This is a genomic window from Bacillus sp. FSL K6-3431, assembly GCF_038002605.1.
In the GTDB taxonomy this organism is placed as follows: domain Bacteria; phylum Bacillota; class Bacilli; order Bacillales; family Bacillaceae_C; genus Lederbergia.
Map to the genome: position 1 here is coordinate 2,189,043 of NZ_JBBOCT010000001.1, position 57,671 is coordinate 2,246,713.

A 57,671-nucleotide genomic window follows, 5' to 3' on the forward strand; every position below is an offset into this window, starting at 1 on the left:
ATAATGGAATTTTCTAATGGAGTAGCATTAACATTTGACTGCGCAATGTGGGCAGCATTCCGTAATGAATTGGAGATTCTTGGTACAGAAGGACGAATCGTCATGAAGGCCGCATTCCTTGGGGACCAATCATACGACATCATCAAAGGCGACGAAGTGACAACCATTCAAGTAGAAAATATCAATCCGTATGCACTGCAAGCTGATTCTTTTGCAGAAAGTATACTTGATGGTAAGGCAACTAGATTTTCGTCGGAAGATATCGTAAATAATATGAAAGCTGTAAAAGGTGCACTTCTTTCAGCTGAAACACAAGAAAGAATTATTTTAAATGAAAAGGAGGAAAATTAAATGCGCAATATTCAACTTAAAAATATAAAAAAACCAGTATCTGAACTAATTATGGGGACGGATTACTTTTCTCCAGACATTATTGATAAGGTGACAGAAGTATTAAACGATTATATTGAAATTGGCGGAAATACGATCGATACGGCTTATATTTATGCTGGTGGAAAAAGTGAAGAAGCAATTGGTATTTGGATGGAAGAAAACAAACGCCGTGACGATGTACTCATTTTAACAAAAGGCGGTCATCCAAACCAAGATGGTCCTCGTGTAAATAGACAAGCAATAAACGCAGAACTAGAAGCAAGTTTAGAAAGACTGCGAACAGATTATATAGATTTGTACGCACTACATCGCGATGACCCTAGTGTTCCTGTCGGCGAAATTCTGGAAATCTTAAATGAACACGTCGAAGCTGGACGTATTGGTGCATTCGGTGGTTCGAATTGGTCAAAAGAAAGACTTCAGGAAGCAAATGATTATGCTGTCCAACATGGTTTAATTGGCTTCACCTACAGTAGTCCCAACTTAAGCTTGGCAAAAGCGATCGAACCTTATTGGACTGATTGCATTTCAGTAGATAATGAAACACTTGCTTGGCATGAAGAAACAGGCCTACCTATTTTCTCATGGTCATCACAAGCAAGAGGATTTTTCACAGGAAGATTTACTCCTGAAGATCGATCCAACGAAGATCTTGTCCGCGTTTTCTATAACGATGAAAATTGGGAGCGCTACCGTAGAGCTGAACTATTAGCTAAAGAAAAAGGCGTGGAAACGATCCAAATTAGCTTAGCTTACGTATTAAATCAATCATTCCCAACAGCTGCTATTATTGGACCACAAAATAGTATAGAAATGGTTTCTTGTAAAGAAGCGACAGAAATTGTCTTAACTTCCGATGAAGTGAAATGGTTGGACTTGCGAACTAAATAAATTTAGAAGTTGATTCATCTTCTATAAAAAGAAGAACTGCCTGGAAATTGACTCCTCGCAGTTCTTCTTTATATATATATATTTTTCATTTTTGTGATAGTATCTGCCTTTTGTTACGGGCTATTTTCTATTGATTCTATTGGTCATGGGTGCATCTCAAAGACAAATGGAAATTTTTTTGCGATCTTTCTAAGTGAATAGGTAGGATTCACCAATAATGTCGGTAGAATCCTCACCTTATTCCACGATGTTTCAGCTTGCTGAAACGAGTTCACCGACTAATCTTCGCTTGCCTTTGCTGAAAATCTGCTTCTGGATAATATGCATTTTTCACTAAAAGGTTCGGTCCAAGACACCGAACCGCTGGACAATGACAGTTTAGCTCTTTTGCCATAGGTTGATCTAGCCAACGATCAAACATCGACGGAAGTGATTCCGTGTTAATGTTTCCAAGTGGTGGCAGATCACCAAAGTCAGCGACGATCACATCGCCAGTAAATATATTTACATTTAAACGCGATCTCCCATCTGGATCATTACGGACGGACACATTTTTACTGTTAAAAATTCTTTTCTGTAAGTCAAGATCATCCTGATTCTCATTACACGGATAAAATGGCAACGTCCCAAATAACATCCAGACATCCTTATTCCGTATATCCAAAATATGATGAATGGCCGTTCTCGTTTCTTCTAAAGATAGCACCTCGAGATTAGCAGCAAAGTCACTTGGATACATCGGATGAATTTCATGACGTGCACATTTCATCTCTTCTACAACCTGCTTATGGATATGCGCAAGATGTGGAAGAGTTCGTTTATTAAGCATCGTTTCCGCTGATACCATCACTCCTGCCTCAGATAGCGCCTGACTATTTTCAATCATCCGCTCAAATTGTTGTGCCCGGCGTTCGTGTGGTGGCTTCCGCTCCATATTCGCAAATCCACCATCAATAAAATCATCGACTGTTCCCCAATTATGTGAAATATGTAATACATCCAAATATGGTGCAATTAACAAATAACGATCTAACGGTAGCGTCAAGTTGGAATTCATCTGTGTCCGCACACCGCGTCCATGAGCATATTTTAATAATGGTAGCACATAGTGCTCCACTGATTTTTTTGAAAACATCGGCTCTCCACCAGTAATACTTAAAGCACGTAAATGGGAAATTTCATCTAGTCGCCCAATTAGCATGTCTATTGGCAATGCATCTGGGTCTTTATGTTGGAGCATATATCCTACTGCACAATGCTCACAACGCATATTACACAAATATGTTGTCGTAAATTCAATATTTGATAAGGTTAATTTGCTATGCTCATCCACATCCAAATATGCTTCCCATGGATCATACGTCGGTGTCATATTTTTAAGTGTTGCCGCATTTTTAATCATTGGTAAAACTCCTTTTCTCTTTAAAATCAAGGAATTAAATCACTCATCCCTGAAAAATACTATTCCTATTGTAGCATGGAAAGTTAATCGTATTCCGTTGCTTTTATTTTTATGTAAAAAAAGAAAAGGGCTGTCCGAAAATAAGTAAGAAAATCGTTAAAACGGCTTTATGCTGATTTTTCATCTTGCTCAGATTTTAAAAAAATGTAAGTTGATTGGAGTGGGGCGCTCGATTTACCTTAGTTCTGCTTTTTTTGCAGGGAAGGGCATTCGAATGACGTTCGATTTACCTTAGCCCTGCTTTTTTTGCAGGGAAGGGCATTCGGCAGACGTTCGATTTACCTTAGTCCTGCTTTTTTCGCAGGGAGGGGCATTCGAATGACGTTCGATTTACCTTAGTCCTCCTTTTTTTGCAGGGAGGGGCATTCGAATGACGTTCGATTTACCTTAGTTCTGCTTTTTTTGCAGGGAAGGGCATTCGAATGACGTTCGATTTACCTTAGTTCTGCTTTTTTTGCAGGGAAGGGCATTCGAATGACGTTCGATTTACCTTAGCCCTGCTTTTTTTGCACGGAAGGGCATTCGAATGACGTTCGATTTACCTTAGTTCTGTTTTTTCCCAGGGAGGGGCATTCGAATGACGTTCGATTTACCTTAGTCCTGCTTTTTTCGCAGGGAGGGGCATTTGATATGCGTTCAATGACCAGGTCGTGCCTTTTTCGCGATGAGAATAAAATGGAGAGGGCTCCTAAAAAGCCAAGTATATGACTTTTTGCCCTCCCCTTTTTCATATCATTATTTACTAGACTTTTTTTCTATAAAAAATGTTGTAATGAAAAATAAAACGAAACTAATTAATATGATCACGCCTCCGCCGATATAAAAGACCAAGGAAACACCATCTGGTAAATTAAAAGGCTTAAGGAAATTAAGCCACATCCCTATCGTTAATCCTGATGCACCAACTATTGCAGTCCATGTTTGCCATAGCGCAATTTTCTTCGACTTGATATTAAAAATCTCATAATATACCCCCCAAGCAAAAAGGGTTAGCCAGCCAAGAACAAGTATATGAGCGTGGATCGGACGAAATGCATAGGAACCCGAACCAGCCATATGCGCACCTAATACTGCCCCAATTACTGAAAATAGAGCTGAAATTCTAATAAGCAATAAACTTCTTCCATTCATAAAACTTCTCCCCTATCTATATATAATAAATCATTATCATTTACTTATATTTTTAGTATAGGGAGCTAATATGAACAGAATATGAATAGCAGATTACAGTTATGAAAACCGCTATGATCAATAACTCTACAACCGACAGCACTCGACAAAAGCCGGGTGGTGCCTGGCACTCAATCACAAATCGATTGGATATGACTGGAGAGCACTCGCTGAATCCTTTCCTTATCTATGCGTTTCGGCTCGAGCATTGCATGAAGTGCGAGTCCGTCAACCAATGCATACAATTTCTCTACTTCTATATCTATATCTATATCATTTTTCAACATTTGAAAATGTTCTAGTGAGTTAATTAACTTGTACATTCCCTCCAGAATCCCATCATGATTGGCATCAAACAATGATTTATTATGCATAAAATGCGCAGTAAAAGCGAACCATACTTCCATTTCCGCCAAGGTTTCATTATTCGTTGGAATCATTTCAAGCAATATATTCAAAATTAATTCTTTTGCAGGCAAATCTTGTTGGGCCATCTTTTCAATTCTTGCCTTGGCATTTTCTTTGACAAGGTTCATCGCAAACATAAGTAAGTCATCCTGGGTAGAAAAATAATGACGCAATGCACCCGTCGACAAACTAGCTTCCTTAGCAATATTTCGCACTGTCGCTCCTTCCATCCCTCGTTCTAGAATAACCCGCCAAGTTGCCTCAGCAATTTGTATTTTACGTTTTTCATGATCAATAATTTTTGGCATACTTCTATTTTATCAATAATAAATTTCTTCTGCAATTTTAAAAAACACAGTTGTGTTATAAAAACATTAATGATAAAATATTCCTTAATAACACATTTGTATTATTAAAGGAGTGCGAATACTGATGAGTGTAGTTGCATGGATGATTATCGCATGTGAAATAGGATTTTGGGTCGTGATCCTAGGGGGCCTATTAACTAGATATATATTCAAAAAGAAAAAACTCGGACTTTTTCTACTCGCCTTAACTCCAGTCATTGATTTAATTCTCCTTGTCATCACGAGCATGGATTTGCAGCGCGGCGCTACCGCAACCCAAGCGCATGCCATAGCAGCAGTGTATATCGGTGTCTCGATTGCATTTGGTAAAAGTATGATCCAGTGGGCTGATGAAAGATTCCTTTACTATGTGACAAAACAGGGACCAAAACCAATGAAACGATATGGCCTTGAGCACGCCAATCATGGCATCATCGGTTGGTTGAGACATGTTGCTGCTTACTTAATTGGTATTACAATATTAATTGGTCTCATTCTTTATATTGATAATACCAATCAGACAGAAGCATTAGCAGGCATGGTGAAAATTTGGTCACTTGCCTTAGGTATCGACTTTCTTATTAGTGCCAGCTACTTTATCTGGCCTAAGAAAATAAAAGCTCAGTAAAAAATACTGTCCTATTTATCAGTGTGTAACTGATATTAGGACAGTATTTTTTGATGCTACCTCAATAATATTTATATTTTAATATCAACACTTCCACCTAGATGTGGCTGTGCAGCGTGCTGTATAGCTGATAAATTTGTTGAACTTAGCAGATTCACCAGTGCGTCTCCTTGCTGCTGTACAGTTCCCTTTGCCATTTGCATAACAGAAAGCGATGCTTGCTGCTGAATCTTACCTTGGCTAAGTGCCATGGATAATGCTGCGATATCTATAATAATCCCACCCTTTTTTGTGATGCTTGTCTTAGGTTTATTTTATCACAGGTAGGATATCCCATAAAGCGGACAGTAGTATTTATTTATCACCATTCCACTTCACATCAACTAGACTCCAGTTTCCGTTCTCATAATACCACCTGGCTTCTACAGTCCCTAGTCCATCCGCATGATAAGCGCCACTAACTTGCCTAAAACTCTTCAGTCCAAATCCTTTTTTATTCTCGATCTTTACTATTTTGAAAAATGCAATGGGATCAATCATTAACTCAGTAGCCTCATTTAACATGCCGTTCTTTTGAAACAAGCCTAATGAAATATATTCCTCTTTTCGACTGCTAAGGTCCAATATCACTGGATTTTTAAGTCCTGGTATTTTAATGACTGCTTTAAAGTCATTTTCGAACGTTCCTTCAATATCCAGTGGTGTCGGTAGCGGAATTTCTTTAAGCTCCCCATTTTTCACAGTATGTAGTGCATAATTATATAGTCCCCCACTACCGCCTGTTGCACTGGAATATAGAATATCGTCTACACCATCATGATTCAGATCAACAAACTCAAGCTTTGGCTCATAACCACCCTCATAATCAATTCTGATCTTTTTACTATCTGGTAATGCTATTTCTGCCCATACTTTTTTATAAAACTTCGCATTTTCATCGAATGGGATCCCATATAATGTGATTTTATTAGGCACACCATCGCCTGTAACGTCATGATCATATTCCAAAAGAGCTACCGCTTTTTCCTGTGAAAAAACCGGTTGATTCCACGCAAAGATAAACAAAATTGGAATAAATAACGACAATATTATATTTCTCATTTTACTTTCGCCTCCTAAATAGATCTCATCTTTATTTTCCACTAACAGCGTTGAATTATGTAAATGAAAAAAAGAGCATTGATAAATTTCCAATGCCCCTAAGATACTTCTATTCATTTGGCGCGACTCGCCTATTGGTAAAACACTTTATCAATATTATATTTCGCTCGTTTCATATTGATTAAATAGGTTTCATAAATCTCACGTTCCATCGGATCTTCAATAAAGGAAACAGTTATTCTCTTAACCTCATCACGATTATTTTTGATAGGAGAAACCGAATCCTCAAAATGCTTCTTTACGCGTTGGCGAAGCTTCCGTGCTTTTCCTACGAATAATAACTCATCACGATCATTATAAAACTGAAAAATACCACCTTTATCACGAGGGATCTCATGAAAATCGATAAATCCGTAAATCGGTTTAATTGGCGCTTCATCGTTTTCAATCACTTGCTTACGCTGCGTAATCGTTAGATCTGCTGCGGGTTCTTTAATATTAATCACATCATCACGTCCTCTATATTCTCAAGGGCTAATATTATCACATTTGAAAAGGCAAATCTATAAAAGGCTTGTGGCTATACCTGTTTTGAATTGTTAAACTTTATTTTTCTGTGCTTACTTCTTTTCATACATTTCCTTGAAATACTCTAATTTATTCGTCGTACCTAGTACGGATGGATAGCGTTGCATCTTTTCAAACTGCCCTTCTGTATCAACCGGCCATACGACAATCGTAATTCCAGCCTCCTCGCAGAGTTGAACATAATAATCTGTTAGATATTCCACTCTTAAAGACAAATATGTCGCCTTTATTTCCTTCATAAATGGAATAACCGCCGGCGAGGCTCCATGTTGGATAATACCTAATTCTATTTCATCAGATAACTTTCGCATCCTCTCCACGGAAAAATGGTCAAATGAATTTACATATACTTGACTAAGCATGCCCGTTTTAATAATGACTTCAATCACAGCCTCTTCCAAACCTGGATATAGGTCTCCATGTTGTTTCAACTCGATACTAACAATCATTTTATCCTTTGCAAACAGAAGCCCTTCTTCCAATGTAGGAATGTACTCATTTTCACCTACAACAAGCTGCTTTAACTCTTCATATGTAAAGTCCTTAATCATCCCTTTGCCATTAGTCATTCTATTAATTGTTATATCGTGCATGAGGATGGGAATGCCGTCTTTGCTTAGATGAACGTCCAATTCCAAATGTGTAAACCCAAGGTCATAAGCAGCTTGATAAGCAGATAGCGTGTTTTCTGGATATTTCACAGGGTAACCCCGATGGGCCAGTGCTCTTACTTTCATTCGTATCCCCTCTTCACTTTTATTTTTATACTTGTAGACAATTTCGAATTATTTAATTTCATGTTCTATCATATCAATTCCATTCTTTTTTTTAAAGGCATAACCTATGTATAAACATATGTTTTCATTAAGCAATCATAGCAGCAAGAAATGTCGTTTGGATACTATCTCATACTCTTTTTTAAAGAAAAAAGCCAACCATAAAGGCTGACTCATGTATGTATTATTAGGTTAGTAGTTAATCTGCTATTCTTTATATTTAAAATGGTTTTAAAATCATTAATACAATGATGACTAAGAAAATAAAACTTCCGATGTTTTCATAAAAGTCTAGCTTTTTTGATAAGCGCTTATATTCTTCTGGAATTCGATCACCCTTATGGGAGTTTAATAAGGCTTTAATAGGTTTAGATATTGGGGATAGCAATATAGGACCCATTGCTAATCCAATTAAAAAGAGAGTTAAACTTACTACATACCATCCAGTCTGAAATAACCTTGGATTTATTACACCCATTAACAAACCCGATACGACTAAAAGGATTCCACCAATCATAACCATCATATGGATACGATGCTTAATAACATAAGCATTTCGTAACTCTGTCATTGTTTTTGCAGATTTTGCGATCATGCTTAAAACAAAACCAGGACCCATACCGAGAATAGCGGAAAATATATGTATAAAAACTAGTATTTTATAAAATGTGGCCAATCTTTATCCTCCGTTCAACAGCTGCAACACCACTATTTATTCTCTTCTGAATTAACCATAATTGCTGCAACTTGTGTTAATCGTTCATAAAACATTGCCCCAGCTGGGTGATCATGCAAACCAACTTCTTCAAATGCTTCATGCATACAGCGTAGCCAGCTTTGAGCACGAGTGGGTGTAACTTCAAACGGTAGATGGCGATGTCTCATTGCTGGGGGACCAAATTCTTGACTATAAAGTGGTGGACCACCAAGAAACTGAGTCAAAAACATTCGTTGTTTCCGCATGATTTCGTTTATATCCCCTTCAAAAAGAGGAATTAAATTTGGATCTTTATATACTTTTGGATAAAAAGCATGAACCAATTCGCTAATAGTAGTCGGGCCTATTTGATCATACAATGTTTGTAAACGAGGTTTTTCCACTGTTCATTCCTCCTGATTGTTTCTTTCTTATTAGTATATACTATTAACTGTATTTTTTTGTGATATCAATTACAGCGCTAGATATTAACAAAAAAATATGCAATATTTTAATTACAAACTTCAAAACAATCGTTCAAATGCTTCGTTTTTATTTTCACATAATATTTTCCTTGTCAGAAAAGAATAGTACAAGTGTAAATTTCAAATTAAAAAGCTTCAATAAACAGTTCCTTTGAACACAATTCGCGTGCGTGATACAGTACTTGTGTACAGAAGTTATCGTTTCATCATTTAGGAGGGAATTCAATGACAAAAACAAATCAACAAATCATTTTGGCTAAACGTCCGAAAGGTCTACCAGATGGGGATACTTTTTCATTTATCGCCAATGAAATACCTTCCATTAGCGATGGTGAAGTTCTCATCCACACTTTGTATGTATCTGTCGATCCTTATATGCGGGGACGAATGTCAGATGTAAAATCCTACGTTAAGCCATTTCCAATTGGAGAAGTCATTGAAGGCGGAGTGATTGGAGAAATCATTGAATCCAAATCTAATGATTTTGAAAAAGGTGATTTCGTAATCGGAAATCTCGGCTGGCAGAAATATTCGGCTGCCAATGAAAAAGCTATCAGAAAAATAGATCCTGCTCTTGCTCCTATCACTACTTATCTTGGAGTTCTTGGCATGACTGGTTTAACTGCCTATTTTGGATTACTAGATATCGGTAAACCAAAAGCAGGAGAAACAGTTGTTGTCTCCGGAGCTGCGGGAGCTGTCGGTTCCATTGTTGGACAAATTGCAAAAATTCAAGGTGCTCGTGTTATTGGTATTGCTGGCACAGATGAAAAAGTCCAACTTTTAAAAAGTAAATTAGGATTTGACGAAGTGATTAATTATAAAACAGAAACAAATATGGCCGATGCAATTGAAAAAGCATGTCCAAATGGCGTAGATGTTTATTTCGATAACGTTGGCGGCGAAATTTCAGATGCAGTTATGCAACACTTAAATAACTTTGCTCGTATCCCAGTTTGCGGTGCTATCTCAACATATAACAAAACAGAAGCTGATATCGGCCCACGTGTTCAAGGTAAACTCGTAAAAACACGCTCGCTTATAAAAGGCTTTCTTGTTGGAGATTACAGCAACCAGTCCACTGAAGGTGCTGAGCAGCTTGGAAAATGGTTAAGCGAAGGGAAACTACAATACGAAGAAACAATTATCGAAGGTTTTGAAAATATTCCTGAAGCATTTATTGGCTTGTTCAAAGGAACGAATAAAGGCAAGCTTCTTGTCAAAACAGATGACCCTGAAATAGGAAAATTGTAATCAGTATTGGAATAAAAATAGACCTAGCATTCGTTCAAATAAAGAAATAACCGTCAATCCCAAGGGGGAAGGACGGTTATTCAATTATTATCATAGATGATAGGCGATATGATTGAATGTTTTTAGCATTTATTCATTCTTTTTATCTATCGTTTCATTTATCTTTTTATTCCCCTCGTCGACGTATTCACTCCATTCCGCGTTTCCATTATCAACACTTTCTCCCCATGCCTGGTTTCCAGCGTCTACCGCATATCCCCATTTTGCATTTCCGTAATCAACAACTATGGAAAACATTTGAGAGGCAGGATGATCATAATCATCAAATCCTTTTTTCAGATAACTTTGTGCCTTTTTTAATCGTTCTTTTTCAAGATTGCTTTTTCTTTTCATACTTTCTTTTGTACTACTTGCTAACTTTTTCTTTTCTTGCTTGATTTCTAACGCCTGCGATTTTCCAGCTTCTTTCCATTCACGCCATTTTTTCTGTATCTCTTCGTATTGTACTCGCATATACTTTTTAAAATCACGTTCTGAATTTACATAAGTAAACTCTCCTTTACCAGCTGTCGCTACTTCTTTTAGTAGTTTCTGCCCTGCATCATCGACATCAAAACCGATGATGTTCACAACTGTTTCGATGTCATCAGCAACTAAAGCTTCCGCTGCTTTAACTGGGTCTCCATCACATGTTTCAATTCCATCACTTACAACATATACAACGACATCTTCCGTATTTTCCGGTATATCTTCCTTTACAGTTTCTAAAGCTAAGGCAATCGGAGTCCATCCTGCCGGTTTTACTTTATCAAGAGATTGCTGGAACTTTTGGTGATCAAAATTGGCATTGTAAAAGTTCTCCGAACTGCTACATGAAAGTTTTTTATCTGCATCAGAGCCTGAACCTTTATGACCATACACACGCATCGAAATCGTTGCATTTTCCGGCACTTGCTCGGCAAACTCCATGACAGCTGCTTTTGCGGCTTCCATTCTTGTCTTACTGCCTGATAACGCCTTCATACTCCCACTTGCATCAATTAAAATCGCATAATGCGCAGTTTTTAATGTTGGCGAATTTACTGTTTCATCAGGGCGATCCACATCGACATTAACGGTTGGATCAAAGTTCACTAGTGTTTCCATTTCTTCATGATAGTCCTCAGCAAGCAAATAAAGCATCTCATCCATATATTGCTCCTGTGTTAAATCATCTGGCAATTGTTCAAGTGCTTCGTTCACTTTTTCCTCATCGTACTGATCTCCACTATAAATGCCAGGATAACGTAATAATTGTTTTTCTATATCAGTAAATTCACGACCTGCATTTTCAATTTCATAAAACTTTACTTCCTTTGGTGTGTATTCGACTTCTGCTTCTTCATGTTCTGTTTGCTTGATATCTGCATCTACAGATTTAGACTTTGCTGGTAGCTCCTCTTTTGATGAACATGCAGTTAATAAAAATGTTAAAATGACTATTCCGTATAGCAACTTCTTCACAAATTGATCTCCTTTAACAGACAGAATAGCAACCATTATATACCAAATACATTCATCTAAAAAGGTACAAAATGACTATTTAACTTTCATCCTATATTTCTGCGTTAATACAATGCAAAATATGATTAGAATATGTTTTTTTAACTATTTATTTCTTAAACTAGGATATTGTGCTTCTATCGAAGGATCAATATTTTTTCCGTCACGATTTCATACTGCCAATCATCACCAAAATTATACATATACAAATTTATCCTTTTCAGTTAAAACAAGTCTGACAGTTTTTTATTTTTCCATCGAATGTCTCACACATAGAAAAGTTCCAAGCATGTTAATGTTTTAAACTAATCTCCATACCATCTACTTTCTACCCATCCCTCTTGTCCACCATAACGTATACAATTATAGCTTGGAGCACCTCGTGAAATGGATAAAAGGTCAAATCACAGTCAATCCGTCATCTTCTATAACCGATGGAACAACCTCACCTAAGGCAGGAATCTTTTCTCATGATGTAAGGGGAATAAGCGGGAAGTTGCTAATAGAAACTTTCATATTGACCAAAAAAATAAGATAAATGTGTAGGCGATGGTGGTACTGAATTGATCGCTGTATAATCCTAAAAGAAATAACCGCCCTCTAATATGAAAGAGTAACGGTTTTTTTGTACATGATTGAGTTCCTTAGGAAAAGAAAATATTCCTTATATTATTAAAAGCGAGATATATTAAAACGAGTAAACCCAATACTCCTATAATATTTTTCCATAAAGAGTTCCTCAATGAACCCATAATCTTTTTATCGTTCGCTACAACCAAAATGGCAATTGCAATAAATGGCACAACTATGATCGTAATTGCTTGTGCAAAAATAATCAGATTAACTGGTGCTTTTCCAAAAATAACACCAATGGACGATCCAAAAATCATAACAAGAATAATCGAAAGTTTAACTGGCATATTGGAAAGCTTATTGCCAAGACCAAGCCCGTCTGCAAGCATTGCCCCACCAATTGTTGCATTTCCTATCAATGAGGAAAATGAAGCTCCTAATAAACCGAGCATAAAAATAAAAGTAGACCACGAACCAAATAATGGAGTGAGAGCAAAACCCATTTCAGATGCATCATCAACAACTAGACCCTGTGGTCTTAAAATGGCGGAAGCAGCAATCATTATTAAAAATGATATGAATCCTAATATAAAAATACCAAGATATGATTCACGCATCCCCGATTTTGCGTCTTTGATTGTCCATCCTTTCTCCTTTACTAAATAGGATTGATAAATGGCACCCACAATCGAAAAACTAGTGGCAAATAACGCAATAACTAGCCCCATACTACCTGATGGAAGTGTTGGTACAAATCCAGATATAATTGAGCCAAAAGATGGTTTTACTAAAATTACGGTTACTAAAAAGGCCAGTAACATCGTCAAAACTAAGATCAACATAATTTTTTCAAGAATTGCATAAAATTGTTTTGTAAATAACAAAGCTATCCCTAATATAGTCATTAATATAATCCATAATGCTGAACTAGCTCCTGTGATCGATGAAACAGCAATTCCAGTACCGATCGCGTTCCCCGCCTGAAACGAAGCAGTCACAAGAAACGCGCCCACCCCAATCAAAACTCCTGCAAACTTACCCCAACGTTCTTTTACAACATCTATAAAACTATTTTCTGCTGCCAAACCAATGCGTGTACTCATTTCTGTAAATACCATCATAAATAATACAGCAAGTACTAATGCCCAAACAAGCTGTGTCCCGTAGATTGCTCCGATCTTCGATGAAAGTGTGATACTACCTGGCCCAAGCACTAATGCAGAAGTAATAAACGCTGGCCCTAAAAAACGTAAAAACCCTTTCTTTTCTTTACGAATACCACTTGTAACTGCATTCATTTTTGATTCCATCTAATCAACACCCCCTTAGATAGTTACATACTCTTATTCGCCTTCCTATCATAATATATGATAATTCAAATAGTTTACATGTCTTTTATAAGTCTTTAATTGCAGGTACAATTATCACTCCCCGTTCTAACATAGGAATGAACAGTAACATATAGTCTTAATAGTGACGTAATTACTCTGCACTAAATTCAATAGACATCATACTCTTTACTATCCTATTCATTATTTGTGTTTGCAAAGTCTCTAAACTATCTTTTCCAAAATTATTCAACAAGGGACTTATTCAGATTACCTTTCAACTTAAGCTTTGCTTCAAATTTCTCAGACTTTCGTATAGTAGCTCCCCTTTTTATAGTACTGATTCTAATCATTTATCTTACTGTACGAATAAGACTTAGATAAAAGATATTTGCTTTAACTTAGAAATTTCATTATTAGATATAACTTTATCCAGTAGGACGGACGATCTGGCCTCTTCATTCTTAATATCGAGTGCCTTTTTATCCCAAATCTAAGTACTAGAAGTTCCCATTATGGTTCATGTGCTTATTAAAAATCTTTTTTTGTTAGTTGTAAATATCCTATTGATCGGATTAACGTATTTATACCTTTATAAAGTTCGAAAATTAATCGGATTTCAATTATGTATTTAACAGGGGTTGCAAATGGGCATATGATGGGTATTTGGGAGGGGTAGCTGCGCAAAACAGCTTTATTTTTTTAGCCTTTTTAGAGCTGATCATTTTTCTTGTATTGTCCTGCTTATCCTCTCTGGAAAATATATAAAATGAGGAGATGAATGAAGATTGAACTTCTTCCTATACTTTATCCTCGCATTTAATAGTTTATTAGGATTGCTTTATTTGTATGATGATGTATAAAAATAGAAAGTTGCTAAGCCACCACTATGTAATGATTATGGCCATGTGTAGTTAAAAAAGCGATTCCACATGAAAACAAGCACCGAAGATCTTCCTGTTGTACTTGTAGGTTGCGATGAAGCTCTTGGAAATATTAGCGGGACAGTTGAGCGCATCTACACTTTAGTAGATCAGAGCTATCATGATTTAATAGAGGAAGCAAAGTCCGAAGCAATTCAGGCAGCTATTGATTCAGGAGCAAATCCAGCCAAAATTAAAATCATCAAACTAGAGGACTTTCCGCTCGCCTACTTACCTGGAAACGCAGCCTGAGTCAGTATCAATACGGTTGGACCACTTGCACTTTAAGGAAATCAAAAATCTTCAGTGCTTGCCCGTAACCCTTGTAATGGATATAATATGAGGCGGCTTTATGAAAACATAAAAAATTACGGTTGAATCAACTAGCGTATTCAATACATAGTTGACTCGACCGTCCGTTTACTTTTTATATAAATGGAATCTGTTACACTGCGGCTGATAATTCCATTTCAGAATGCTAGCCGACTACAGTTATTAATGACTTTTTCTAACCTAAGAGCCCTGCATCCGTTCGACATCAATACTGATTATATCTTTTCGAACCTCATCACATGGGTCGTTTCAGATGTAGTGTCGTCCAATTCGAAACCATTCGATCGATAAAACGCATCTGCCTTCGAAGATTCTGTTCTAACTGTCAGTTCATTAAAATAGGTACGTGAATGGTCGATGATTTCTTTAAGTAGAAGTGATCCAGCACCTTGACGGCGGGCTTCCGATAATACATAAAACCTTCGTAAGCGCGCAACTTGTGTAACATCAGAAAAAGGAGATTGGTTGACTCCACCGATTGCAATAACATTCTCATCTACATTTCGAATACAGAATAGCGCTTCACCTGGCATACTAAACGTATTCTTACCATCCTTATATTCATCCACTAAACGTGACAAAAAACGATACCCTTCTAATTCACTTTCCTCTAGTAACTTTTCAATATCGATTATTTGCAAATCATTGACCCGTTCGACTGAAAATCCCATCCATGTTCCCCCCATCAATTAATTGCTAGTGACTATACATTCTATTTCAACAGATACGCTAGAAAAGCCTGCATTAATAATCTAACAATTAAAAATAACTCAAAGAGGTGTGATTCTAGTCCACTTTCTGTTTATTAATCTTTATGCAATGATATAACTAAATTTTATTCTATTCGCCTACAAACTCAAGGATAGCTTCAATAACGGAATTTTCCCAATGAAAGGAACTAAAAGTGTGATCGCCCCCTTCAATTGGATGAAGCCTTGCTTGTTTTCCATAGCATTGTTCAATATAAAGCTTGGAAACATTAAATGAAACAGTCGGATCTTCTGTACCGTGTATGAGCAATACCTTCCCTTTATACTTAGCAGCCTGCTGCCATACATCAATAGTTTTTACATCTTCAAGGAACGCTTTTCCAACAAGATTACCTCCATAATCATACGCATTATGGCTTGCAATAAAAGGAACAGAATGGATCGATGGTTCCAGTGTTTTCCCCATAGTCCCAGCAGGAGCCATTAAAATTAATCTCTTAATCTCGTTATCCAGTTTACCTGCAAGTAGACTCGCAACAAGCCCACCCATACTGAGACCAAGTATAATAATCTTGTTTTCATCAATTTGTGGATGTGATTTTACATACTTGAAAATCGACTCTGCCTCGTTAAGTTCCCTTGTCACTGTCATATCTTCAAAATCGCCATCGCTTTCACCGCTACCAAGAAAATCAAAACGAAAACTTGCGATCCCCTTCGTTTCCAACTCCCTCGAGATTTTCAAAAATAGGCGATGTGGCTCAAGCTTCGTTCCAGTAAATCCGTGGAAAAGAATCACAGCAGGCAGTTTTTCACCAGTAGGTATATGCTCCATACCGCGGAGTTCAAGACCTTTATGAGTAATCGATACGGCTCTTTGCATAGATAACATCCTCCATAATCTTTTTATGTATTGTTAATATTTTAACATTTCATAGTAAAATACGGTAATGAATAGGGTTGCAAATACTTTTTACTTTTTATTTCTTTCAACAAAAAATACCCCTCTCTAGTAAATTTAATACTTACTAAAAAAGAGTATTAGGATATGTTGAAGTTTATACCATAACGCTTGTACGCTCAAAAAGATGATCTCCCGTTTCTTAACGGTCACTTTTCCCTACATTAGCCTATCAAAAATAATTTTTAAAAATTGAAAATGAGCGTTACTTACTCCATAAAGTGAAACTTCCATCAGTGGGGGTTTTATTCATCCCCCACTTATCCTTCTTCGATTTCTCTAAATCTTGAAGTGAGAGTTTTACTGCCCGTTAATGCTGATTTCCACTGTCAACTTTCCTTCCATACATCCGACTCATCTCCTAATTAAATCCAAGAAGATCTTTTTAACATAGTTAAACATGAAAAGTTTTCCATAACTGGATTCTTAAACGAATCGCTTTTTTCTGGATCCTTATCTTATTATTTTTATTCCTGACTTTTCAACTCTTCTACAATCACCCTATACTCTTCTCCCATTTCCCGAATATAGGTAACTGCGTCTTTGTCTGAAGCCAAAAACTCAGTCGCTTTTGTTCCTACAAATTCGATAAAAGGCTCATCGTACTTTGAGTATGGTGCCAACTCAGCTAATGTTTGAATAAATGGTGCCTTTGTATTATAGGTTTGATCCAAGCCATCTGTACCCATAGCTGTAAATTGCTCGATAGCAGCCTCATTATTAATGGTTGGTGGACTTCCAGCGCGCGACAATTCAGTCTGTCCCTTCTCCGAGGCTAGGTAAGCAATCACCGACCACGCGGCATCTTTATGTTCGCTATGTTTCGTTATATTTAACGATAATGCTCCATAAGTTGGAGCATTATCAGGATTATCTTCCCATGTCGGGACTGTGACCATATCGAAATCAAACCCATCAACACGAAGTAGCAGCTCAAACCACGGCGCGTTAAGTACCGACATTGCTATGTTTTGGGGACCATCATGAAAACCGTCTAGTTCATCTCCTGTGTTAACCAATCCAGGAATGGTTCGGTATTGGTCGAGCAAATCGAAGAACTTTTTAGTATCCGGATTATCCGCAAACAAAATCTCTCCTGTCTCTGAATCTGTGCCTTGCACACCTAATTGCATGAAAGGAACACTGGTTGGATCAATGGCTAATCCTCTGTATTGCACACCGTCACGTTCCACAGTCAATCGCTTGGCTAAATCTAGCACCTCATCCCAAGTCATGCCGTCCTCAGGATATGGTAAACCAAACTTATCAAAAATCTCCTTATTATAGAACATCGTTCTAACGCTATTTTCTATTGGTAGTCCGTACAAGTACTCCTTACCAAGAGGATCAACAGAGCGTAAGTTTTTGATAATATTTCCTTGGTAGATACCTAAATCGAAGTTTTTCTTTTCAATATACTCTTCGATTGGCTCTAGAAAATCAAGATTTTCCACAAGTTCTTTGGTTGGCCTCCCAATATGAATATCAGGCATTTCTCCCTTAGCAAACAGTTCTTGTAATTGTTCAGAACCATCACCGCCACTTATTAATTCCAAGGTTATATTCGGAAATTCGGCTTCTACTTGTTCCTTATACCGGATCCGAAATGTTTCCTCATCAATCCAGATCAACATTTTCAATGTGACCGGATCTCCATCATAAGCCCATACTTCTTTAGTTGTTGTCTCTGAATTATCCCGGGTTTGTTCTTGTTGTTTATCTATTTTTTCTTCTCCGCCTGTTTTATTATTTGATGAGCACCCTACAATTAAAGGGATGCTTAGGGTTAGCAACAATACAAACATATACCACTTTTTCGAATTAACTTTCAATACCTTCATCTCCTCAGACGGTCATACTGCATTAATAAATGCCAGACCTAGCAGAATCATTCATTTACAGAAGGACTTAAAATTCCACAGTAATACCTACACAATCTATACCTGACGTCGATGATACTGATTGCTAAACAATAGGTGGCTAAAAACTCGCATACCTTGCCAATATTCCATCATGTTGAAGATTAATAATGATAGGGTTCATACTATTAGCAAAAATCTATTGGAACCAATTTCAAATTGCAAGACACATAGTCCTTTATTAATACCACTTTGTCATTCGCTAGAGTTATTGCCCCTGCTATTTAAGATAGAGTATACATAGTAAACTTAGCTGCGAATCATGTGCCAACTCAACTTATTTCTTTACATTATTGGTTATCTCTACATGTAATAAAGTGTCAGATTTTAAATGAGCAGAATAATCACCCTCACACCATTCTACAAACCTAGTTTATAAACGCTTGTTTTCAAAGAATACTTACTCCATTCAATAATCTCTCGTGTCAAAACTCTCATCTTCATTTATATTTTATTAACATACCATTGTATGCAGCCGTAATTCCAAATGGTTCTAGTAACTCTACTAATTATCATGAGTAAGCTTTGTTTTATGTGAGAAATGAGTAGCAATGAATGTAGCCATTTTGTTTAAACTATTTCTTTCTATAAGAATTTCCTTTATTTCTTTTACCGCCTCAATATCTAGGTGATTCTTTCTTCCAGGTATTAGCCCCTGTGTGCAGTCTAGGATAACTAGGTCTAATTTTTTATTACCAATCCAGTTCCATGTTTGTTGTGGAAACCATCCTGTGTCATGTCCATACAAAATCTTCTTATTTCCTTTTCGATGTAAAATATAAAACATGTTTCATATGGGTCATGATCCGCTAACAATGGGGGTAACATTAAAATCGCCAACTTGAATAGAGACGAATGGCTTAACATGATGATACTTAAAAGAATCCTTTGAGAATTGAATGGTATCCCTACATTTTGAGATAACAACATCATTTCCATAAATATTTAATGGATACGTAATATTATGGAAAAAAACGGGAGACCGCATTGTAAGATCATCTGGATGGAAGTGATCATGATGGGTATGTGTGAATAGTATATTTTCAATGTTCCCTAATTCGAGCTCATTGGTTATCATAGATGCAGTGAGTCTGGCGGGAAATCAATTTTAAGTTCATCGTCAATAACTGCAGATGTTCTTGTTCGAATATCTTTTCCTCCTAATATCTTGGCCCGCTTGCATGCATCACAATTGCAAAAGATTGCCGGATACCCTTCAGCAGCGGCTGTTCCTAGAAGTTCTTCACCTCTGATTAGTGTGATTACCGATTAATAATTAGATATAGTTTATTGTTACTTAAATATTGCATGCCATTTGAACAAATCTCGGTCTCATAACTTCTAGTAAATCACTTCTCTGATATAATGTATTCGCCTTCATCCCAAATAATTGGTCACATCGAGTAGATTTATGTTTTGAAAATATACTTTAACTACTTATCTACAAAAGGGAGTTTCCCCCCTATTTATCTGGCTTTCTAAGGACTTGTTTCAAGGTTACCCTGTTAATAACTTTGTACTATGTTTCCAAAGGACTTAGCCTGTACGCAAAGTTTAAATAAAATTTTTTTCTTGTTTTCACCTTCAAATATTAACACTTGGAGGTGCAATCATTTGATTTCATAAGATTATATATTCGAGTTGTGTATATCATTTATCCTCCTAGCATTAAGCAAGTTACAAGTTTTTAGAGGGGTCTTCGTAAAACAAAATATGAGGATACTTGTATTATTCCTGTGACATTGCATCTATTATCTTCGCATTGGACTCTTCTTCTAGTTCGCGCATAAGTGTATTGACATCGATATTAGTCTCCGCGAGCTTTTTTAAAGCCCCGTTAATGTCCACTTGGAAGTCCCACCTACTTTGCGTTTCTTCATATAAAGCCGGATCGCCAATAAACCATGCAGCTCGATTTTTATTATCATAATGTTCATTATCAATTGCGAACTGCTCAAGAATATCAGGATCCTTTAGCACACTGGCAGATGACCCGTTTTGAACCATGGCAAGTTGATTCTCAGGTGAAACATACTCCTTAAGTACCTGAAACGCCTCATCTATATGTTCACTATAATTCGTAATGACCATTGGTGAAGAACCTAAATACGGACCGGTGTTTGGGTCGTCTGTCCAAGCTGGGGTTGGTAACATGTCCATATCCTTTTGGAATTCCATGTCACCCCATTCTCCATCTAGTAACATATTTGATGCCACAGCCATTGCCGCTTTTTTTTCGCAAAACAGGCAGGAACCTTCTGTATCCGCATTGTAAATTCCAGGTATATTATAAAATGTATTCATCATATCAAAAAACTTTTTGAATTCCGGTCTATCATTAAATAATATTTTTCCTGTTTTTTCGTCAGTGATATTCATTGCGAATTCCCTTAATGGAGTTAATGCACCCGCACCCGCATTACCCCAAGAAAATTCAAATCCAACATACTCCACACCGTTTCTTGTTCCTGTCATTTTTTCTGCTAAACTAAACACTTCATTCCAAGTTAAAATTTTATCCGGATCTGGGTATTCTACACCAAACAAATCAAATATTTCTTTATTATAATATAAAGAAACATGTGAAGATCCATCAGGTAACCCAATCATTCTGCCTTCCTCATCAAGCGAGCGAATATAAGATACCAGCGAAGGGCGTAATGTATCTAAATCAAGACCATGTTTAGCCGCCAAATCATCGATAGGCTCTATAACATCTAGCTCTTTCAACGGAGACATATCGTTGTATTGGATAATAATATCAGGATTTATTTTATTTGCAAAAATCTCTTGAAGCGATTCCAAGGTGTTTTCATATGGCACATATTCAATGTTAATATTGGATAACTTTTCATCAATATGATCAAATCTGCCCTGAAACGATTCTTCCCCGAAGGCATAAGCAATTTTAATCGTGACAGGTTCTGCATTCTCATCGTCTGTTGGATCGTTTTCTCCGACTTCCTCTTTTTCATCGACTTCTTTTTGCCCTGTTCCCGATTGAGCTGAACAAGCGGCAACTAGCGCTGCAATTAAAATGATCGCAAGTAACACCAACCAGTTTTTTTGCGTTATAAGCATCTTCATTGATTTACCCTCCTAAATTTCATATATGTCTAATCGTCCCCTAAAATCCCTCGGCCATTTCCTACTGTCATTTCTACTTCATTATATTAGACACACCTCCTGATTAAATCCAAAAATGGCTCTAGTTTCATATACAGATAATCTATTTAAAAATAATAATTTTGCTGATATTGCTCTGTCATTCGCCAGGGTCATCAATGTAACCAGTTCGCCCCTTTTGTTGTCATGGTTTTATTAAATGAACATCAGTTATCATACTGTTATCAATGCCAACTTAACATCATTAAACCTGTTTTATATATGCCTATTTTCAATATATTCCGTTGCATAAAAGTCATAATACTCAGTCATATTAACTCCTACTTTATCAATAGCCGCTTCTATTAATAGTAGGCATATTTGACCAGATTTTGCGTGCATGAAACCATTCTTGTAGCAACATACTGGCCAATATGAGTGATGACTACCTTTTCAATAATCCATAAATATGTTCGGAGTCTTCTGCGTCTTTTAACTCTCTTTCTTTTTCATCTTTATAATTCTTTCCTTAAGATACTTTATCTCATTCGCTATTTAATCCTGATCCACGTATCCCGATTTTCTAACGCCTTTTTCCCGGCATCAATCAGCGCTATAATTTCCAATGTCTCTTCCTTGGGTACTGGCGGTATGCCAGTTTCAAAAAAGACTAGAATTGAGTCTATCAGTCGTGTAAACATGTCAGTACACTCTTGGATCCACACTCCTTGTCCATTCTTAAATTGCAAATTGACCTGGAAAGGTGCATGTTGCATCTGGGAAAACGATGCTTGTCGTCCATCGTCATATTCAATTACTAACAATGAACTGTTATTTGATGACAAGCTTTTGATTTGTTTCGAGCCAGGCCCCATCTGTGAAACAATCATTTCATATTGATGAACCGAATAGTTATCATATGTGCCAGGTCCCGTTGTTGCGATATATTCTAGCGCTTCACGATGAACTGAATCGTTCGGATAGTCTGACAGTTCTTTTGCGAAACGTAACGCCGAACTCGAAAATAGCGGAGTATCATGCTTATTAGCTAGCTCGAACATCCGTATTCCTGAATCCAAATTGGATGAAAATGTTTTATCCATATAGACCGGTTTACCTGACATAAGTGGGAGACGTGCAAGTCGTTCATGATGTTCTGGATGATCGGGAGAAAGGACCACAATATAATCAGACTTCTCCACAAGTTCTTCGATTGAAGAAAGCATTTGAACCTGGTATTGACGGCACCAACTTTCAGTATCTAGACCACTTGGTTGATCGATCTCCGCCCAAGCATAGGCTACATCACAATTTCGTTTTGCTGCAGCCGCGTTCTCTCTGATCCATGCAGGATAATTGTTGGCATGCCATTCATCAAGATAATAATCAATGAACCCTATTTTCTTCATAACACGATCTCTCTTCCCTTTTCGGCGGACATATAAATAGCTTCCATCACCTCGGAGGTGACAATCACGTTGTCGATATGGGATCTGCCTTTTTTCAGATCCTTCACTGATCGAATAAACCCATCAATTTCTTCATAGAACATATCTGATGTCGTGTAGGACGGAATTGTTTCATATAAGTTTCCATTTTTCGCAGAATATATTTTGAAATTGCCTCCATACTGGAGCTTGACCCCAGCTTTATCGCCGAGAAATTCTACAAACATGGCCGATTCGCCAATGTTTTGCGCCCACGCCCCGTTTAAGCTGATGGTCGGCCCAGTTGTCCGTACTAGACCTGTAACGAAATCCTCTACATCGTATGTTCCGTTGTAGTCGGGAGGGCCAGCCCACATATCAGTGTATGTATAGTCCTTCATATTCTTAGCCAATTCACTGTGAGTAGCACCAGTCACGGTCAATACTTTCGGTTGATTCAAACTGTAAAAAATCAGATCGAGAAAATGAACGCCCCAGTCAATCAATACCCCACCTCCTGCTTTAGCCTTGGTTGTAAACGGTCCCCCAAGACCAGGAATCGAACGGTGCGAACGGAAAGAACAGTAAACATGATAAACTTTGCCAAGCTCGCCATCATCAATCATTTGTTTGATTTTATTAACCGCTGTATTGTATCTGTTAACGACGCCAATGTTGAGAATCCTATCGTTGCGGTCTGCAGCCGCTTTCATTTCACTGACTTGTTTTATGTTAATCGCAGCCGGCTTCTCACATAGCACATGTTTCCCTGCGTTCAGGCACTCGATCGCTATAGGTGCATGGGTATCGTTTGGGGTACAGATGGAAACGACCTCTACTTCCTTGTCATCAAGTATTTTTCTAAAGTCTGCCTCTGTATAAGAGACACCGTAGTTTTGCGCTTTTTCTATGGCACGTTCTTGCCTGATGTCCACGAGATACTTGATTTCTGTTAATTCATTATTGATATAGGATTTAATATGATTGTCAGAAATCGTACCACAGCCTATAACCGCTACTTTTACTTTGCTCATCTTGTCATAACCTCCAATTATTTTCATTATGTCTAGCCTATCAAACTTTTTAAGGTAATGATTTATCCCTTTTTACTGTCGTGTTGTTCCTTTTTTGTGTTCCTTAATAAGGTTTGGTATTCAGTTGGAGATACGCCAAAGTTTTGGCGAAAGGCTTTGCTGAACGTATGAATCGATTGATATTGTAGCTTTTCCGCGACCTGCGTTACATTCAGTTCTCCGCTCTTCAGCCATTCGATGGCCTTCTCGAAACGTTTACGATTGTAATAATCCTTAATGGTCAGTCCAACATCTTTTGCAAAAATACTGGACAAATAAGAGTAGCTGTAGTGCATTTCTTCAGCAATCTCGGTCAATGCTTTCATTTGGTAGAGGTTAGTATCGATATAGTTAATCACCTTGTACACGATTTTCTTTATCTCATTTCCTTTTATGCCAGGCTGATATTTGGTTGACCAGTTGTCGCAAAAACTGCGGTAGGCTAAAACCACAATTTGATGAAGGTACATTTCTATCATGTGTGTAGAATATTTCTCGAGGTTGATCAGCTCGTTAAAAATACTGACAAAAGGAACATCAATGTTTAGCTTATTTGATACGATGGATAGTTTGACTTGATCAAACATTTTTTTGATATGAGAAAGTGAATTTTGTTCATCTGCACCGTCGGCAAAATTAAAGCCAACATAGAAATAACGGAATGGGTGATCGACATCTGCCCTGCAGCTATGAAGCTCTCCAGGTACATTAAGAATGATATCTCCTTCTTGAACCGGATAGCTATTGTACTTATTCATAAAAAAACCGGCACCGGAAACGATATAGCTTACCTCATAGCAGACCTGTTCATGCTCGGGAACAACATACCCTCCCTTGCAACTTAAGTCTCCAATCTGGTACAACATGATTGACTCAAACAACTGAGGGTCATTGAAATAGCTATTATCAAAATGAAAGTTTGTGTCTTTACTGAATGATTCTTTCGACGATTCCTTTTCCATGGTTTCAGCCCTCCTAGGAAAAACCCATTTGAATTTATTCACGAATCACGCACTTTTGCCTTTTATTTATGTGATCGGATTTCCATCGATACAAGATAGATTCTCTAACTATAGATATGAAAATAAAGAATTCTCTAATCAGCATTTGCGTTCATGCTTAGCGAAGTAGGAACTACAAATATGCCTTCAACACATTCATCCTTGAAATGTCCGTTCATTTTCAAGGCTCCCCCATAAGCTCTTATCATTAATTAGGTTTGAATTCTAGATAAAAAGCCTATTACCTCTCCTCCCCCAGATTGACTTTTTCCAAGTCGTTGTACAAAATTATCCAAGTTAGAACTAATAATACAATAGAGTAAGCATTATCTATATATCTAATTGGATTAACAAGCAAAATCTTCTTCATTGACTAAAGTAATATATGAGCCCGTTAAAAAATCATTATTTTTGCTTACATCACGATTGTATTTCATAGGCTTGTTTACCCGGAGGTTATTAACTTCTAATCAATCATTTTATTTCCGAAAAGAAATATACAGATTCCGGATTTCCCTATTATCATTTTCGCCTTGCATCTTGATTTTGGACATTTTAAGGAAAAGGATACAATTCGAGGATATCATCAACTTTAACTTTCTTATTATGAGAGACAATATTCATAACACCTTCAATAAGTTGAACTCCCAAAGCCGAGGGCGAACTGGAGATATGTACTTGTGAGTCTTTTGAGGATTTTCAAACAATGAACTATTACAATTGCCAACGTTATGAGTGAACATTATAAAAGATGACTCCAGCCCAATACTGGAATCATCTCTTATATGCCTCGCATTAAAATAATGTTTAAATATTTTACTTAAGAATATTCTTAGCAATAACCTCCAACCTTTTACTTGTAGCATTCTTCGCACCTTTTGCAATTTCTTTGCCATCAACGTCTTTTTTAATTTGATTGATAGAACGAATATCTAAATGTTGTATTTGAATGACTTTGACATTTTGATTTAGACGGTCAGCAACCTCAATCACAGCTTTATAAGCCTTGTCGCTGCAACAAATGATATACTCTTGAACATCTTTTAATTCTTCAACTAAGCGATTTAAATTTTCTTCAGATAACACTTCACGAAAACTTGCTTCCGCTCTTCCAGTTGCCATTTTATATTCAACATTATTCCATGCACTTGTTACAGTGATTTTCTCTCTCTTCCAATCCTCGCTTGTAGACGAAGAACGCAATTTTTTTAATAACGAAGAAAGATTTTCACCAACTTGTCCAACAGCTGGTTTCCCTTGCTTCTGTTCTTCTTGCCCTGGCCCTAAAAAGACGAAAGCAATTTTATCTTCCAACCCTTTTTCATAATGACATGAAAATTCATACCATAATGCATTTGCGGAATCTTTTCCGATTGATTTAATCGAAGACCAACTGTTCTTAGACACTCTACGGTTAATCATTCTTCCAAAATCTCTTCTTACTTGAACCGGAATCTCATCCCATTCATTAGAATCAAATAAATCACGAATACGAAATTTTTCTCCGCTTTTCAAGTTATAAACAGCTTTTTTGAACTTTGCAAGTAATTCATCATAATTAAAGTCTGGAGCTTCCTCAAACAAAAAGTTCCTCAAATAATCTGTAATATTTGCAAAACCATTTCCGTTTGCTTCATCCATTGCAGCTTCGTATTCTGCTTCACTCATTGTTAGCTTTACTAATTTTTCCGTCATCATTGCACCTCATTTATATTGTTAATGTTATTGTACATCAACAATAACATTGCGTAAATTCATTAATTATTTGTATAATTGTATAGTTGGACATAGAAGCTGTATCACTTAAACTTTTAATGGTACGATGAAAAGAAGGAAATAGGGAGTTTCAATAATCAGCTCAAAAACACTATTCACTTCAAACAAATAAAAAGGATGTTTTTCGATGAATCATAAAGGTAAGAAACAAATAAAATCAAATAAAGAAGCAGTCGAATGGACTGTAATCGAATCAATGGAGCTATTGAGTTATTTATTATTACAATTATCAAATAAAGGTCGTAATTCCGTGAAGGCGATTCTAACTCGTGGACAAGTAGTTGTGAATGGGCAGGTCTCAACAAAATATAACCATGTCCTACAAACTGGAGACCTAGTAAGTATTCGTACGGAAAGTAAAGCGAATAGCATTAAAATGATTGGTATTGAAATTATTCATGAAGATGATGATCTGATTGTGATTGAAAAAGAAGCGGGCTTGCTATCTATTGCCTCGGAAAAGGAACAATTAGCAACTGCCTATCGGCAACTAACGGAATATGTTCGAAGTACCAATCCTAAAAATCGAATTTATATTGTTCATCGGTTAGACCGCGACACTTCTGGAATAATGATGTTTGCTAAAAGTAAACAAATCCAGCAATTATTGCAAAACTCATGGCAGGAATCCGTACAAGAACGTACGTATATTGCCCTTGTCGAAGGAGTTGTCAAACAATCCGGAACAGTAACTTCGTGGTTAAAAGAAAGTAAAACATTCGTCATGTATTCAAGCCAAAGACCGAATGACGGACAAAAAGCTATTACCCACTATAAAATCATTAAATCAAATCGGAAGTTATCTTTACTACAAGTAAATCTAGAAACCGGCAGAAAGAATCAAATTCGCGTGCATATGCAGGATATTGGTCATCCAATTGTTGGAGATAAAAAATACGGTTCGCGTGAAAACTCCATAGGTAGACTAGGGCTGCATGCACAGGTATTAGCATTTAAACATCCGACAACAGGCGAGACCTTGCGTTTTGAAACGAAGATTCCAGCGGCTTTTCTACGTACGTTTTAAGATTTTATTGAAAAGTCATTTTGTATACCGATAGAAAAAAGTAACCATCTTTTATTTTAAGGTGGTTACTTTTTTAATATAGAGATCTTTAACAACTGCTCTTCTCTTTGTCACTTCATCCCATGTAATCGCAAGAGCATGTTTTTCTTTAAAATTAGCAGCATTATTAATATCTTTAGAAAAAAAACGTTTTTCCCGATTGATTTACAAAAATAACAATAGTCTTCCGGAATTTACAGCTCAGTAGTCGACGAATCAGGGAGTGAAAAGCTATTATCGTTAGTTGATAAATTGGGCTAAGGACAAAGACAGAGAACCTCGCTTCTCATCTAGAAGCCAGGTTCCTTATCTATTTACGCATGCTGTTTGATCGGGGTTGGATCAATTTTCTCATTATATTTATTTTTCTCGATTGTTTTTTTGATCATTGGTGTTAAGAAACGATCTACCCCCCAATATGTGGCGCCTTTTCTAGCGAATAACAGGATGACCGCTATGATGAGAAACGTTGGGTTTGTGCTAATTGTTCCCGCCCAGAGGAAGTTCAGGTTCATAAGTCCACCAGCAATTAATGCAGGTATGGTAAGAGCTCCAACAATTAATCCGATACCGACTAGTAACTCACCCCATGGAATCAAAACGTTAAACAATTTCGCGTTTGGCATTGCGACAGTTTCGAGAAATGTTGCATACCATCCTTGTACTATAGGTGCCTCTCCACCTGCTTTAGCAATTGCTCCATGTAAAAATCCAGTTGCATCAAAATCGCCAATCACTTTATGCCATCCAGCTTGTAACCACTGAACACCTAACCATATTCTTACTATTGCCCAAAGACCTGCTACCACTTTTCCTTCGAATAATTTTCTCATTTTCCTCACTCCTTTAATTCATTAGAGTTTGTGAGACTTTTCACATAATTAATTAAAAAAATTAAAATGACTGCTGTTCTGTACATTGCTTAGTTTATTGTGAATTGTTTCACATTCCCTCTTCACTATTAATATACTACGATTCTCCTCGATATGCAACTACTTTTCCGATAATTCATTCATCTGACACAATTGCTTAGATATTGGACAAACAACACCTTTAGGTCAAACTTTGGTGAATAGGACAATCTTCTCATTTCATACTTGTATAGAGAGCCTATTTGTCTTGATTCCTATCTTTCTTCCTTGAGGTGAACCTTATGCTGATTAAAAGTCTTGGATTTTTATTATGTGTAAATATTTTATTTATAGGATTAACGTATTTGCGCTTATATAGCAAGCGAAAGCAAATTGGACTTCATCTAGGTATGAGTATCGCTAATTTATCAGGTGGGTTTGTAGCTATTATCACGGGCATAATTTTGATATATCAATTTCCATTAAAGTTTGTGATAATCACTATTATCACTACCTTCGTTGGGATGCTAATTGGAGGATTATTTGGTGGATTATTTAACCATCAAGCATTGTTAACAGGGTTTATTAATGGGCTAATGATGGGCATTATGGCACCTATGATAGGAGCTGCTGCGCAAAACAGCTTTATTTTTTTAGCCTTTTTAGAACTGATCTTTTTTCTTAATATGTTCCTGCTTGTCTTCGCTGCTAAATATGGAAGGCGCGAGGAGATGAATGGAGATTGACACTCTTTCTTTACTTTATTCTCATTTTCAATAGTTTAATAGGGTTGTTCATTTATAAAATAATGTATAGAAAAAGAAAATTGCTAAGCGAGAACTACACCATGACTATGGCTATGTGCGCTAGTATTATTTTAAGCTTAAATATCGGAATGAACATGCAATTTTTGCTCCAAACCAATATGTCATTGACTTTTGTTATTACTGTGATCATTGGTGGATCAATTGGCACTTTATTTGGTTTACTTGTATCATTCCAATCATTATTATCCATTTTATTTCACGGAATTGTTGGAGGATTAATGGGAACCATGCTCGGTGCTGTAATCCAAAATCCTACTCTATGTAGTTTGCCTACAGCAAATATAAATATGATAGAACAAAACATAGAGATTTTCAGCCTTTTTGGATCAGCACTTATGGTTATCACAAACGGCTTACTGCATTATTCATATACTAAAATTTTCACGTAAAAAGAATGATGCGGGGAATCATTTGCTTGCATGAGCTAATAACCTCCCGCTATTGCATTAAGGTGACCATATTATTAGTGGGAGGCATTAATTGGATGAAAAAGTATATCATTCTCTTCTTTACATTTGTTGTGAGTGTGTCGTTGGTTTATTGGTTCTGGCCAAATAGCAAAGGGTTACCGGTATTGGAAAAAGTAAAAGCTTTTGAACTAGAAGATGTTCATGGGACTGTTTACCATTCAAATAATAATAAAATCAAATTGCTTACATTTTATTACACAAATTGCCCTGATATTTGCCCTTTAACAATGGTAGATTTCAGTGAATTACAAGAGGAACTCAAAAAGGAAGACTTATTTGGAAAGAAAGTAGAATTAGTGGCCATTACTTTTGATCCAACAAACGACACACCAGAAGTAATTAGGAATTACGCGAGCGCCTTTCAAGCAGATCCATTAGGCTGGAAATGGTTAAGGGGCACAGAAACAGAAACAATTGCCAATCAATTAAAACTACAATATGTGAAATCTAAAGAAAGTATATACACACATTCAACGACAATGTATTTAATAGATGAAGATAATAAGGTACGCGCTTTATATCAGATGTCCAATTCAAGGGATTCTATTGAAAAGGAGAAGATTTTGGAAGATATTCGGATTTTGGTTGGTGGTTCCTAGCTTATAAAACCCGATCATTAAAATGCGACAGCTTTCAAGATTTCCTGGGCCAAGTTCAGATTTTGCTTCTTTACTCTCTTAAATATCCTCACCTAACTTGGTTCCTCAGCCAGTATGATATATATAACATTTGTAAAATAATTACCTTGCATTCCAACTCGAATGCAAGGTAATTATTTTTTTTCATTTATTCTGCAAATTCCCCAACTGCTCTTCATCGATCTATTACAAGTTTAGTGAGCTTTTTGTATATCTACTATGTAAGATATTGAGTAGTTTCATTGAAGCATGAACTTAGGTGGAATATATTTCAATTTATATAAAAAGTTATATTTATGAATTACGTGGAATAAAAATGTGCTTGATTTTCAAGAACCCCTAGTTTATCATTAACCTAACATTCATTAGGTGGTGAATTTTTTGACTAGAGACAAAATTTTGGAAGCGGCTATTAACCAATATTCGCTATTTAATTACCATGGGGCTACTATGAGAAAAATTGCAGAGGAAGTGGATATTAAACCTGCCTCTATCTATTTTTTCTTTAAAAATAAAGAAGAATTATTCGTTGCAGCGTTTCAAATGCTCTTAGAAAAGCATCTCATACAGATGAAAAGAATTTTAAATGAAGCTAGCGACAAGTCAATTTTGGAAATATTCCATTCCTTATTGATCGGGACTGTTGATTATCATAAAAAAAATATGCATGAGACCAATGCTTATATCTCGCTAATCACTTCTCCTCCAACCGAAATAAATCGATTTCTACAAGAGCATATGAAAAATTTTGATTATTGGCTTATCGATTCTCTAACTGACTTAATTAAACGGGACAAGCCATCTATATCTGATCAAGAAGCGAGTACCATTACGAAACAGTTCCTTCTTTTAATGGATGGAGTTTTTTGGGAAATTAATTTATATGATGAAGAAGAACTATGTGAGCAAATCTACCATGCTCTTCACATAATAGCGATTTTACTCGGAGGCTATGAACATGAAAAATGATTACGCAAGAGAAGTTGTCCCATTGAATGAAAGAAAAAAGTGGTTTTCTATTAGTTTGGTCTGGATTGCTGTAGGAATCGATTTGTCTGCCATGCTGTTCGGGGCTGAACTAGGAAACGGCATGACATTTAATGATGCATTGTTTTCAGTGATTATCGGATCAGCTATTTTAGGAGTACTTGCTGCATTTTGTGCGTATGTCGGCGCGGTTACTGGATTATCGACCTCTATGATCTCCCGTTTTACTTTTGGTATATCTGGAGCAAAGTTTGTTTCCTTTTTCATCGCTATTTCTTTACTTGGTTGGTTTGGCGTTCAAGCAGGTTTTTTCGCAGAAAATGCTTTTGTTGCCATTGAAGGATCCATTGGTTTAAGTGTCCCCATTCCTCTACTTGCAGGTATTGGCGGAATATTGATGATGACGACTGCCATCATTGGCTATAGAGCAATTGAAAAACTAAGTTCATGGTCTGTGCCATTATTACTTATATTAGTTATTCTCGCTGTTATTTTAGCTGTTAATAAGTTTGGACTAAGCGAACTAAGTGCACCTGTAGACAATATTTTTTCTATAGGCATGGCGATCTCACTCGTAATTAGCATATTTGTTGTTGGCGCGGTTATTTCTCCTGATGTATCTAGATGGGCTCGGACGAGAAAGGATGCAGTTTTAGCATCATTTTTTGGCTTTTTCTTTGGAAATAGCTTCATGATTATTGTGGCAATGATTTTATCGCGGATCATGGATGAAAGCAGTTTGACTACTATTATGATTACAGTGGGATTAGGAATTCCAGGCATTTTAGTTTTGATCCTTGCACAGTGGACAACGAATACAAGCAATGCATACTCTTCTGGTTTAAGTCTTTCCGTCATTTTCACGCGGACAAATAAAGGAGTACTTACACTCATTGCTGGAGCAGTTGGCACACTGCTAGCTGTGCTGGGTATTTATGATCACTTCATCAATTTCTTGACGATTATGACAATGTTTATCGCACCAATAGGTGGTGTATACACTGCTTCATATTATATTGGGGGCAAGAAACTATTTGACAGTGTGAACGATCAATCATTTAAATTTCTGCCTCTCCTTGCATGGGCACTTGGATCATTGATTAGTTGGCTTACAATGGAAGGCCCGATTGGATTGGAAGTTTTCACCCTTACAACCATTTCATCGTTAGATAGTTTTTTAATTGCCTTTATTTCACAATCTATATTCTTACTATTCTATAAACAACGCATGCAAAAAGGAGTTTATTAATATGAAGTGGTTAAATGAAGAAGATATTGAGAATATTGCAGTTGGTGCTGCAGTACTTGGCACTGGCGGAGGCGGAGATCCGTATATCGGTAAAATGATGGCCTTGTCTGCGATACAAAAATACGGTCCAGTTAAAGTAATTACAGTAGATGAACTAGAGGATAATCAATGGGTATTGCCTGCTTCTGGAATGGGATCACCTAGTGTCCTTGTTGAAAAGATTCCTTCATTTGAACAGTTAGCGGCTCCTCTCAAAGCTTTTGAAAAAGCATCCGGAAAAAGAACAGATGTGGTGATGCCGATCGAAATTGGCGGAGTTAATTCATTGATCCCAGTTGCTGTTGCAGCAATGATGAGAATCCCAATTTTAGATGGGGACGCCATGGGACGAGCTTTTCCCGAGGCCCAAATGGTTACTTTCCATTTGGATGGCCTCCAACCAGAGTTCGTTACGCTTGGAGATGAACAAGGAAACGTTGTAACCATTGAACCCGCAAACGGTCATTGGAGCGAAAAGCTTGCTCGTAATATAACGGTCGCAATGGGCGGCTCTTCCATTGTTTGTGACTATGGTATCACAGGTGCTCAAGCGAAAAAAAGCGTCATTCCAGGCACTTTAACTTTAGCGAGACAAATCGGAGCTTTATTAAAAGAACAAAGAACTGCAGCTATTCATCCTATTGTTCAAATGCTCGACATTCTGGATGGTTACCAATTATTTAAAGGAAAAGCCGTGCTAATTAAAAGAGGCGTCCAAGGTGGGTTTACACGAGGCGAAGCAAACTTTGACGGTACGGATCATGATGAAAATAAAACATGCACATTATTTTTCCAAAACGAACATCTTTTAGCAGAAATAGACGGCAAACCAATTGCCATGGCACCAGACTTAATTGCTGTCTTGGATGAAGAAACTGGAATGCCTATTACAACAGAAGGCTTGAAATATGGAGCAAGGGTTGTTATTGTAGCCTTCCCAGCTAACGAAAAGTGGCGGACGAAGATTGGAATTGAAACGGCTGGTCCGCGCTACTTCAATTATCCGTATGATTATGTACCATTAGAAACCTTAGTAAAGGAGCAATCACCTAGATGATACGACTTGGAATTGACGTAGGAGGCACAAATACGGATGGCGTTATTCTCAATGATGCCAATGAAGTATTAGGAAGTGCAAAGACAGCAACAACAAAGGATATTTTTTCAGGCATTCAAATGACAATAAAAAGCCTTCTTGCGGAAACGAAAATAAATGTGAAAGAAATAAAAGTAGCCACTCTTGGGACAACACATTGTACAAATGCGATCGTGGAAAGGAAATCATTGAACAAGGTCGGAATTGTACGGATTTGTTTACCTTCTGGAACTACTGTCCCTCCTTTACTTGGCTGGCCAAATGATTTAGTTGAAAAGCTTCATGCAAAAACAGTGCTTATTCATGGCGGTTACGAATTCAACGGCATACCAATCGCAGATCTAGATTATGATGAGTTAAAAAACGCCGTAGATCAATTCCGTGGCCAAGTGGACTCAATTGCCATTTCCGGTGTTTTTTCCCCAGTCCTTGGTGATCAGGAAAAAGAGGTAGCCGCATACTTTGAAAAAGAATTGCCGAATATCCCTGTGTCCATTTCAAGTGAAATTGGCTCAATCGGTTTAATCGAACGAGAAAATGCGACAATATTAAATGCTGCCTTAATGACAACGATTAGTCATGTTTCCAATGGCTTTAAACGCGCATTGCAAGCCGCAAACATTCATGCAAATATTTTCTTTGGCCAAAATGATGGGACTTTAATGACAAATGAATATGCACAAAAATATCCGATTTATACAATCGCATGTGGGCCGACAAACTCTATTCGGGGTGCGGCACATTTATCTAAAGAACCAAATGCCATTGTCGTTGATATTGGTGGAACAACTACAGATATCGGTGTGCTAGCAAATAATTTCCCTCGGCAAACTTCACTTGCTGTAGAAGTAGGCGGCGTACGTACGAACTACCGGATGCCCGATATATACTCGATTGGCTTCGGAGGAGGAACCCGTGTATATCTTCAAGAAGATTCTTGGACAATTGGACCTGAAAGTGTTGGCTATCAATTAACTGAAAAAGGCATCGTTTTTGGTGGCACTGAATTAACTACAACAGATGTCGCCATTGGTGCAGGGTATATGGAGATTGAAAATACGGATGTATCACGACTAGAATCGATCCCTTGCGAAAAAATTTATCCGGACTTCGTAACCTTAATTGAAAAAGCCATTGATCGCATGAAAACAAGTGCTGAAGATCTGCCAGTCGTACTTGTCGGTGGTGGAGCATCACTCATACCTAAAACATTAAAAGGAGCAAGCCGTGTCATTCGACCTAAACATGCCCAAGTCGCTAACGCAATCGGTGCAGCACTTGGAGATATAAGCGGGACAGTCGAGCGCATCTACTCTTTAGAAAATCAGAGTTATCAAGAAGTAATGGAAGAAGCAAAATCCGAAGCTATCGAGGAAGCAATCAATGCTGGTGCAAATCCAGATAAGGTTGAGATTATTCTACTAGAAGACTTTGCACTTGCCTACTTACCTGGTAATGCGTTACTGGTGAGGGTTAAAGCGGCGGGACCGCTGGCACTTTAAAGATCTCGAGATGTCTTATGATCTTCATGCATATCACGGATTTATCAACCGGGTGTTAAGCACTCGGTCTTTTTTTTATAATTATGTAAAGTAATGCAATGGATAATGTTTAATGATACACAGGATACATCCGCTTCTCTAGAGATGTGACTTCATTCTTTAATACATCTAAGTGTCCATTTAATATAATAACTTCCGATGAAGTAAGTCCATGTTCAAGTGCGTATTCCACTTTTTCTTTCATTTGATGAAATTTCCGGTTCATTTCATATAAAATACGAATCTGTTCCTCACTCCATTGAAGCTGATCTTCAAGAAACTGTTTTATATCTTGGTCGTCTTTATTCATTATTGTTTCTCCTTTGGCATGAAATTGTTTTCATTATAATACATGTCTAATATTATGATTACTGCTTTCTTTAATCATAGAATCAAGTATCTTATCTATTATATCGACATATATGTAAGGACTTTAAGAGAAAGAGAGCTTTGTTTTAATAGATGGGTATATCGTTGAAATACATGATGACACAGTGGTAGTTGAAGGTATTTGGAGCTATATTCGACATTGAAGCTGCTATCGATCTGAGTGCAAAAGGCAGTAGTTTTATTTGAAAAGGATCTAGGTTTCGCACACATGTTGTCATTTAGGTCATTTTCTCACCCCTATAACCAGTCTATGAACGACAAATCGGTGTTATATCTGCTTTTTTATATGCCCATGTAAATAATAGTTCAACTTTAATAGGGACGGATAATCTTCAGATTACTCAGCTGGATTCTCTATTTCATCTTTTGATAATTCTGTAACTAAAGAAACAAACTGAATATCCATACCCTCCTTAAGCAGGTTATGTGCGGTAATCAGCTTACCTATCTTAATTCCTTCAAGTTGGCTTTCATCTTGGGATGAAGTCATATCCTTCGGTCTTTTTTCAATATCACTGCTATCTATATATGGATGGTCTAAAATAAACAACTTTAATAGGGTTGCAATTTTATCTGGACTAATGCCCTTAGATAACATCTTTTCCATCATGCTTTGCATGACTCGGAAGCTAAAAGTCTCTATTATTGAATGAACAATTGCATTTACACCAATCGTTTTATACTTGTCTATATGGTCTTTCATTAATTGTTTTTCACTGTCACTAAGGAATAGTAGCTTATCAATGTCCTCTAGGGAATATCCATTTGACACTAGTAGTGCTGCCATGCGCCTTTTTTCGATTGATTCCATAATATAACTCATCCAATATAATTGGTTTTCATTAAATGTAGTGGCAACATAAAGGTCTTCAACCGACCCGTTCTCTAGAATATCTTCAATTACCTTTTTCAATATTCTTCAACTCCATTCCTTTAGACTATAATGGGATTCTTCAATTGAAATGTTCTTTCATATTTGTAAAATGTATCGACTTTATATTCTAGTACACATAAAAAAATAAAGAATAGGAAGGACCAATGACGAGTAAACAGTTGATCAAGAAAATACTTTTTGTATGAAGTTGCCATCATTCCATCTGAAGGCAGCATTTTCATTATAGCGATCGCTTTCTTCCAAACAAATGATAAAATTATCTATGTAGCGATATAGGCGGATGGGCGGTTGACACTCCCATTTTAATAGAAGGCAGAATAAGAGCGCCGCGTCCTGCAGCAACGTCTGCATGACTCACCTCTTGTGAGCATATATGGTGACTTATGAAGCAATGAATATGCTTTTCCAATTTGGAATATTCCTAGCAACAGTTGCAACTGCAGTCATAGCGATGATTGCTTTATACACCAATAGAAAAAAGTAACCACCCTCCACTTTCGGCCAAAGTTTGTAGGATGGTTACTTTTTTAAAACATCCATACTACCGGTCAACCACTCTTGCGATACCGGCCACATCGATAGAGTAGTAATGCATTTGGTCTCTAAAATTAATCTGCCATCTATAAGTTTAACAAGTAATGTAAGGCGTTACAATAGGAGTGAAGAGTGAATGAACAAAAGAACTGAAACTTGATACTTTCATTTAAATTTATGCGGCAAATCCTCTTAACCTATATTGGATTCTTTCACTTTTATGTGCCTATTCACCGAAACCTCCCGTTGTTTTCGTCAATCATATCTTATAACCTTATTTCGAACACAAATGAAAAGTAAAATGAATATGAACCCTATATCGAACAATTCAATGAAACAAAATTACTTGGAGCGACAGGCACGGGGAGCATGGAGAAAGAATAAAGTTTGTAGAAGTTGATTATTTCTGAAGTGGAAGAAACAAAACCTATTGAATTGTTAGGATTATGTTGACTTTTGGTACTCGTAGTTACGTAGCACTTGCTTCTATTTTGCTTTATACATTCCTTTACATTTTGCTAATAATGATAATCTGGCATGCGAATAATAAATTCATTTAATACATTAAATGCAATAATTGGATCTAAGCTTTCCGACTTTGGAGTCTTTTTCCCATGTGCAACCCAGTTTCGATATTTATAAGCTTTCTTTGCGTTTCCAATGATTTGAGAATCCATTATTCCTTTAAACAAATCTAAAATGTCTAAAAATCTCCATCGTTCCGATTGCATTTCAATATATTCACATAACCTTTTTCAAAGGAAGATCCCTTTTCGGTTTTAGTATTCTTCACTACTTGGTTTAAATAGTCTAATATAATACTTTCAAAAACTGACACTAAGGAGAATACAGCTAAATCATCCAATTCAATTTTAACACTCTTCATTTCTTCAAAAATTTCCTCGCTAGATAAATATACAAACTTACTTCCTCTTGCAATTTTCTCTGTTGACTTTAGATGCTTTCTTGCAAGTAATTGAGTTTCTGAAACTGTCTCATACCAATTCATCACACTGGAAAGAGAATCTTTCATGATATTGCCCACTCCATAACTTGTAAAAAATACTCTTCATCCCACTTTTCATTCATACCATTTCTTTTTTTCTCTTTTGCCAACCACCGATTCTCATCCTCTAATTTTATTAGCATAATATCACCTTTTTCTGTAAATAAATCTACCCTTCCTTGTGCCCCAATAATTAATCGTCCAACTGGGATAAACTCTAAGTGTTTTCCCTTTGTAAAGATTTTCATACCTGGTGCAATATATATTCCTAAATGTTCTTCTATCAGTTCATGCTTTGTAAATTGAATCGAAATCAGTCCTTCTTCAATCGGTTCTTTTAACCAACGTTCAAGCTTTTCATAAAAAAGTTCAAGTTCATGTAACCATCTTTCTTGTTCTTCTTTCCAATGAGTTTCATTCGCCGCATAATCGTTTTCCCTTAAAAAATCAAATTTACTCTCCATTCCCTTCACTCCCACATATTCTTAATTGAATTGCAATTTTATTTTGCTACATCAAAAATCAATTATACCATTAGCCTCAATCTTACATTACAGTAATTTTTTTCAAAGTATCACCAATTTTGTGAATACTAACAAGCAAATATTCCTACTTTAATTGTAGTATTTCACCTCCTTCTTTCAAGAAACCAGTAAACACACTCTCTGTGTTAAAACCTGACATAGATATGTTCATATGTGATATATTATGATGGAAAAATCAGCTCTTTAAACAAATGGTATGGTCAGTGTACGAGGATTTTTATTCGTGGGCTAAAATAGAAGATAAGTACAGATCGGCCAATAATTTTCTTAAAATTCTAAAATACATTAACTATATTATATCAACTAATCTTCATAGCTGCAATTACTACAAAGGCTGAGGATTATTTCATTTACTCTCGATACTAAACCTAAGGTTTTACATTTGGAGTAGCTTAAGGGTTGTCATAAAAATCTTCCTATTCTACGAGATCCATATTTTTAATATCAATGAAGGGAATATTCGATTGCCTCGAGATTCCATGATGTGTATTGGCAAGGTTTTGGCATGGAAACCATCCCACTTTCTGGACGCTGTATGGGATGAGAATATAGGAGATATCTAAATATTTTGTTTAGGCTTCGTGTAAATCATTTCTTATTTATATACACCCCTCTGTAACTGGTTTCTAAAACAAAGATAATTAGCTCATTATTTTCAATTCTATATAGTATCCGCAAATCACCTACTCTTAATCGATAAATATTTTCGATAAATATTTTCAAAACCTTTTAATGGTTTAATATCGTTTAAACGTGCGTCATAAGGGTTTTCGGCTAGTTTTAACAAGTTTTCTTTTATTCTAATCTTTGTATTTTTATCTTGTTTAGTAATAAATTTATTTGATTTTTTTGAAAAAATTATTTTATACATTACTCATCATCACCAAACACTTCTTCGAACGTATAATATTCTCCTTTATTATACTCCTCTAACGATTCTTTAATGCTATGTTCTGTTTCTTTGCCAACTTCTATTTCATCTAGGCTTTCCAGATGTTTTAAAAATTGCATCACTTTTTTTAATTTTTCCTCTGGTAAACCTTCAATCATCTTGTGAATATCTTCTTTCCAAATAGCCATATCTATCACTCCTTTTATGGTCACTAAATTTCAATTTCACTTAAATATTTTATAGAAGGAAGTAGACTAAATAGCGCCGAGTTCCATGGCAACGTCTGCATGATTCACTTCGTATGAGCCTTGTTTGTATATGGTGATCTATGCTGCAATGAATATACTTTTCCAATTTGGAATATTCCTAGCAACAGCTGCAACTGCCGTCATTGCTTTATACACCAATAGAAATAAGTAGCCATCCTCCGCTAACGACCAAGTAAGCAGGGTGACTACTTTTTTGTAACACTTTTAACTACAGCTGATCAACCGCTCTTCATACGGTTATGAGCTGCATCGACCAAGTGTTAACGCACTTGGTCTCTTTATTAATATTTCTTTAACGAAGTATGTAACGCACTGTCACAAAAGAGATTGCTTTCGCAACTATTTGGATCATCCCAAAATCATATAGAAATCCCATGCATTAACATTTTCTTTTGTGCATTATTTAAAATCGAGTGTTCCACAATATATATGGATATTCTCTCAAAGTACTATTGGCCATTACTCTTAGTTCACTTTTTCTCTCAATTTGTACATAATTAGGAGAATTATAATCAATCTTTCCATCCTTACACTGAAACTCTAAAAATCGATCCGAATTGTTCCCTGAATGCAGAATGTTATCAACTAAAATTTTCCCTGAACACTTAAATGTATTTTCTATACTTTTCAATAAATCTATGGGACTAGAGATATCTAGAGTTGTTAGAAGAGCAAAATAAGTAGGATCGTCATTTAAAATTTTTATCGAGACATTTCCCATAAATTACACCCCCTAAAAAAATGTATAATAATAATTAATTAAATCCAAGTTATTCACTATCAAATTTCTTGCCTCACTCATGGTTTTAAGCGTTCTTGTGGTGCCATTCTTGATCTTATGGTAGATAGTTCAACGTTTTACTTTACACGGATAACAAAATTCTGACCGTCCAAAATAAACTTGTCGATGCGCTTAATTTTAAAATAAGCTCGATCTTCTACGAGTACAAATCGCTTGTATGCTATCCCTTCCCCGACAGGACCGTCATGTTTCAGACCTACAGTCTCAATGAGTTTCAAAGGCATATTTGTTTCTGGCGTAAAGCTAACATGGAGCTTAATGCCAGAACGCTCACCGTGAAAAACCGTCCACTGCAGACCACAATTACCGACGGTAATTGCCGTTGAATCAACAACCAATTTGGAATCTTTATTGCACGCCTGGTCACTCCATTACATTTACTTACAATCAGTGCAAAGACCTACTTTATTAATTTATAATCAAGCTGCCCAAGCTTTTTAGATAATGTAGAGCAATCAACCTTTACAAGACCGCTAGAATTGGCGACTACCAAGCAATGTCGAAGACTCTTCCATTCCGATGCTGCAGCAATTACAAGGTATTGGATTAGTGTTTTAACCGTTAATTTTCGTGCGGTATCCTTATAAGCTACTAGTTCAATTAGTGGTTGTAACTCTTGAAATATAATTTTGAATCAAATTCGGGACACATGGTATGCTCTTTCATTGGGAACGCCTCTTCTAGTAAATGTTTGGTCGTACTTACATTTTACAAGAGAGCGTTCCTTTTTGTTATTTATTTATGGAATATTATTCATAGTCAACACGCCTGATAAATTTATTTATTAAAGACTCTCCAAATGCAAAATGATATATTTTTAGTAAATTCATTACGTTTCCTTAAATACTTGTATGCCTTCAAATTAGCTTCGCGCTCTATCCAACTACTTTTATATGCTTTACCGTTCAATTTGCCATGTTTTTTTAGTTCCTCATTACATCCTCTTTTAAACTGAGCTAAGTGCGTTAATTCATGTATTAACAGAAAGTCTACAAATACCTTTAGGATTTCTTCTTTTTTTCTTCCGTTCTTATAAGCTGGATAAAGCCTTTCCGCTTCATTTGCAATCCTACTTGTTAAAAAATATATTTCACAAAATTTAGTATAATTATTGTCGAAGTGGATAAAAGCCAATGAATTTTTCATAGGGAATTTTTCCTCTACTTCTCGATATTCTATGCCAAAAAATAAGTCATTAACATTTAGCCATTTTGAAACTTCAATGGAAAACCTATTAAACTCATCACTAATTAAGTATCTTTCAACCTGAGCTGAACTAAGTGAAAACATAGCCAATTCAATATCCCTCTTTTCACAGCAAAAGAGACCCTAGCAATACTAGAGTCTCTCTTAAATAATCTAAAATTATCGAAGTAACTGCAATACTCCCTGAGGAGCTTGGTTCGCTTGTGCAAGCATAGCTTGAGCTGCTTGAGAAAGAATAGAGTTTTTCGTTTGCTCCATAATCTCTTTCGCCATATCGACGTCTCTTATACGTGATTCTGCAGCAGTTAGGTTTTCAGAAGAAGTTCCTAAGTTGTTGATTGTGTGCTCTAGGCGATTTTGGAATGCACCAAGTTTAGAACGTTCAGCAGAAACTGATTCGATTGCATTATTGATTACTTTAATTGAATCTGCTGCATTTTCATGAGTCAATACATTTAATGCACTACCTACTGGATTATTGTTTGTACCATTTGTAACTTCTAATCCAGTTGTTACAGTTTCATTAACCAATTTAAGTGCTGCTGCACTCATATCATTAACATCTAATTGCATTGTTTGATTTTTGTTTGCACCAATTTGCAATGTAGCCGTGAAGCCATTACCTGCTTGGCCAGCTGCTGACAGAGAAACTTTCGCCACATTTGCTGATTCAGCTCCTGTTGCCTGAGTTAAAACAATTTTCCCATCAGCAACTGTACCTACTGCAGTATAAACACCTTTATCTTCAATTGCAGTCGCTAATTCAGTTACATCTTTAAAATCACCCGTACCATCTGCTTTAAAGGTAAATTCTTCGATACCTACTTTAACCTTTTGACCATCTTGAAGTGAAGATATATCTAGGTTAAACTCAAACTTACCCGCTACTTCTGTAACTGCCGCTTTTCCAACAACACCATCTGTTACTTTAGTTGCTGTCCCTTCTACGGTCGCATTTGAACTAGCAATTTGCGTCGGTGTAGTTGAAGCATTTCCAGCTTTTTGAGTGAATGTGATTACGCTACCAGTAGCTGCAATATCATATCTAGCAGCAAGATCAACATCTGCTTGGATATCAGCTAGAGTAGTATCAAAATCTGTATTAAAAGCAATTTCTTTTCCATCAATTGTGATAGTTTGACCAGTAGTTAAAGCAGTTAAATCAACAGTCGATACACCTGCAACTTCAACAACCTCTGCTGCTGCTGCTACACCCGCAGTTGCTGTCGTTACTGCAAGATCTTCTTTACCACCGTTCAAAAGTTTTTTTGTGTTAAATTCAGTCGTATTTGAAATGCGGTTGATTTCAGAAGTTAATTGGTTAATTTCTTTTTGGATTTCTGTACGGTCGCTTTCGGCGTTGGTGTCGTTTCCTGCTTGTACAGACAATTCACGCATACGTTGAAGGATATCATGTGTTTCATTTAAAGCTCCTTCAGCAGTTTGAATCATAGAAATGCCATCTTGAGCATTACGTGAAGCTTGGTCCAACCCTTTTACTTGCGCTCTCATTTTTTCAGAAATAGCTAGTCCAGCAGCATCGTCACCAGCACGGTTAATACGAAGACCAGAAGCCAATTTCTCCATTGATTTACCTTGTGCGCCGTTAGCAGCACCTAGTTGACGGTGCGTGTTAAGCGCCGCGATGTTGTGATTGATAATCATTATGATTTTCCTCCTTGAATGTGCTATTCACATCCTTGTGAATAGTTTTTTGTTTTATTAGCGAAGGAGTCAAGGTCGGCCGCCCTTTCCCTTTCACTTACAATAGTTATATCGTCCCGCTTTTGGAATGTTTAATAGTTTTCGCACAAAAGTTTATTGTTTTTTTGCCTTTGATAGGATTGTGAATAAATCGGTGACTTCTTCAGATGCTACGGTGTTTTCATTTTGGATGTCGAGCCATACTTCCTTACGATGGATTTCGATGTTTTTTGGTGCATCGATGCCGATTTTTACTTGGTCGCCTTTAATGGATGTGATGGTGATTTCGATGTCGTTGCCTATTTGGATTGATTCGCCTTTTTTTCTTGTTAATACGAGCATCTTGTCACCCCTTTGCCGGCAGCCCAAAGAGCGGGTGTTTTGATTTGTATTTTTCATCATTTAAAATGACTTGCTTCGCATGATTGTTTTTTACATTGACGATGATCGGCGCGGCGAAGTTTGCTGTGCTCGTTTCAAATGGGTCATGCACAGTTAAAATTACGAATGCACTTACATCTTCTGCCCTATTAATTTGCAATAGTTCAACTGTCGTGTCATCTAATGCAAAGTCATATTTTTCATAAAAGCTATATGGATCGGCAATGACAAAAGCGAGTGCAGGTGTTTCGACCGACTGTAAGACAGTAACAAAGGTTTGTTCAGGCAAAGGGAGTAAGGTAAATTTCTTCTCGTCTGCAAATCCCGGAATACCTTTTTCAAAATATAAAATTGTTTCTTCGGTGATTTCGACTTCACCATGATATTTCGTTTGAATATTCATAGGTTCACGCTCCGTTTTATTTTACAAAATCAATTTTCAAGTTATTACGTTGTTTTAAGGAAAAATCGACATCCCCAGGATGATAAGAAATAATTGGTTTTTGTGTTCGAACTTGGATCAGCGGTTTGTTTTCTTGAAAACGAATATCGGTTTTCCCAGGCTGATAATGTGTTTTAACTGAAAAGTTGGAAGGGATGTAAGTAATATATGTTTCTGAAGGTGGTGGATTTGCCTTTCGTGCAGCTTGGTCAGCGGCGACATTTCTACCTTTTAAAGATTGTAGCATTTCATCACCTTCCCTTGATACCCTTGCGATCCCTTGTAAAACGGCTTGTTTTGCTTTTTGTGTATTTTCCTGTGTACTTCGAAATACACTTTTAATCCCCATCTCTTCCCATGCTTGCGTTTGATCAATCGTTAGTTTTCCAGGTGTTGTCCTAATCGTCATCGTCGCTTGCTGTTGCTTAATTTGCAAATCCGCTTTCGGTTGCTGGATTGATTGAAACGCTGGCCTGGATTGAATAGCCAATTGTGCAGATTGCGACTGCATGCGAATGTGAGGAATTTGCATCAATATCAACTCCTAAAAAGTGCCAGGCACCTCCTGCCATGTGAGTTATTCACCATTGGACGAATTTATGGAGGAGCCAGGCACTTGTCTGTCTATTAGGCTATTTATTATCTTAAAAAGTCCATCAATGTCGGCTGGATGATTCTAGCTCCAACGGCCATTGCAGCTTGGTGGACTGCTTCTTGTGCTTTAAATTCCATGATAACTTTTTCGAATTCAATATCCTCATTGTCTGACATGATTCGTTTTGCAATAACTTCTTGATTATCTATACGTTCTTCCATAAATTCAAGACGGTTTGTACGAGCTCCAATTTCCGCCCGGGCAGATAATAACTTATTTGTACTCGCATCGATATCATCAAGGAAAGAAGTAACTCCTGTTGTTTCACCATTTTCAAGGGCAGTTTGCAGTTTATCTAGCATACTGAAGATGCTGTTTTCACCTTCCCCAAAAACAGCTTCACCCTGCATGTTTACAGGTACATAAACGTCTTTTGCCAGTTCAAAACTAACATCATCGGAGTCGAAATTAGGTAAATCATTATTTAAATCTTTAAATGGTGCATTTAATGTATTCGTTCCATTAAAAATATATTTATCTCCAACCTTAGAGTTAGCAAGAGTTTTCATATGTTCTTTTAATTGTGCTACTTCTTCAGCTACAGATTGTAATTGCCCTTCATCATATGTTTCATTACTGGCCTGGGTAGTAAGCTCACGCACTCGTTCCATAATTTTCGTCGCTTCGCCAATCGCTGAATCCGTCGATTCAATCCAATTATGTGCCTCAGAGAAGTTTCGTTTAAATTGTTCGACTTCAATTACATTTGTTCTGTAATACATCCCCTTCATCGCAACCACAGGATCATCAGAAGGTCTTGAGATCTTTTTTTGTGTCTGTGCTTGTTCAAATAATTTATTTAATCTTGAATAGCTTTGATTAATATTATTCATCATATTTCTTGACATCATTCCATCAGTTACACGCATATCATTCACTCCTTATCTTCCAGCTGTTCCCATACCATTAATAATTTTATCAAGCATTTCATCTACCACTGTAATCATTCGTGCTGAAGCAGAATATGCGTGCTGATATTGAATCAGATTTGAAAACTCCTCATCCAACGACACTTCACTCACAGATCTGCGGTTATTATCAACAGAGTTAAGCAACACGCCTGTATTGTAATATAAACGGTTAGCTTGTTGACCTTCAACAGCCATTTTTCCGATAACTCCCTCGTAAAAGGATTGGAGTGTACCAGATTCAATATCCAATCCTTTTAGTTCCTTACCTGAAGGTAGAGTAATTGTTCCTTCAGTGATCACCAAATCTTTTATTTTTCCAAAATTTAAAGCATTGTCTCCATTTCCTTGATGCGTTGGCTTTAAAGAAGCTGCGATATCAGATGGGTTTTTAAGAGAAACACTGATGCTACTTGCAGCGCCTTGATAAGATCCATCATTATCTACACTGAAGAAAGCTTCACCTTTCTTACCATTTATATCAAAACCTTCTTGGTGAACAGCATTGAATACCTTAGCAAATGTAAATGCATATTTGTCAAGATCCTCAAGCATCTCAGGGTATAAACCTTTAGCAGGTGGACCATCTTCTCCATAAGCCTGGATAAGTGCAGCTATTTTCCCTTTTCCTTCTGCACTCTCACCGAAAGTAATAGAATCCGTAGAACCTTTTATACCTAATTGATCTCCATTTAGCTCCAATTCATTTCCTGTTCGATCATCTACTAACATAATTCGTTCACCACCTAGTACGATTTCTACATTCCTTCCACCTTCAGCGAATGCAAGAGAATTACCACCATAAGAAACGGTACTGGTCTCAATCGGTACAATATTTGATAATTGATCAAGCAAGCGATCTCTTTCATCGTACAAGTCATTCGGCAAATAGCCATGTGGCTCCACATCACTAATTTGCTTATTAATTGATGCAATTTGTTTTGCGAGTGAGTTGATTTCTGTCACTGATGCATCCAGTTCCTTCTTGATATCACCTCGAACAGTTGTTAAAGATGAATGCAAATATTTGAATGTTTCAGCAACAGCCATTCCGCGCTGAAGCACGACTCTTCTTACACCTTCATTATCTGCATCCTTACTCAAGTCTTGTAAAGACTGCCAAAATTGTGCCATTGCTTTGGACAAACCAGTATCACTTGGTTCATTCATAATATCTTCCATTTTACTAATCGAATTTGCGAGATCATTATAATATCCGAATTTATTGTTTTCATTACGGTATTGTTCATCAATGAATGATTCACGGATTCTTTGAATACTTCCGTCCGTTACGCCCGTTCCGAGTTGCCCCGGTATTTGTGGTCGGTTCATCGATGCAGCTGGATATGGTTCCGTCTGTACGAAGTTTACACGTTGGCGTGTATATCCTGGCGTATTTTTATTAGCAATATTGTTTCCCGTAACATATATTGCACTTTGCTGGGCATACATGCCGCGCTTAGCTGTTTCAAGTCCCATGAATGTGGATCGCATCGCTTATCCTCCTAAGCTTTTGAATCGAACATCGATCTACCAGTTTCCGGTTGATCGTTTTCATTATTTGTTTTCGAATAGTTTGGTAGCTCTGGTTCCGGTGCAAGTATATCGAGATTCATATTGACGAATTGCATCGAATATGTGAGCAATTGCTGATTTAACGCATTAGCGTTTTTCAACTCAGCTATTACTGCTATTAATCTTTCTTGTAAAAGTTTAAGCTCTACCTGCTCCGGTCCAATGAGTTCCTCGATTACGTCAGATATCGTTGCCTCATTATTATTCATTAAAATGGCTACAGCCTTCTGACGCTTTTGGTCTGCAACTTGAATCGCAGTTATATGTTTTTGTTCCTCACGTAAGAGGCCGCTCAATTTTTGCATATCATTCTTTTTAATAGCTTCTGTTTTTTCAATAGCTGCCTCTAATAAAAGATTATGTATAGTGAACAGCGTTTCCATTGATTCAACTAGTAATTGGGTCGCCATCAGATGACCCTCCTCTTTTGTAATATCGGTAACCAAAGTCATTTTTCAAGTGTAAATATTAATTAAAAGCCCTTGGATCTCACCAACAAGTCCGAGAATTTCCAGCCCTTTTTGTTCTTTTTCAAGAACAGTATTTGCCAAATCAATTAGCTTTTTATCGACTTCTTTAACGATCTTATACACTTTCGTCCGGCCACGCCAGTCAAATCCTCGTTGCTCTTCAAGCTGAAGCCCATTATTAACGGCATCATCCATAAATGATTTAACGAGTTGCTTATATTTTTTAAAGTCTTCAATAGTCTGTGATTTGGCAAGCTTCTCACCTTGCTGTTCAATGTCCTGACGGAGCTTATCCATCCGCTCAAAAACAACATTCTCTCGTTTTTTAGACATCACTTGGGAAAAATGAACAGAGTGAGCCGCTTGCTGTTCTTTCTTCTGGACACTATGTACGCCCGTACTTTCCACTTTACGCACATCCATCTTGATCACTCCTAGGTATTACGTTATCTGCGGTTTATTATCGAATGTTCATGTATTACTACCGATTACGCCATGATTACTACCGATCTTTCAAAAAAGTCCGGCACCATAGATAGGCGCCAGACACCGATCATACTAATTATTGAAGTAATTGCAAGACTCCTTGTGGTAGCTGATTTGCTTGAGCTAACATCGCTTGTCCAGCTTGGTTTAAAATATTATTTCTCGTAAAGGTAGTCATTTCGAGCGCCATATCAAGGTCTCTGATACGAGATTCCGCAGCTGTTAAGTTTTCATTCGCTGTCTGTAGATTCGTTACTGTGTGCTCTAGACGGTTTTGATAAGCGCCGAGTTTGGAACGTTGTTCAGATACAGCTTTAATAGCTGCATCATATGTAGCAATCGCTGCAGATGCCCCGCTTTCAGTTGCAAGATTAATACCACCAGATCCGCCGACTTCGATACCTAGACTTTCGGCATCCATTTTTTCAAGAACGACATCTAAAGTTTCCCCAGTATTTGCTCCCACTTGGAAAGTTAGGCTTAATCCGCCTCCTACTGCAGTACCACCATTCAACAATTTTTTCTGATTGAATTGTGTCGTTTCAGCGATTCGATCAATTTCTTCTGTTAATTGCTCAATTTCTGCCTGTACAGCTTTTCGATCATCATCTTCCATTGTCCCATTTGCTGCCTGCACGCTTAGTTCGCGCATTCTTTGCAAAATCGTATGCGTTTCATTCAATGCACCCTCCGCTGTTTGAATTAAAGAGACAGCATCCAATGAATTGCGCTCTGCCATACCTAATCCACGAATTTGTGAGCGCATTTTCTCAGATATAGCTAGTCCTGCAGCATCATCTGCTGCACGGTTAATGCGGAGGCCTGATGATAGTTTTTCTAGGCTTTTCGAAGTACTTTGCATTGTTTGTGAAAGGTTTCTATATGCGTTTAATGCTTGAATATTATGATTGATTCTCATGATTTAAGTTCCTCACTATTCTCGGTCTAGGACCATGATATTTTGCTCGTATGCATTTGTTTTCTGGTAATGTATACGCTGACTTGGTGTCTCGCCTGTGTTTATTGCTTCATTCCAAGCGCTTGCCAGCTGCTCACATATATTTAATACTTCTTGAATGATTGCTTTGTCTTTTTTTAAGTTTCCCATAACTACTTGATTCGCCATGTAATTATAGAGAGTATCAAGTTGGTCTGCGACGATGCCTGCTTCGTAATTAAGGCCAACGCCGAGGCGTTCTAATACATCATTTACTTTTTGCAGTTTTTCATTAGCTTCCAATGGTTGATTTTCATCAATATGTTGAATGGCACCTTGCAGTTGATCGATGCACACTTCATATAGAAGTGCAGTAATTTTTTGCGGTGTCATTTGGTAGATTAATTCTTTAGTTAAAAACTCCACTGGCTTCCGCCTCCGTTCATTATAAATATCGACCTCTTATTACTTTTATTAAGAGAATGAATCGATTTCCTTAATAAAGTGTATTTTTTTAGATGGAGAGATAATGGAACAGCCTTGAACCTTATACGCAACTTCAGGACTCCATTTACGCAACCACCAAATAATCTACCTACGTTCCATCTCTTCCAACAATATTAAAATCTCAGCGATAACAGAATAAAGTTGAGGTGGTACATTGTTGCCTAGGTCGATATCTAACAGATGCCCCACTAGACTAGCATCCTCTTGCATTTGTACGTCATGCTCTTTTGCGAGCTCCATAATTTTAACCGCTAGTGTACCGGTTCCTTGTGCAACAACCTGTGGTGCTCCACCTTCCGCTTCATCATAACGGATCACCGCTGCTGATGGACCGTTTTTCATGCGTCGATTTTTCTGATTATAATAATTAGGCATCATACGCTAAAATCATACCCTCTTTCTGTAAAAGTCGACTGCTTCACAGTTTCTGTCTTTTTCTCTGTTTTCACTGCTTCTGTTAGTGTTGAAAATTGCAGTGTCCCAATTTTATAGCCAATTTCCCCGAGGCGATCTTTTGCTTTTTCAGCGAGTGGCATCATTCTTTCTTTAAAACCATGCTGATCATTTTTCAGTGTCAAAGATATTGTCCGGTCAATAGCAGTGAGCATAATGCCGACATCGCCTAATTTCTTTGTTTCCAACAAGAAGTAGAGGCTGCAATTCTCCCAATCTATTTTTTGTCCACTATTATTGGACTTTAAAAACACTTTTACATTCTCGACTTGATCTTGAAGAACGATAGGTAAGGAAAATAACATCGTTTGTAAGCCTGACGTATCCGGCTTGCTCATTAATTGCTGACCAGTCAGATTTTGTAATGCTTGTTCTGCTTTTTGGCCTGTTTGGTTGGTACCCTCTATTTGTGCAAGCTTTAGCAATAAATTTTTCAATGTAGTATCTGCGTCCGCTTTCGCGCTTTCTCCGGCAACAAGTCGATGAGCAACATCCGAGTCATATGACAATCCAAGGCTACGCATATATTCAAGCGCGTGTCTAGCTGTTGGTTCCTGTCTCATCGTCTGGAGTGGTTCTTCCATCACATATGAAAGCTGTCGTGCAAGTGGTGGCTGTTCCAGTTGGAGTAATTCTTTTGATACGTAATGCTTCACGCGCACATCTGACGGCTGAAACATCAGTTTGTCCACTGTAGTTTTCACTTGTTGGACAATTTCACTCGCTTTAGCCAATTCACCTTTCGTAAGTAACTTTCTGGCTTCATGCAATTGAGAGCTTGCTTGTAATAGCTTCTTCTCTGTTCCCATATCTGTATAAAGCATGAAGTCGCTTTTTAAAATGGCATTGTCCAGTTGCTTGATAGCTAATTCCAGTGGGGGTCTTGCTTGAATTGGCGCTTGTTTTATTAAGCTTTCTGTCGTTTGCAAAGCATTGCTAATATCCCGTTGCACCGCTTTAAAATCTAAAGCTGCCTGCGAAAGCTTTTTTGATATGGTCGTTACGATCAAGTCACGTGATTCAACTGGAATCGCCGCTAATATCTCGCTATTAAAACGATATGTAGTTTCCACTTCTTCAACTTGTGCTTGCATCTGCTGAGGTTGTTGCTTTTCCAATTGAGTTAATGCAGTAGCTAGCTCTTGACGTGCTGCAAGCTCTCTTCCAGCAGATTGAAATTGCTCCGCTTTTCCAACAGCTTCTTGTAAAATAGCTTTCTGTACCTGTGACCATTCATCCTTTGCGGCACTTTCTTTTACAAATTGGATGACGTTAGCTAGATTCGGAACTGTTTTGACTTGTTTTAATGCATTCTGGACTATTGATTGTAGCGATGCTTCTTTTGTCGTGTTTACTGGAATATCTGTTGTCGGCACCTGTAAGGTAGTAGTTTCTTTCATTACAGAAGAAATTACCTTTTCCAATTGTGGATTCACTTTTAATTCCGCCGACATTTCTGAGATAAGCGCTCTTGCTACACTTTTCGGACTTTCTCCTTGCTGAAGTGCCTTTGCAAGTTGCTGAATGTTTGCTAATTTAGCTGGATCCTTGACTATCTGTTCAAGCTTCGCTAACACTTCCGCCAGTTTTCCTTGCGCAGCATCTTGTTGTCGTACAGGAACTTTCATCGCATTATCTAAGTCCTGTTCAGCAACTAACTTTTGCAATACTTGACCGAGCGCTTTCCCTTCTACTGTTTCAGGAACAATTTGCAAGGATATAAGCATTCTTGCTACAGCTTTCGGACTTTCTCCTTGCTGAAGTGCCTTTACAAGTTGCTGAATGTTTGCTAATTTAGCTGGATCCTTGACTATCTGTTCAAGCTTCGCTAATATTTCTGCCAATTTTCCTTGCGAGGAATCTTGTTGTCTTATAGGATTTTTCACTGCGTAATCTGGGTCCAATTCGGCAGCAAGCTCCTGCAACACGTGACCGAGCGGTTTACCATGCAGTGTTTCATGAACGGCTTTCATTTGTGAAGTAGTAAACTCTAACTTTTTCCCTGCCATTTGGGCAATCGTTTCTAGTTTTTGCTCGGGCGTCCCTAGTGCTTTTTCCATATATGTCTTTACATTAGTTAATGTTTCTTTCGTAATCGGAATATTATTATCTTGAAGAAGTCGGACAGCTTGTTTGACATTGTCTGGAATCCCAGCTTGTTGTTGCCTCGCGTTTAGCTGCTGAGCTTTAACCTCATTAACAGCAGCTTTTACCACTGGTGGCTCCTGCTGTACATTTGTCACCTGCATCATTACTTTTCCTGTGCTTGGAAAGGCGCCTTCCACTTTGACCTTCATTTCCTGCCCTTTTATTTGTATAACTGCTTCATTATTTGGCAGCTTTTCCTTTACTATCGCGTTGTATGTTCCGCCTTCTTTAAGTGGTAAAGGATTTTCAGTTTGTGATCGAGGCTGAAGCATCGATTCATTTTGAATCAACATATAATTCACGCTCCCCTATAAAGTGAAACTTCAATAAGTGGAGGTGCTTTCCCCGACTTATTGAAGAACTTAGGCTAAGTGCGCCACATCGTGCGGCAACGCCTAAGTAAGCAACATCCTGTTGGCCCGAACCAATCTGACTTATACGGGTATTTATACCTCACTTAAACATTCACGCTAGTAGTGGAACTTTTTAGTGAGGGGGTACTGTCCGTTAGATGTGGGATAAAGAGAGGGAACACACCCCGTCAGCCATAAAACGGCTGAAGCATACTAAGATGCTGGGGCATGTTCCCTCAATCATCAGATTCTTTTGCCCTAAGTGGAAACCAGCTTTAAATAGAACCTGTTAATTTCTAAGGTTCTGCCTAATTGCTTGCTGACAATTTGCTACTTAGTTGCTCATCCTTGAGCACTAGTCGAATCCGTTCGAATGTATTATTTTATTATTTTATTATTTTATAAAAAGGTGATTATCTTTTGTAAAATTCAGCTATGCTTTCTGCTATATCGTCTGGTTTAATTTCGTACGTCCCATTTTGCACTTGCTCTTTTAATTTGGCAATTCGTGCTTCACGCTCTTTTGTAATTGACGGAATTTGCTGCATTTCTTTAGCCTTAGCGGAAATTTCCACTTTATCCGTTTTACCTGTGGCTGGTTGTTGCTCCACTTTATTCACTTTCTGTTTGTATGGATTATATTCTACAGGTCGAAAGGGATTGATTTTCATGGTCTTTCCTCCTTTTATTCCGTCTCTTATATGCTCTGTACTATTATTATCGGATATTAATATTAAATGTTTAGCAACAATCGATAGTCCATTTATCTCATTTTTTCAATCGCTTCTCTAGGTCTTGGGAATGATAGATTGATCTGTTGAGTTGTTCCTGTCTTTCTTTTTCCATCTCGAATGTGTCAAGTTCCCGTTTCATCGTTGCCGCGCAGTTTTCGCATAATCTATCTTTTCTAATTAATGTACCACAACGGTCACAAGGATATCCGAAATTCGGAAACTGTGCTACTTGTAAACGCCCTTTTTTCACCCACTTCTGAAGTAAGGATTTATCCACTTCAGTTGCTTCCGCTACTCTCTCCATTGTTGCAGCCCTATTTTCTCTTTTTCGTAAAAATTGATATACCTTATCATAATCTACCTCTTCTTTTTTATAACAAGCATCGCAACAATCGCGAACGGCATTTTTAAGATAAACGCTACCACATCTTGAACAATTTTCTAAATCCATCTTCCGTTCCCCCACTTCTAATGCGTGTTCAAAAAGGTGCCAAATTAGAAACAAGAAGTTCGAGGCGTGAAGGTTTTGAGGATCGGACTTGCACTTGCACACGACGTGCTGACCTCTGTGTTGCTCACAGGACGTGAGCGATCTTAACAGAGGCTCCTCTTTTCCTTAACAGGGGCTCCTTTGATCTTAACAGAGGTTTCTTTTACCTTAGTAGAAGTACCTAATTGCCAACGAAGAAATTTGCCGTTTATCATTTGATGACTTTTTGAACATCCTCTTCTATTTACTATATCGGCTTCAATTTTTGATATTTAACTTCTAGCTAATGTAAAAGCTGAAACAGAATTAGCACCAGCTTGCTTTAACACTTTCGCAGCATGACGAATCGTTGAGCCAGTAGTATAAATATCATCTATAAGCAAAATACGTTTTCCTTTTATATTATCTTTTTCAGAAAATGCAAATATATTCTTTGATCGGATTCGTGCTTGTCTCGACTTTTTTGATTGTTTTTCGGAATGCTTTCTTATGAGCAAATCAATTGTCGGAAATCCTGCTTTCTGCGCAAGGCCAACAGCTTGATTAAATCCACGTTCTTGCAATCGCTCTTCACTTAATGGAATCGGCACTAGGAGGTCATACGGTATTTGATTTATATTTGCACGTATTTGTAAAGAAAATGCTTCTGCTAATTGGTAGTCACCACGGAATTTATAACGGGCAAGCAATTCTTTTAAAAATTCATTATACTCAAATGCGGACAAATTCTGTTGGAGAACGCCAGTCCAAGTGTCATTGGCTTCCCATCGAACACAGTCTGTGCACAATTCCTTATCGATAAATTCTGCTTTGAGATTTGCAAAAGACCTAGAGCACTTTTCGCAGCGCTTGCCTGTAATTAGTTCCAATCTCTCCAAACACCTATTACATAGCATTGGTTCCTCAGGCGCATAAAATAATTTTTTCCATGTTATTTCCGTGATAATCTGTGCATCACAATAGAGACAATAGCGGTTCATAATGACAACAGTCCTTTTTTCCGCGCTTCCTGATTCATACCGTCAATATGTGTGAGTGCCTTAATCATTGCTTTCGTTCTTCCATAATGAAAAAACGTTATTACTCCCGATGGAAACGCAGTACTTCTACCTACCCGACCAGATATTTGTACTAAAGCCGCTTCGGGAAATGTATTATCTTCTGCACCGATAACCGCTACATCGATATTGGGAAAGGTGACCCCACGTTCCAGGATCGTAGTCGTAAGCAAAATAGGGATCTCTTTGGCACGCATCTTTTCCACCTTTTCTTTACGATTAGGATCTTCCGCATGAACAGTTTCGATATGTTCATGGAGACGGCGAAAGAGAGGTAGTGCTTTTTCCATCAATTGAATATGCGGAAAAAATAGCAAAGCTTGTTTTTTTGCAGTGATTCGTTGCTGCACCCACTGTAAAATACATTTGGGCACTTTTTCATTTTCAAGTTGGCTACGCCAATTGCCACACCAAACAAGTACCGGTACTGGAAGTGGTTTCCCATGGAAACGAGCGGGGATTTTCATATGTGGACGTTTGCCAACTTTGCATTCAAGCTGCCAGGCGGCGCTCGGTGTAGCTGTTAAAAATATGTTAGCTGCTTGAGGTTTAGCGGCTTTTTTCACTGCCCATTGCAAGCTTTCGTCAAATGTATATGGAAAGGCGTCGACTTCATCCACGATGACGACTTCAAAAGCTTTTTCAAATCTTAGGAGTTGATGTGTCGTAGCAATGGTTAAAGGTGCAAAAACGTGGCGTTCATCGCTGCCACCATACAAAGCAGCAGTTATAATATTAGGGAACACTTTTTTCAATCTAGGCGCAAGCTCTAATACGACATCAGTCCTTGGTGTTGCAATACAAATACGATAACCGAGCTGCAATCCCTTTTCAATGCCTGCAAAAAGCAACTCAGTTTTTCCAGCTCCACAAACTGCCCAAATCAATTGCTCCGATTTTGTCTCAATTGCTTGAATAACGGCTTCTGAAGCAGGCTGTTGTCCATCTGATAATACTCCTTGCCATTGAAGTAATGGGATACCGGTGTTTTTAGGTGCCGGCCCAGTCCAACTGTATAAAGGAGTACATGTAGAAACCCTGCCCATCATGATACATGCACGGCAATAATGACAATCCTGCTTACAGCGAGCACACGGAAATAAAGCGAATAAACGATTGACGGTATTGGCACATCGTTCACATCTTAAAATTTTTTTCTGAACACTGATTCCCGGCTTTGAATGAATAAATCCTTTGGTTATATGTTCGTTAATTATTTTTATAGAAAAAGGAAGTTCCCGCTCTAGTAAAGAGCGCCCAGAAAGAAATAGCTGAATGTCATGTGAATATTCAACTGGAAGAGGTTTTACATGTGGTGTTTGCGAAGGGGATCGTAAATCGGGGTGTACATTTTGTTTCAAAATATCACCTCATTTATATTCTTTAAAAATTGGAACTGGCCTTACACAGCGCCAGTCCTAAATCTTAAGCTCTTATCGTCCATCCTAAACCCATTGCGCCTTCCCCAAGATGGGTGGCGATCACGGGGCCAAAATAGCTAATACTAAAATCAACCGTTGGATAAAGTTGTTCTAATTCTGATTTCCATTCTGCTGCTTCTTTTATTCGATTCGCATGGATGATTGTTGCTTGTAAGCGAACACCTTTTTCCACGTCTTCACCGAGCAATTCAGCAACACGTTTCATTGCTTTTTTCCGTGTGCGAATTTTTTCAAATGGAACGATTACTTTATTTTCAAAATGAAGTAGTGGTTTGATGTTCAGTAAACTACCGATGATTGCCTGTGCACTTGATAATCGACCGCCACGCTGTAAATGTGCTAAGTCATCAACCATAAAATAAGCACGCATCGCTGTTTTCAACTCATCCAGACGCGCAATAATTTCTTCCGGATCTTTTCCAGCTCTGGCCATTAATGCAGCTTCAAGCACATAAAAGCCTTGGGGCATACAACTAATCTCGGAATCATATGCATATACCTTGGCATTTCCCACCATATCTCCGGCAGAAACTGCACCTTGAAACGTGCCACTAATGCCGCTAGAAAGATGAATACTGATAATAGCATCGTAGTCCTTCATCAATTGACTGTATAACGCTTCAAATTCACCAATCGGTGGTTGCGTGGTTGTCGGTAGTTTTGTTCCAGTTCGGATTTCTTCATAGAAATCTGATGCTGAAATATCAATTTCTTCCCTATATGTTTCGGAATTTATAACGACACTTAAAGGAAT

Annotated in this window: 63 protein-coding genes (2 of these 63 cut by a window edge); 14 read left to right on the forward strand and 49 right to left on the reverse strand. The window is 37.4% G+C overall.

Features of this window, described 5'->3' with window-relative positions; all coding sequences use genetic code 11:
• Nucleotides 1-351, forward strand: the 3' portion of a protein-coding gene (locus MHB53_RS11250; RefSeq protein WP_340918199.1) for a Gfo/Idh/MocA family protein. The gene continues 657 nt to the left of window position 1, outside the view; only the last 351 of its 1,008 coding nucleotides appear in the window; the start codon falls outside the window, past its left edge; the stop codon is at nucleotides 349-351.
• Nucleotides 352-1,284: an aldo/keto reductase gene (locus MHB53_RS11255; protein WP_340918201.1), complete on the forward strand. Its 933-nt coding sequence runs from the start codon at nucleotides 352-354 to the stop codon at nucleotides 1,282-1,284. It abuts the gene before it with no gap.
• A gap of 271 nt (nucleotides 1,285-1,555) precedes the next feature.
• Here the strand turns inward: MHB53_RS11255 and yfkAB are convergent, their stop codons facing one another.
• The 3 genes from yfkAB to MHB53_RS11270 form a co-directional block, all read right to left on the reverse strand.
• Nucleotides 1,556-2,686 carry a radical SAM/CxCxxxxC motif protein YfkAB gene (gene yfkAB / locus MHB53_RS11260; protein ID WP_340918203.1) on the reverse strand — a complete coding sequence of 377 codons (1,131 nt, stop codon included), beginning with the start codon at nucleotides 2,684-2,686 and terminating at the stop codon, nucleotides 1,556-1,558.
• A gap of 795 nt (nucleotides 2,687-3,481) precedes the next feature.
• Nucleotides 3,482-3,877 carry a hypothetical protein gene (locus MHB53_RS11265; RefSeq protein ID WP_340918205.1) on the reverse strand — a complete coding sequence of 132 codons (396 nt, stop codon included), beginning with the start codon at nucleotides 3,875-3,877 and terminating at the stop codon, nucleotides 3,482-3,484.
• Nucleotides 3,878-4,047: 170 nt separating this feature from the next.
• A complete protein-coding gene (locus MHB53_RS11270; protein ID WP_340918207.1) occupies nucleotides 4,048-4,632 on the reverse strand; it encodes a TetR/AcrR family transcriptional regulator in 585 nt (194 codons plus the stop codon).
• A gap of 124 nt (nucleotides 4,633-4,756) precedes the next feature.
• Between MHB53_RS11270 and MHB53_RS11275 the strand changes: the two genes are divergently transcribed.
• Nucleotides 4,757-5,299 carry a hypothetical protein gene (locus MHB53_RS11275; RefSeq protein WP_340918209.1) on the forward strand — a complete coding sequence of 181 codons (543 nt, stop codon included), beginning with the start codon at nucleotides 4,757-4,759 and terminating at the stop codon, nucleotides 5,297-5,299.
• Between the two features lie 71 nt (nucleotides 5,300-5,370).
• On the opposite strand, the gene MHB53_RS11280 is transcribed toward MHB53_RS11275, so the two are convergent.
• The 6 genes from MHB53_RS11280 to MHB53_RS11305 form a co-directional block, all read right to left on the reverse strand.
• Complete coding sequence (locus MHB53_RS11280) at nucleotides 5,371-5,550, reverse strand: YjfB family protein (RefSeq protein WP_445661426.1); 180 nt, start codon at nucleotides 5,548-5,550, stop codon at nucleotides 5,371-5,373.
• Between the two features lie 103 nt (nucleotides 5,551-5,653).
• Nucleotides 5,654-6,400 carry a hypothetical protein gene (locus tag MHB53_RS11285; RefSeq protein WP_340918211.1) on the reverse strand — a complete coding sequence of 249 codons (747 nt, stop codon included), beginning with the start codon at nucleotides 6,398-6,400 and terminating at the stop codon, nucleotides 5,654-5,656.
• A gap of 131 nt (nucleotides 6,401-6,531) precedes the next feature.
• On the reverse strand, nucleotides 6,532-6,906 hold the full coding sequence (locus MHB53_RS11290) for a nucleotide excision repair endonuclease (RefSeq protein WP_340918214.1): 375 nt from the start codon (nucleotides 6,904-6,906) through the stop codon (nucleotides 6,532-6,534).
• A gap of 114 nt (nucleotides 6,907-7,020) precedes the next feature.
• Entirely contained in the window at nucleotides 7,021-7,725 is a 705-nt protein-coding gene (locus tag MHB53_RS11295) for a glycerophosphodiester phosphodiesterase (RefSeq protein WP_340918217.1), read from the reverse strand.
• 259 nt (nucleotides 7,726-7,984) lie between these two features.
• Nucleotides 7,985-8,440 carry a DUF2269 family protein gene (locus MHB53_RS11300; protein ID WP_340918219.1) on the reverse strand — a complete coding sequence of 152 codons (456 nt, stop codon included), beginning with the start codon at nucleotides 8,438-8,440 and terminating at the stop codon, nucleotides 7,985-7,987.
• Nucleotides 8,441-8,472: 32 nt separating this feature from the next.
• Complete coding sequence (locus MHB53_RS11305; RefSeq protein WP_340918221.1) at nucleotides 8,473-8,865, reverse strand: globin domain-containing protein; 393 nt, start codon at nucleotides 8,863-8,865, stop codon at nucleotides 8,473-8,475.
• Between the two features lie 306 nt (nucleotides 8,866-9,171).
• On the opposite strand from MHB53_RS11305, the gene MHB53_RS11310 reads away from it, so the two are divergent.
• On the forward strand, nucleotides 9,172-10,200 hold the full coding sequence (locus MHB53_RS11310; protein WP_340918224.1) for an NADP-dependent oxidoreductase: 1,029 nt from the start codon (nucleotides 9,172-9,174) through the stop codon (nucleotides 10,198-10,200).
• Between the two features lie 129 nt (nucleotides 10,201-10,329).
• Here the strand turns inward: MHB53_RS11310 and MHB53_RS11315 are convergent, their stop codons facing one another.
• Complete coding sequence (locus MHB53_RS11315) at nucleotides 10,330-11,703, reverse strand: vWA domain-containing protein (protein WP_340918225.1); 1,374 nt, start codon at nucleotides 11,701-11,703, stop codon at nucleotides 10,330-10,332.
• Nucleotides 11,704-12,386: 683 nt separating this feature from the next.
• Nucleotides 12,387-13,625 carry an Nramp family divalent metal transporter gene (locus tag MHB53_RS11320; RefSeq protein ID WP_340918228.1) on the reverse strand — a complete coding sequence of 413 codons (1,239 nt, stop codon included), beginning with the start codon at nucleotides 13,623-13,625 and terminating at the stop codon, nucleotides 12,387-12,389.
• 950 nt (nucleotides 13,626-14,575) lie between these two features.
• Between MHB53_RS11320 and MHB53_RS11325 the strand changes: the two genes are divergently transcribed.
• Complete coding sequence (locus tag MHB53_RS11325; protein ID WP_340918230.1) at nucleotides 14,576-14,818, forward strand: hypothetical protein; 243 nt, start codon at nucleotides 14,576-14,578, stop codon at nucleotides 14,816-14,818.
• Nucleotides 14,819-15,114: 296 nt separating this feature from the next.
• Here MHB53_RS11325 and MHB53_RS11330 read toward each other — a convergent pair whose 3' ends face one another.
• The 9 genes from MHB53_RS11330 to MHB53_RS11370 form a co-directional block, all read right to left on the reverse strand.
• Nucleotides 15,115-15,570 carry a GNAT family N-acetyltransferase gene (locus MHB53_RS11330; protein WP_340918232.1) on the reverse strand — a complete coding sequence of 152 codons (456 nt, stop codon included), beginning with the start codon at nucleotides 15,568-15,570 and terminating at the stop codon, nucleotides 15,115-15,117.
• 169 nt (nucleotides 15,571-15,739) lie between these two features.
• A complete protein-coding gene (locus MHB53_RS11335) occupies nucleotides 15,740-16,492 on the reverse strand; it encodes an alpha/beta hydrolase family protein (RefSeq protein ID WP_340918234.1) in 753 nt (250 codons plus the stop codon).
• A gap of 545 nt (nucleotides 16,493-17,037) precedes the next feature.
• The gene (locus MHB53_RS11340; RefSeq protein ID WP_340918236.1) at nucleotides 17,038-18,402 is read right to left on the reverse strand and encodes an ABC transporter substrate-binding protein; all 1,365 of its coding nucleotides are present in this window, start codon (nucleotides 18,400-18,402) and stop codon (nucleotides 17,038-17,040) included.
• 592 nt (nucleotides 18,403-18,994) lie between these two features.
• Nucleotides 18,995-19,237, reverse strand: a complete 243-nt coding sequence (locus tag MHB53_RS11345; protein ID WP_340918238.1) for a hypothetical protein — start codon at nucleotides 19,235-19,237, stop codon at nucleotides 18,995-18,997.
• Nucleotides 19,238-20,217: 980 nt separating this feature from the next.
• A complete protein-coding gene (locus MHB53_RS11350; RefSeq protein WP_340918241.1) occupies nucleotides 20,218-21,576 on the reverse strand; it encodes an ABC transporter substrate-binding protein in 1,359 nt (452 codons plus the stop codon).
• 569 nt (nucleotides 21,577-22,145) lie between these two features.
• Nucleotides 22,146-23,003 (reverse strand): Gfo/Idh/MocA family oxidoreductase, encoded by an 858-nt coding sequence (locus tag MHB53_RS11355; protein WP_340918243.1) that lies wholly within the window; start codon nucleotides 23,001-23,003, stop codon nucleotides 22,146-22,148.
• Nucleotides 23,000-24,055, reverse strand: coding sequence for a Gfo/Idh/MocA family protein (locus MHB53_RS11360; RefSeq protein ID WP_340918245.1), 1,056 nt, complete (start codon nucleotides 24,053-24,055; stop codon nucleotides 23,000-23,002). Before MHB53_RS11360 ends, MHB53_RS11355 begins: the two co-directional genes overlap by 4 nt.
• Before the next feature lie 62 nt (nucleotides 24,056-24,117).
• Nucleotides 24,118-25,056, reverse strand: coding sequence for an AraC family transcriptional regulator (locus MHB53_RS11365; RefSeq protein ID WP_340918249.1), 939 nt, complete (start codon nucleotides 25,054-25,056; stop codon nucleotides 24,118-24,120).
• 855 nt (nucleotides 25,057-25,911) lie between these two features.
• Complete coding sequence (locus MHB53_RS11370; protein ID WP_340918251.1) at nucleotides 25,912-26,790, reverse strand: DUF1413 domain-containing protein; 879 nt, start codon at nucleotides 26,788-26,790, stop codon at nucleotides 25,912-25,914.
• 208 nt (nucleotides 26,791-26,998) lie between these two features.
• Between MHB53_RS11370 and MHB53_RS11375 the strand changes: the two genes are divergently transcribed.
• Nucleotides 26,999-27,898: an RluA family pseudouridine synthase gene (locus MHB53_RS11375; protein WP_340918254.1), complete on the forward strand. Its 900-nt coding sequence runs from the start codon at nucleotides 26,999-27,001 to the stop codon at nucleotides 27,896-27,898.
• 353 nt (nucleotides 27,899-28,251) lie between these two features.
• On the opposite strand, the gene MHB53_RS11380 is transcribed toward MHB53_RS11375, so the two are convergent.
• Nucleotides 28,252-28,770: a DoxX family protein gene (locus MHB53_RS11380; protein ID WP_340918257.1), complete on the reverse strand. Its 519-nt coding sequence runs from the start codon at nucleotides 28,768-28,770 to the stop codon at nucleotides 28,252-28,254.
• A 320-nt stretch (nucleotides 28,771-29,090) separates the two neighbouring features.
• On the opposite strand from MHB53_RS11380, the gene MHB53_RS11385 reads away from it, so the two are divergent.
• The 7 genes from MHB53_RS11385 (at nucleotide 29,091) to MHB53_RS11415 (ending at nucleotide 35,596) form a co-directional block, all read left to right on the forward strand.
• Nucleotides 29,091-29,534 carry a hypothetical protein gene (locus MHB53_RS11385; RefSeq protein WP_340918259.1) on the forward strand — a complete coding sequence of 148 codons (444 nt, stop codon included), beginning with the start codon at nucleotides 29,091-29,093 and terminating at the stop codon, nucleotides 29,532-29,534.
• 101 nt (nucleotides 29,535-29,635) lie between these two features.
• Complete coding sequence (locus MHB53_RS11390) at nucleotides 29,636-30,004, forward strand: hypothetical protein (protein ID WP_340918261.1); 369 nt, start codon at nucleotides 29,636-29,638, stop codon at nucleotides 30,002-30,004.
• A 95-nt stretch (nucleotides 30,005-30,099) separates the two neighbouring features.
• Nucleotides 30,100-30,684, forward strand: coding sequence for an SCO family protein (locus MHB53_RS11395; protein WP_340918264.1), 585 nt, complete (start codon nucleotides 30,100-30,102; stop codon nucleotides 30,682-30,684).
• 420 nt (nucleotides 30,685-31,104) lie between these two features.
• Nucleotides 31,105-31,692 (forward strand): TetR/AcrR family transcriptional regulator, encoded by a 588-nt coding sequence (locus MHB53_RS11400; RefSeq protein WP_340918266.1) that lies wholly within the window; start codon nucleotides 31,105-31,107, stop codon nucleotides 31,690-31,692.
• The gene (locus MHB53_RS11405) at nucleotides 31,682-32,959 is read left to right on the forward strand and encodes a cytosine permease (RefSeq protein WP_340918269.1); all 1,278 of its coding nucleotides are present in this window, start codon (nucleotides 31,682-31,684) and stop codon (nucleotides 32,957-32,959) included. Before MHB53_RS11400 ends, MHB53_RS11405 begins: the two co-directional genes overlap by 11 nt.
• 1 nt (nucleotide 32,960) lies before the next feature.
• Entirely contained in the window at nucleotides 32,961-34,055 is a 1,095-nt protein-coding gene (locus MHB53_RS11410) for a DUF917 domain-containing protein (RefSeq protein ID WP_340918271.1), read from the forward strand.
• Nucleotides 34,052-35,596, forward strand: coding sequence for a hydantoinase/oxoprolinase family protein (locus MHB53_RS11415; RefSeq protein ID WP_340918273.1), 1,545 nt, complete (start codon nucleotides 34,052-34,054; stop codon nucleotides 35,594-35,596). Before MHB53_RS11410 ends, MHB53_RS11415 begins: the two co-directional genes overlap by 4 nt.
• Before the next feature lie 109 nt (nucleotides 35,597-35,705).
• Here MHB53_RS11415 and MHB53_RS11420 read toward each other — a convergent pair whose 3' ends face one another.
• Together MHB53_RS11420 and MHB53_RS11425 are read right to left on the reverse strand one after the other, a co-directional pair.
• Nucleotides 35,706-35,945, reverse strand: a complete 240-nt coding sequence (locus MHB53_RS11420; protein ID WP_340918276.1) for a hypothetical protein — start codon at nucleotides 35,943-35,945, stop codon at nucleotides 35,706-35,708.
• A 417-nt stretch (nucleotides 35,946-36,362) separates the two neighbouring features.
• The gene (locus MHB53_RS11425; protein WP_340918279.1) at nucleotides 36,363-36,938 is read right to left on the reverse strand and encodes a hypothetical protein; all 576 of its coding nucleotides are present in this window, start codon (nucleotides 36,936-36,938) and stop codon (nucleotides 36,363-36,365) included.
• Nucleotides 36,939-37,293: 355 nt separating this feature from the next.
• Between MHB53_RS11425 and MHB53_RS11430 the strand changes: the two genes are divergently transcribed.
• Nucleotides 37,294-37,404 (forward strand): putative holin-like toxin, encoded by a 111-nt coding sequence (locus MHB53_RS11430; RefSeq protein ID WP_340918281.1) that lies wholly within the window; start codon nucleotides 37,294-37,296, stop codon nucleotides 37,402-37,404.
• A gap of 568 nt (nucleotides 37,405-37,972) precedes the next feature.
• On the opposite strand, the gene MHB53_RS11435 is transcribed toward MHB53_RS11430, so the two are convergent.
• The 26 genes from MHB53_RS11435 to MHB53_RS11550 all read right to left on the reverse strand — a co-directional run.
• Nucleotides 37,973-38,131 carry a hypothetical protein gene (locus MHB53_RS11435; protein WP_340918283.1) on the reverse strand — a complete coding sequence of 53 codons (159 nt, stop codon included), beginning with the start codon at nucleotides 38,129-38,131 and terminating at the stop codon, nucleotides 37,973-37,975.
• Between the two features lie 26 nt (nucleotides 38,132-38,157).
• A complete protein-coding gene (locus MHB53_RS11440) occupies nucleotides 38,158-38,487 on the reverse strand; it encodes a hypothetical protein (protein ID WP_340918286.1) in 330 nt (109 codons plus the stop codon).
• The gene (locus MHB53_RS11445; RefSeq protein ID WP_340918291.1) at nucleotides 38,484-38,924 is read right to left on the reverse strand and encodes a hypothetical protein; all 441 of its coding nucleotides are present in this window, start codon (nucleotides 38,922-38,924) and stop codon (nucleotides 38,484-38,486) included. Before MHB53_RS11445 ends, MHB53_RS11440 begins: the two co-directional genes overlap by 4 nt.
• A gap of 669 nt (nucleotides 38,925-39,593) precedes the next feature.
• Nucleotides 39,594-39,728: a type II toxin-antitoxin system RelE family toxin gene (locus MHB53_RS26370; protein ID WP_445661427.1), complete on the reverse strand. Its 135-nt coding sequence runs from the start codon at nucleotides 39,726-39,728 to the stop codon at nucleotides 39,594-39,596.
• Nucleotides 39,685-39,876: a type II toxin-antitoxin system RelE family toxin gene (locus MHB53_RS11450; protein WP_340918294.1), complete on the reverse strand. Its 192-nt coding sequence runs from the start codon at nucleotides 39,874-39,876 to the stop codon at nucleotides 39,685-39,687. Before MHB53_RS11450 ends, MHB53_RS26370 begins: the two co-directional genes overlap by 44 nt.
• The gene (locus tag MHB53_RS11455; protein ID WP_340918295.1) at nucleotides 39,876-40,085 is read right to left on the reverse strand and encodes a hypothetical protein; all 210 of its coding nucleotides are present in this window, start codon (nucleotides 40,083-40,085) and stop codon (nucleotides 39,876-39,878) included. The genes MHB53_RS11450 and MHB53_RS11455 overlap by 1 nt, the downstream gene beginning before the upstream one ends.
• A gap of 484 nt (nucleotides 40,086-40,569) precedes the next feature.
• Nucleotides 40,570-40,887, reverse strand: a complete 318-nt coding sequence (locus MHB53_RS26375) for a type II toxin-antitoxin system RnlB family antitoxin (RefSeq protein WP_445661428.1) — start codon at nucleotides 40,885-40,887, stop codon at nucleotides 40,570-40,572.
• A 137-nt stretch (nucleotides 40,888-41,024) separates the two neighbouring features.
• Nucleotides 41,025-41,306: a transposase gene (locus tag MHB53_RS11460; protein WP_340918298.1), complete on the reverse strand. Its 282-nt coding sequence runs from the start codon at nucleotides 41,304-41,306 to the stop codon at nucleotides 41,025-41,027.
• Between the two features lie 439 nt (nucleotides 41,307-41,745).
• Complete coding sequence (locus tag MHB53_RS11465; RefSeq protein WP_340918301.1) at nucleotides 41,746-42,264, reverse strand: hypothetical protein; 519 nt, start codon at nucleotides 42,262-42,264, stop codon at nucleotides 41,746-41,748.
• A 69-nt stretch (nucleotides 42,265-42,333) separates the two neighbouring features.
• A complete protein-coding gene (locus MHB53_RS11470; RefSeq protein WP_340918303.1) occupies nucleotides 42,334-43,839 on the reverse strand; it encodes a flagellin N-terminal helical domain-containing protein in 1,506 nt (501 codons plus the stop codon).
• Between the two features lie 153 nt (nucleotides 43,840-43,992).
• Nucleotides 43,993-44,220 (reverse strand): carbon storage regulator CsrA, encoded by a 228-nt coding sequence (gene csrA / locus MHB53_RS11475; protein WP_340918305.1) that lies wholly within the window; start codon nucleotides 44,218-44,220, stop codon nucleotides 43,993-43,995.
• Between the two features lie 4 nt (nucleotides 44,221-44,224).
• Complete coding sequence (fliW, locus tag MHB53_RS11480; RefSeq protein WP_340918308.1) at nucleotides 44,225-44,662, reverse strand: flagellar assembly protein FliW; 438 nt, start codon at nucleotides 44,660-44,662, stop codon at nucleotides 44,225-44,227.
• A 16-nt stretch (nucleotides 44,663-44,678) separates the two neighbouring features.
• Nucleotides 44,679-45,233 carry a DUF6470 family protein gene (locus tag MHB53_RS11485; protein ID WP_340918311.1) on the reverse strand — a complete coding sequence of 185 codons (555 nt, stop codon included), beginning with the start codon at nucleotides 45,231-45,233 and terminating at the stop codon, nucleotides 44,679-44,681.
• A 107-nt stretch (nucleotides 45,234-45,340) separates the two neighbouring features.
• A complete protein-coding gene (gene flgL / locus MHB53_RS11490; protein ID WP_340918314.1) occupies nucleotides 45,341-46,225 on the reverse strand; it encodes a flagellar hook-associated protein FlgL in 885 nt (294 codons plus the stop codon).
• A 12-nt stretch (nucleotides 46,226-46,237) separates the two neighbouring features.
• On the reverse strand, nucleotides 46,238-47,758 hold the full coding sequence (gene flgK, locus MHB53_RS11495) for a flagellar hook-associated protein FlgK (RefSeq protein ID WP_340918317.1): 1,521 nt from the start codon (nucleotides 47,756-47,758) through the stop codon (nucleotides 46,238-46,240).
• A gap of 11 nt (nucleotides 47,759-47,769) precedes the next feature.
• Nucleotides 47,770-48,249: a flagellar protein FlgN gene (locus MHB53_RS11500; protein ID WP_340918321.1), complete on the reverse strand. Its 480-nt coding sequence runs from the start codon at nucleotides 48,247-48,249 to the stop codon at nucleotides 47,770-47,772.
• A 45-nt stretch (nucleotides 48,250-48,294) separates the two neighbouring features.
• A complete protein-coding gene (locus tag MHB53_RS11505) occupies nucleotides 48,295-48,732 on the reverse strand; it encodes a YaaR family protein (RefSeq protein WP_340918323.1) in 438 nt (145 codons plus the stop codon).
• A 139-nt stretch (nucleotides 48,733-48,871) separates the two neighbouring features.
• The gene (locus tag MHB53_RS11510; protein ID WP_340918326.1) at nucleotides 48,872-49,714 is read right to left on the reverse strand and encodes a flagellin N-terminal helical domain-containing protein; all 843 of its coding nucleotides are present in this window, start codon (nucleotides 49,712-49,714) and stop codon (nucleotides 48,872-48,874) included.
• Nucleotides 49,715-49,729: 15 nt separating this feature from the next.
• Nucleotides 49,730-50,158 carry a flagellar export chaperone FliS gene (gene fliS / locus MHB53_RS11515; protein WP_340918328.1) on the reverse strand — a complete coding sequence of 143 codons (429 nt, stop codon included), beginning with the start codon at nucleotides 50,156-50,158 and terminating at the stop codon, nucleotides 49,730-49,732.
• A gap of 165 nt (nucleotides 50,159-50,323) precedes the next feature.
• Nucleotides 50,324-50,617, reverse strand: coding sequence for an EscU/YscU/HrcU family type III secretion system export apparatus switch protein (locus MHB53_RS11520; RefSeq protein WP_340918331.1), 294 nt, complete (start codon nucleotides 50,615-50,617; stop codon nucleotides 50,324-50,326).
• On the reverse strand, nucleotides 50,614-53,133 hold the full coding sequence (locus tag MHB53_RS11525; RefSeq protein ID WP_340918334.1) for a hypothetical protein: 2,520 nt from the start codon (nucleotides 53,131-53,133) through the stop codon (nucleotides 50,614-50,616). The genes MHB53_RS11520 and MHB53_RS11525 overlap by 4 nt, the downstream gene beginning before the upstream one ends.
• Before the next feature lie 473 nt (nucleotides 53,134-53,606).
• The gene (gene flgM / locus MHB53_RS11530; protein WP_340918337.1) at nucleotides 53,607-53,864 is read right to left on the reverse strand and encodes a flagellar biosynthesis anti-sigma factor FlgM; all 258 of its coding nucleotides are present in this window, start codon (nucleotides 53,862-53,864) and stop codon (nucleotides 53,607-53,609) included.
• 97 nt (nucleotides 53,865-53,961) lie between these two features.
• Complete coding sequence (locus tag MHB53_RS11535; RefSeq protein WP_340918340.1) at nucleotides 53,962-54,378, reverse strand: TIGR03826 family flagellar region protein; 417 nt, start codon at nucleotides 54,376-54,378, stop codon at nucleotides 53,962-53,964.
• A gap of 311 nt (nucleotides 54,379-54,689) precedes the next feature.
• Nucleotides 54,690-55,286 (reverse strand): ComF family protein, encoded by a 597-nt coding sequence (locus MHB53_RS11540; protein ID WP_340918343.1) that lies wholly within the window; start codon nucleotides 55,284-55,286, stop codon nucleotides 54,690-54,692.
• A gap of 107 nt (nucleotides 55,287-55,393) precedes the next feature.
• Complete coding sequence (locus MHB53_RS11545) at nucleotides 55,394-56,836, reverse strand: DEAD/DEAH box helicase (protein WP_445661429.1); 1,443 nt, start codon at nucleotides 56,834-56,836, stop codon at nucleotides 55,394-55,396.
• 64 nt (nucleotides 56,837-56,900) lie between these two features.
• Nucleotides 56,901-57,671: the 3' portion of a DegV family protein gene (locus MHB53_RS11550; protein WP_340918346.1), read on the reverse strand. Its footprint extends 75 nt past the window's final position; only the last 771 of its 846 coding nucleotides appear in the window; the start codon falls outside the window, past its right edge; its stop codon occupies nucleotides 56,901-56,903.

Excerpts from the sequence above, each read along its gene's own strand:
- MHB53_RS11255 (WP_340918201.1), top strand. The coding sequence starts at position 352 with ATGCGCAATATTCAACTTAAAAATATAAAAAAACCAGTATCTGAACTA.
- yfkAB (WP_340918203.1), bottom strand. The coding sequence starts at position 2,686 with ATGATTAAAAATGCGGCAACACTTAAAAATATGACACCGACGTATGAT.
- MHB53_RS11265 (WP_340918205.1), bottom strand. The coding sequence starts at position 3,877 with ATGAATGGAAGAAGTTTATTGCTTATTAGAATTTCAGCTCTATTTTCA.
- MHB53_RS11270 (WP_340918207.1), bottom strand. The coding sequence starts at position 4,632 with ATGCCAAAAATTATTGATCATGAAAAACGTAAAATACAAATTGCTGAG.
- MHB53_RS11275 (WP_340918209.1), top strand. The coding sequence starts at position 4,757 with ATGAGTGTAGTTGCATGGATGATTATCGCATGTGAAATAGGATTTTGG.
- MHB53_RS11280 (WP_445661426.1), bottom strand. The coding sequence starts at position 5,550 with ATGGCACTTAGCCAAGGTAAGATTCAGCAGCAAGCATCGCTTTCTGTT.
- MHB53_RS11285 (WP_340918211.1), bottom strand. The coding sequence starts at position 6,400 with ATGAGAAATATAATATTGTCGTTATTTATTCCAATTTTGTTTATCTTT.
- MHB53_RS11295 (WP_340918217.1), bottom strand. The coding sequence starts at position 7,725 with ATGAAAGTAAGAGCACTGGCCCATCGGGGTTACCCTGTGAAATATCCA.
- MHB53_RS11310 (WP_340918224.1), top strand. The coding sequence starts at position 9,172 with ATGACAAAAACAAATCAACAAATCATTTTGGCTAAACGTCCGAAAGGT.
- MHB53_RS11320 (WP_340918228.1), bottom strand. The coding sequence starts at position 13,625 with ATGGAATCAAAAATGAATGCAGTTACAAGTGGTATTCGTAAAGAAAAG.
- MHB53_RS11325 (WP_340918230.1), top strand. The coding sequence starts at position 14,576 with ATGAAAACAAGCACCGAAGATCTTCCTGTTGTACTTGTAGGTTGCGAT.
- MHB53_RS11330 (WP_340918232.1), bottom strand. The coding sequence starts at position 15,570 with ATGGGATTTTCAGTCGAACGGGTCAATGATTTGCAAATAATCGATATT.
- MHB53_RS11335 (WP_340918234.1), bottom strand. The coding sequence starts at position 16,492 with ATGCAAAGAGCCGTATCGATTACTCATAAAGGTCTTGAACTCCGCGGT.
- MHB53_RS11350 (WP_340918241.1), bottom strand. The coding sequence starts at position 21,576 with ATGAAGATGCTTATAACGCAAAAAAACTGGTTGGTGTTACTTGCGATC.
- MHB53_RS11355 (WP_340918243.1), bottom strand. The coding sequence starts at position 23,003 with ATGAAGAAAATAGGGTTCATTGATTATTATCTTGATGAATGGCATGCC.
- MHB53_RS11360 (WP_340918245.1), bottom strand. The coding sequence starts at position 24,055 with ATGAGCAAAGTAAAAGTAGCGGTTATAGGCTGTGGTACGATTTCTGAC.
- MHB53_RS11365 (WP_340918249.1), bottom strand. The coding sequence starts at position 25,056 with ATGGAAAAGGAATCGTCGAAAGAATCATTCAGTAAAGACACAAACTTT.
- MHB53_RS11370 (WP_340918251.1), bottom strand. The coding sequence starts at position 26,790 with ATGACGGAAAAATTAGTAAAGCTAACAATGAGTGAAGCAGAATACGAA.
- MHB53_RS11375 (WP_340918254.1), top strand. The coding sequence starts at position 26,999 with ATGAATCATAAAGGTAAGAAACAAATAAAATCAAATAAAGAAGCAGTC.
- MHB53_RS11380 (WP_340918257.1), bottom strand. The coding sequence starts at position 28,770 with ATGAGAAAATTATTCGAAGGAAAAGTGGTAGCAGGTCTTTGGGCAATA.
- MHB53_RS11385 (WP_340918259.1), top strand. The coding sequence starts at position 29,091 with ATGCTGATTAAAAGTCTTGGATTTTTATTATGTGTAAATATTTTATTT.
- MHB53_RS11390 (WP_340918261.1), top strand. The coding sequence starts at position 29,636 with ATGACTATGGCTATGTGCGCTAGTATTATTTTAAGCTTAAATATCGGA.
- MHB53_RS11395 (WP_340918264.1), top strand. The coding sequence starts at position 30,100 with ATGAAAAAGTATATCATTCTCTTCTTTACATTTGTTGTGAGTGTGTCG.
- MHB53_RS11405 (WP_340918269.1), top strand. The coding sequence starts at position 31,682 with ATGAAAAATGATTACGCAAGAGAAGTTGTCCCATTGAATGAAAGAAAA.
- MHB53_RS11410 (WP_340918271.1), top strand. The coding sequence starts at position 32,961 with ATGAAGTGGTTAAATGAAGAAGATATTGAGAATATTGCAGTTGGTGCT.
- MHB53_RS11415 (WP_340918273.1), top strand. The coding sequence starts at position 34,052 with ATGATACGACTTGGAATTGACGTAGGAGGCACAAATACGGATGGCGTT.
- MHB53_RS11420 (WP_340918276.1), bottom strand. The coding sequence starts at position 35,945 with ATGAATAAAGACGACCAAGATATAAAACAGTTTCTTGAAGATCAGCTT.
- MHB53_RS11430 (WP_340918281.1), top strand. The coding sequence starts at position 37,294 with ATGGTGACTTATGAAGCAATGAATATGCTTTTCCAATTTGGAATATTC.
- MHB53_RS11435 (WP_340918283.1), bottom strand. The coding sequence starts at position 38,131 with ATGGATTCTCAAATCATTGGAAACGCAAAGAAAGCTTATAAATATCGA.
- MHB53_RS11440 (WP_340918286.1), bottom strand. The coding sequence starts at position 38,487 with ATGAAAGATTCTCTTTCCAGTGTGATGAATTGGTATGAGACAGTTTCA.
- MHB53_RS11445 (WP_340918291.1), bottom strand. The coding sequence starts at position 38,924 with ATGGAGAGTAAATTTGATTTTTTAAGGGAAAACGATTATGCGGCGAAT.
- MHB53_RS11450 (WP_340918294.1), bottom strand. The coding sequence starts at position 39,876 with ATGTATAAAATAATTTTTTCAAAAAAATCAAATAAATTTATTACTAAA.
- MHB53_RS11455 (WP_340918295.1), bottom strand. The coding sequence starts at position 40,085 with ATGGCTATTTGGAAAGAAGATATTCACAAGATGATTGAAGGTTTACCA.
- MHB53_RS26375 (WP_445661428.1), bottom strand. The coding sequence starts at position 40,887 with ATGGGAAATGTCTCGATAAAAATTTTAAATGACGATCCTACTTATTTT.
- MHB53_RS11470 (WP_340918303.1), bottom strand. The coding sequence starts at position 43,839 with ATGATTATCAATCACAACATCGCGGCGCTTAACACGCACCGTCAACTA.
- csrA (WP_340918305.1), bottom strand. The coding sequence starts at position 44,220 with ATGCTCGTATTAACAAGAAAAAAAGGCGAATCAATCCAAATAGGCAAC.
- fliW (WP_340918308.1), bottom strand. The coding sequence starts at position 44,662 with ATGAATATTCAAACGAAATATCATGGTGAAGTCGAAATCACCGAAGAA.
- MHB53_RS11485 (WP_340918311.1), bottom strand. The coding sequence starts at position 45,233 with ATGCAAATTCCTCACATTCGCATGCAGTCGCAATCTGCACAATTGGCT.
- flgL (WP_340918314.1), bottom strand. The coding sequence starts at position 46,225 with ATGCGTGTAACTGATGGAATGATGTCAAGAAATATGATGAATAATATT.
- flgK (WP_340918317.1), bottom strand. The coding sequence starts at position 47,758 with ATGCGATCCACATTCATGGGACTTGAAACAGCTAAGCGCGGCATGTAT.
- MHB53_RS11500 (WP_340918321.1), bottom strand. The coding sequence starts at position 48,249 with ATGGCGACCCAATTACTAGTTGAATCAATGGAAACGCTGTTCACTATA.
- MHB53_RS11505 (WP_340918323.1), bottom strand. The coding sequence starts at position 48,732 with ATGGATGTGCGTAAAGTGGAAAGTACGGGCGTACATAGTGTCCAGAAG.
- MHB53_RS11510 (WP_340918326.1), bottom strand. The coding sequence starts at position 49,714 with ATGAGAATCAATCATAATATTCAAGCATTAAACGCATATAGAAACCTT.
- MHB53_RS11520 (WP_340918331.1), bottom strand. The coding sequence starts at position 50,617 with ATGATGCCTAATTATTATAATCAGAAAAATCGACGCATGAAAAACGGT.
- MHB53_RS11525 (WP_340918334.1), bottom strand. The coding sequence starts at position 53,133 with ATGTTGATTCAAAATGAATCGATGCTTCAGCCTCGATCACAAACTGAA.
- flgM (WP_340918337.1), bottom strand. The coding sequence starts at position 53,864 with ATGAAAATCAATCCCTTTCGACCTGTAGAATATAATCCATACAAACAG.
- MHB53_RS11535 (WP_340918340.1), bottom strand. The coding sequence starts at position 54,378 with ATGGATTTAGAAAATTGTTCAAGATGTGGTAGCGTTTATCTTAAAAAT.